This window comes from Flavitalea antarctica (genome assembly GCF_054461535.1).
Genome location: NZ_JBTLQG010000037.1, coordinates 1 through 56793, shown reverse-complemented (window position 1 = coordinate 56793; position 56793 = coordinate 1). Strand labels below are relative to the sequence as shown.

Here is a 56793-nt window from a genome sequence, read left to right as displayed (position 1 = left end):
TTACCCATCAGGCACATTGCTGGCCTGATGCGCTTGCCGCTGACACTTAGGAAATATTCATTTGGTTCGTACAGGGATGCCGGCGAGGTAGGAAAATGCCTGACATTGAACTTCTTTGAAAAAATCTCCGACAACTCTTGAAATGAATGCATAGGCAAAAATACAGGTCAACACCGACAGGTCAAAAGATCAATCGGTAATCGAGGTAGCAATTTTTTGTTTGAATAGATTATGATTTCGGTCCTTTAGACTTTGGCGTTGTTCCTTTTGTTTTATGTTTAGCCCCTTTCGGTTTTCCGGCATCTTTGTCTGCTTTGTGCTTGCCTGATTTATTTTTCTTTGGTTTTCCGTTTGATGATTTGCCCGCGTTTTGACCATATTGACTTTTGCCGGAATTAAACTTTTCTTTGGGCGGCCTGGGTCCGCGCTGACTACTTTCTCCGTGCGCGCTTTCCTTCCGGGAACCTTCTTTGCTACCACCAGCTTCGGTTGCCGGGTGACCAGTAGTTGCCGGCACCTGCCCTCCGGTTTTATATGGCATATTTTCTTCAGCAACCGCATTGCGGTTTTCGGGTATCCATACCTCAATTTCGGACTTAACTTCTTCAGTTTTTTCCACTGCACCCGGCCTGGGCGCCGATTGTGCTTCTTTCGGAATATTGTCTTTTTGCCGGGGTTTCATAGCGCCTCTTTTCTTCCCATCACCCCGTTTTCCGCCATATCTTTCGGTGTCGGACAACCGCTCTTCCCTATGACCGCGCTCAACATGATCACCATCGGTAGCACCAGCTTCGGGTTGTCCGGCAGCTTTCTTCACAGCGCCTGATCCGCTCTGCGCGAGTACCCATTCATAATCAAGCTGTCTCTTAGCGAGATTTGCGGCCACGATTTTGATTGTCACCTTATCTCCCATCCTGAATTTACGGCCTGATCTAAGGCCGACCAGGCTGTATTCGCCTTCTATGACGCGAAAATCATCATAGTCCTGTAAGCTTGTAATACTCACAAGCCCTTCACATTTATGCTGCACCGTTTCAACCCAGAATCCAAAAGTAGAAACTCCGCTGATCACGCCTTCGAACTCCTCTCCGAGGTAATCCTGCATGTACTCAACCTGTTTATATTTATTGGCTGCGCGTTCCGCTTCCATAGCAGATCTTTCTTTATCGCTGCAATGTTTACATTTCTGTTCCAGTTTCTTGTCGACCTGTGCGTCTTTATCCAGTATATCCTGAAGGATACGATGGACAAGGATATCCGGGTATCGCCTGATCGGAGAAGTAAAGTGGCAGTAGTGTTCAAAGCCAAGGCCGTAGTGACCTATATTTTCGGTTGTATAAATTGCTTTGGCCATAGTCCGTATGCCAAGCTGTTCCAGGACATGTTGTTCCGGTCTCCCCTTCACATCGTCCAGCATCTGGTTAAACGATTTAGAGATCCCTTCCGGTGAAGAGGTATCAAAGGTGTGACCATATTTTTTTGCGAAAGTGATAAATGGTGTCAGCTTCACTTCATCCGGTGTGTCATGCACCCGGTAGGGAAAAGGAAGTTCCTGTTTGTCGATCTTCACCTTACCTGCTACCTCTGCCACTGCCCTGTTTGCAAGGAGCATAAATTCCTCGATGAGCTGATGTGCCTCTTTGCTTTCCTTTACAACTATTCCTATGGGTTTCCCTTTTTCATCGAGCTTGAACCGTACTTCCTGTGATGAAAAATTGATGGCTCCTTTTTTAAAACGTCTTTTACGGTATTGTTGTGCGAGGCCATTCAGCAAAAGGATCTGGTCCTTATAAGGACCATCTTCCTGTTCAATTATTTCCTGTGCCTCTTCGTAAGTAAAACGGTGATCAGAATGTATAACAGTGCGGCCAAACCATTGCGATTTTATTTCCCCATCCTGCGTTATTTCGAAGACGGCAGAAAAAGTAAACTTGTCTTCCTTAGGGCGAAGTGAACATAACTCATTTGATATACGTTCGGGTAGCATTGGTGATACACGGTCGGGAAGGTAAACCGAAGTTGCACGATCATAAGCTTCCCTGTCAAGTTCGGTATCCGGTTCAACATAAAAACTGACATCGGCTATATGAACGCCGATCTCATAATTATCATTCTTCAGTACCTGGAAAGAAATTGCGTCATCGAAATCCTTGGCATCGACCGGGTCGATGGTAAACGTAAGAATATCCCTGAAGTCCCTTCTTTTTTTAATTTCGCTTGCCGGCAGTACATCCGGGATACGCTCACTTTCTTCAATCACACTGTCAGGAAACATCAGCGGAAATCCATTTTCCATAAGGATCTCCTTCATCGCCTGGTCATTCACATCTGAAGCGTCCATTACCTGGATGACTTCTCCTACTGGTTTTTTGTTTTTTTCCCACTCAACGATTCTCACTATTGCCTGGTCGCCGTTTGCTGCGTTATTAAGTTTGTTTAAAGGGATATAAATGTCGGGTACGGGTTTATCAGAGTTAACGATAAAAAAAGCAAAATTTTTGCTGACGTCCACGCGACCCATGAACTCCATTTGTTTTCGTTTGACCACCTCCGTTATCTCACCCTGCTTGCGTCCCGACCTGGATTGATCCCCTCTTACTTTTACTCTTACAATGTCGCCATGCATCGCGGTATTGAAATCAGTTGGCCTGACCAGGATATCTTCCGGGTTATTCTCGACAATAACGAATCCCATTCCTGACCTGGTAATATCAAGAACACCTTTTAAAGTGTCGGAATGTGAAGATTTTTTATTCTTGTTTTTTGATTGTTTTCTGTTCATTAATTTTTGTTGTTTTTGGTATCAAAACCTTCAATGAATGTAGTGATAATATTATTAAAGCGTGGGCCATCTTCAAAAAGGAAATGGCTTTGGATCGGGATCACATAAAACGGCAATTCGCCTAGGTGCTCCCTGTATTTTATCAACCTGACTGCATCTTTTTCAGTAGTGATAATAATTTTGTGCCGCGCAGTCATCCCATGGTAACGTTGCACAATTTCCTTCCAGTCATCCGTGCTGAAAATGTGATGATCGTTGTAGAGTAACTCATAATAGGTGGCGGCCTTTTCACCCAGGTATTTTTTTAAAGGTGCCGGGTTTGCAATTCCGGATATGAGAAGAACCTCTGCTGTCCCATCGATATTGACCGGTTCCCGGGTGAGGATATGATAAGGCAACCCATAGATAATATCAGTGAAAAAAACCTCCTGACCCGGGCGCGGCGAGATCTCACTGATAATGGATGCCTGTTCCTGCCGGCTCAGATCGGGCCTGCATTTGGTGACAACGATAAGATCTGCCCGCCTATAACTCCGGCGTTCGTCACGGAGGTTGCCGGTGGGCAAAAACCAGTCCCTGGTGAAAAGATGACTAAAATCCGTCAGCAGTATGTTCAGTCCGGCCTTAACAGCTCTATGCTGGAATGCATCATCGAGTATTATTACACCTGTGTCAGGCCGGTCGTGGAGTATCTGCGGCACAGCGGCCAATCTTTCTTCTCCTACCGCGACTGCTATCTCAGGGAACTTCTGATAAAATTGCATCGGTTCATCACCAATCTCAAGGGCAGTGGAGTTTTTGTTGGCCATTGCATAACCTTTGGTTCTTCTTTTATAACCCCTGCTCAGGATCGCAGGGGGAACCTTTGTAATCACCAATCTTACCAGGTATTCAACCATCGGGGACTTTCCGGTTCCCCCGGCAGAAAGATTCCCGACACAGATCAATGGCTTGTTGAAGGTTGTTGAACGCAAAATATTGTTGTCGTACATCCTGTTCCTTAGCCAGACAATAAAACCGTAGATGAGAGAGAAAGGAAATAATAAGGTCCGAAGCGGTTTAAACAGTGGCGCATTAAAATTCATACAGGCGACTCGGAGTTATACAATAGTCTAAAGGTACATCAAATTCATTGATGTCACTGACCGGCTCCACCGCGCCAAAAAAGCTGAAGCCTATCTTAACTACATCTTTACGGCACCTGATGAGATACCTGTCATAATAACCTTTACCGTAACCTACCCGGAATCCATTCTTATCAAAGGCAAGTAATGGAACAAAAACCAGGTCAATCAAAACAGGGGCAACAATGGCGTTGCCTATAGGTTCAAGAATATCATATTTATTTTTTGCAAAAAGACCCTGCTCTTCCAGCAGATGCGCCTCCATTCCAACTATATCCGGATCCGTTTTTGGCCACGCTATTTTTGCAAGAGGAAACCTGCTGAGGATCACCTGTTCACACACGGCTACATTAAATTCCTTCCGACTGACTAAGGGATAATACGATAACAAAAATTTCACGTCAGGCAATGAAAGGGTTTCGAGATGCGATTTGATCTGTCTCGTAAATACTTCGATCTGTTCATCTTCAAGATCAAGTCTCTTGTTCAGATACTCCCGCCGTAATTCTGATTTTAACATAACGATGTTTCAAGTTTCTCCCTTAGAACTTTTGCCTGGGCGGATATAAACTCAGGATTGACATTTGCGGTAAACGGTACAGATCCCAGCCGTGGTAAGTTGGTCCACCCCGCAATCTCGTTTTCATAGTCGAGATACTGATCATTAAAAACCCATCCGAGGACCGGTAGTTTTTTTTCTTTCGCCAGATGTGCAGTGAGCAGTGAATGGTTGATACTTCCTAAATAGTTTCGGCTGACCAGGATTACTTTGGCCCCCAGTAGCTGAACGAGATCAGCTATAAATTCTTTATCGTTTAAGGGTACCATCAAACCTCCGGCACCTTCGACAATTAAGTTACATTTTATTTCCGGTACAGCATTACAAATCTTTTGAATTGATATGTTGATTCCTTCCTCTCTTGCAGCGATATGTGGTGACGCCGGCTTGCGCAGCCGGTAAAGCTCGGGATGCACCCGCGTGTTGCCGTTACGAATATGTTTTTTTATCCATTCACTATCAGTTTCGCTTTCAAGGCCTGCCTGTACAGGCTTCCAGTAATCAGCTTCAAGTGCTTCGGCAAGGATAGCTGAAATAATTGTTTTCCCTATTCCGGTTCCTATGCCGGTTACAAAAAAGATTGCCATACGATTTGATTAGTTAACCAGCGAACCAGGTGGATTACTTTATTACGGCCTTTGCAGATCTGAACTTGCCAATGAGTTTTCAGGCCTCCCTGTTTACAAAAATACTGAAGATAGTGGTGCCGTATTTCCTGGCTGTTGAAAACTGGGGTGACTTTTCATAATCATTCCGCGGTGTGTGTTCGAGCACAAACCAACCGCCGGCATTCAATAATTTTTTTTCAAAAACAATAACCGGGAGATTGTCAATAGTTGCGAGTGCATATGGAGGGCCGGCGAATATAAAGTCGTATTTGTCTGTACATTGCTCCAGGAACCTAAACACATCCATCCTGACAACGTTAATCTGCGGTAGGGATAATTGAATAGCTGTCTTCCGGATGAACTCAAACATAGCCTGGTCTTTTTCAACGGTTGTTATATCCTTACAGCCTCTTGAGGCCATCTCATAACTGATGCTCCCTGTACCTCCGAAAATGTCAAGAACCTTCAGTGAAGAAATGTCCAGGTTGTTTTCAATAACATTGAATAATCCCTCCTTAGCCACGTCAGTCGTCGGCCTGGTATGCGGCATATTGCCTGGTGGATTAATTTTCCTTCCACCTATATCTCCTCCAATTATACGCATAGTGCCATCCGGACAAGAGGTGAAAAATAATGAGATGGAAATTGTTTCAATATTCCTGCCGGATCGATTGCTGCCGGTAATGGATCCCACACCAGGTACTGAAAGTATTTATTCAGTTCAGTGTAAAGTATAGAGTCTTCATCTATAAGGCCTGAAATTTTTAACACCACATCCTCCTGTCTCACGTCATGGGCCTTTAGTACACTGAGCAGGTAATAACTTACGTCTTCCGGGGTCTGGTAATTAAAGCTCTGCATGATGAGCAATTCCCCATCCCTGAATGCACCCACAATAAACTTATCTGCATAAAACATCACGCGTATCCGGGCAAGGTCAGCGGGTGAATCTTTTTCCACCTGGAAAAATGAAAGCTGCAGCGTATAATAATGCCAGTAGCTGGACGAAGTAAATTTTTGCTGAAACAGCCTGTGAATATCAGGTGGTATACGATACACATTATAGACAGGAAGAACATCAACTTTTTCGCTCATCACCAATCCTTTTTCTGCATCTCCGAACATAAGGTCGAGGACGGACCGGTTGAGATCTGCCTGGAAATAATTTTCCGGTACCAGTGTGCTATCGGGATAATGGTAAACCATTACAACCCTGGCGACACGATTATTAAGCATAAGATCGTCCCTGAGCAATTCTTCCATTATGGATATGGAATCTTTGTCAACAGTATCCTCAATATTGTAATGTCTTACTCCAAGCAATTTCTGTTTGGCCTGGTTGTACCAGACGCAACCCAGAAAATTTGCAGATACCTCGAGCAGCATGATGCTCTGTTCCCACTCAGCCGGATTAATATTAAGCGCGGTAATATCAAATGATGGTCTAATCATATCAGGATGCAATTTTACCAAGATTATCCGGATTTAATACACCCGGTTCAGACTTATCCCAACGCGACCCTGAAATTGAGGAATTGGAGGCTGTAGCTTTAATATAGATATAACCGAACTTTTGATGTACGGAAATTTATGATAGATATCGTCCAGTATAAGCTTACCGACTTTTTCAAGCAATGGGGTTGGCTCTTTCATTCTTTCCTTAACGATATTCAGTAGTTCAACATAACTGATGGTATCATCCAACGTATCGAAGTTCTTCCCGGAAGCCTCATATTGAACTTTAAGGTTAACTTCGAAATCTCCACCTACCAGCGGCTCTCCACTATATAAGCCATGAAACGCGTGTAGCCTTACCTGGTCGAGTATGATTGTTACCATGGAAGATATCGGTTTATAATATCAATAGGAATCTGCACTTACATCGTGCCCCTTGGCAGAGAGATACCTCTCGGCATCTAACGCAGCCATACAACCGCTTCCTGCAGCGGTAACCGCCTGGCGATAAATTTTGTCCTGTACATCACCAGATGCAAACACTCCGTCGATATTTGTTTTCGTGGTACCCGGGATGGTTTTTATATAACCCGCTTCATCCATTTCAAGCCAGTCTTTAAAAATTGCTGAATTGGGCTGATGTCCAATGGCAACAAAAAAACCGCTGACTGGAATTACCTGGCTCTCACCTGTTTTAGTGTTCTTCAACTTAACTTTTTCAACTTTCGTTTCGCCGATTACTTCTTCAGTTTCTGAGTTCCAGTAAATCTTGATGTTTGGTGTTTTGAGTACACGGTCCTGCATAATTTTAGAGGCGCGCATTTCGCCACGACGAACAACCATATGAACGGTACTGCAAAGTTTTGACAGGTACAATGCTTCTTCAGCTGCAGTATCACCTGCTCCAACTATCGCTACTTCTTTTCCGCGAAAGAAAAATCCATCACAAACGGCACAGGCACTTACACCAAAGCCATTCAGTCTTTCTTCACTTTCGAGTCCCAGCCATTTCGCAGAGGCACCGGTTGCGATAATCACCGATTCAGCTTCCAGTTCCTTCTCCTCATCTATCCAGACCTTAAAAGGAGATTTTGAGAAATCAACTTTGGTGGCTAAGCCGAAACGTATGTCAGCTCCCATGCGCTGCGCCTGTTTTTCGAAATCTATCATCATCTCAGGTCCCTGAACGCCATCCTTATAACCTGGGTAATTTTCTACTTCGGTAGTTATTGTTAACTGCCCACCGGGCTGAATGCCCTGGTAGAGTACAGGTTTCATATTCGCTCTGGCGGCATAGATTGCCGCAGTATAACCGGCCGGACCGGAACCGATAATCAGACACTCTATTTTCTCTATATCTGAAGTTTTCATATCCTGACTAAAATTTATAAATGCTAATAAAAGTTGGCAAAGTTACGCTATTTCATCCTTGCCACGAAAGGATACGCAAGTTACCGATTGCGGCTTAGTTCTGCGCAGGACGAGAGCGTGTGGTAATAACTTGTTTACTTCGGTATTTTGATCGAAATATACTGAACCGAATATCCACCAAAATACCCCAGGGCACCGCCATCAACGTTTGTTACTACCCTGGTAGGTGACGAAAAGGGGTTACCGATACTCGAATAGCTGTATTCGATGGTCCGCCAGAAATCGAAGGTTGCGCGATCGATGTTGGTCATCTTTACAACTATAGAATCGCCGCGGTCGAAGAAGGAATACTGTTCGAAATCTATTTCTTCATTCCGGTTGACCCCCTGTTCGATCTGAACCTTATAGCTTTTGCCGTCAACGATATTATCATCAAAAACAGAATTCAGCCCCGGAAAAAATGGTCCACCGTTAGTGGAGGTGAAGAACCTGATATAGTTGCCTAAACCGGGAGGATCGGTAGTTTGTCCGTAAAGGATCACCTTGGAAGTATCATCTTGTTGTTTTACGGTTTCCCAGCTAAGAGAGTCAATCTTTTTTGTCAGGAATGGAATAGTGGTGGTGGCCTTGTACTCTTTTCCCGCTACTTTGATGTTCATCGAATATGCCTTTCCCTGTTCTCCCCGGAATAATGTGGCTACCTGGGCCGAATCAACCGTATAATAGGAAAGTTTATATGTGCCGGATAGCGGGACCTCGTATTCTTTCAGACGGTGAGTTTTAGCGCCATTCGAGATGGTGATTTCAGCATCATGAACAAAAGAATTAACAAGCATATCGAGTGAGATCTCGCTGAAAAAGCTGAAACTGTTTGAAAGCAAAACCGTCGGATATTCGCCATCTTCAATGGTCGCTTCCACCACGAGTTCCGGCGTAGATTCGTTCGGGACAAAATCAATTGGTTTCTCGCAGGAATGGAATAACAGCATGACCGCGGCGGCGACAACGGGATAAAGCAAAAACCTTTTCTGATCAGCGTTTGTCAATCTTCCAGTATTTTGGGACGAGGTCGTTAAACCAAAAGTAGTGCAGATAGTTCACAAAAAAACCCCGCAGCTGCGGGGTTCACTTTGAAATTTTATACTTTACTACCCTAAATAAGCTTTTAATGCGTTGCTGTAACGAGCCTTCTGAAGACGCTTGATAGCTCTCTCCTTGATCTGGCGGATACGCTCTTTCGTTAAGTCGTATTTCTGACCAATTTGCTCAATGGTTACACCATTTTCACCATCAAGACCGAAATAGGCGTTCACAATTTCTGCTTCCCTTGGACTAAGTGACTTAAGCACCCGGCGGATCTCATTACGGAGCGAATCCTTCATAACATCGTCATCAGTATCATCACCACCTTCGAGCAAATCTCCCATTGCAACATCTTCGGCTTCGTGCACGGGTGCATCGAGTGAAGTATGCCTGGTATTGCTTTGGAATATGTTGTTGATCTCTGTTTCACTCATTTCGAGTAATTCAGCCAGTTCCTCGGTGCTTGGCTCCCTTTCATGCTCCTGCTCGAAAGCCATATAAGCCTTGTTGGCCTTATTATATGTACCAATCTTATTCTGGGGAAGACGAACCAGTCTGCCTTGTTCAGCTAAAGCCTGAAGGATAGACTGACGGATCCACCACACAGCATAAGAAATAAATTTAAAACCTTTGGTTTCATCGAAACGCTGGGCAGCCTTGATCAGACCAAGGTTACCTTCGTTGATAAGGTCACTCAGGGAAAGACCCTGGTGTTGATATTGTTTAGCAACAGAAACCACGAAACGTAAATTCGCCTGTACTAATTTATCCAAAGCCTTTTGGTCCCCCATCTTGATACGCTGGGCAAGAACAGTTTCCTCTTCGGGAGTGATCATCGGAATCTTTGATATTTCCTGGAGGTACTTTTCTACTGCCTGCGAATCGCGATTTGTTATCTGCGTAGCTATTTTAAGCTGTCTCATATCTTAAATAAATAAATTGACTAATCCGGATTTAGGGGGTACGGGATCAACAATTATTAGACACAATAAGTTCTGTGGACGTTGTAAAAAGGGTAAGTTAAAACTTTTTTTCCGCTCTGAACCTGAACAAATGTAGTGTCTGACTTTTAGAATTCATAGTGTTTTAAAAAAAAAGAAATCATTTTAGGGTAAATACTTACAGTTAACTGTATGAGTTCCACAGGGTAGCAAAAACAATACTCTTGCAAAACCCAAGCCAGCATTATCTCTTAGCCTGCCACAGGCAAATTCACATCCAGGTAAGTTTATTGCAAACAATCATGTGTGCTGTTAGAAGCGCATAATAACTGTCGATAAAAGCGGTATTTATGTAAACAATATTTCTTCTCCTTTATGTCTGATCACAAGCTCTTTGGCTGCCGCAGCTTCGACCCGTCCAACAACCTGGGCGGCAATTCCCAGTTTTTCAGCCGTTTTGATCATCCTGCCAGCCTCATTTTCGCTGGTAAAGATCTCCAGCCGGTGACCCATGTTGAAAACCTGGAACATTTCGCGATTGTCGGATCCCGAAGCCTGCTTAATGAGGTCAAAAATAACCGGGGGATCGAACAGATTATCCTTTATCAGCCGGAGCGGTGAGGGAAGATATTTCAGGCATTTGGTCTGCCCTCCCCCACTGCAATGTATAATTCCATGAATATCATCGAATTGCTCCGCCAGCAAACTTTTCAGCAATGGTGCGTAGGTCCTGGTCGGCGAAAGGAGGAGCTGGCCGATATTGAGTGTTCCTGTTGCGTCAATGGAAGACGGAGCCGGGTCGGTCATCCTGTATGGTCCGATATAGGTAACGGCGGGAGACAGGCTTCCCTCATAGGTTTCCGGGTATTTTTCTGCATAATATCGTGAAAGAACATCGTGTCTCGCACTTGTCAGACCATTACTGCCCAGCCCACTATTGTACTGCGTTTCATAAACGGTTTTGCCTGCACTTGAGAAACCTACGATCACATCTCCCGGAACTATATTATCATTGGTTATCAGCCTGTTCTTGGGCCATCTTGCCATCATGGTGCCATTCACCGCAATGGTACGGACCAGGTCACCGACATCAGCTGTTTCGCCACCAAGAAAACGAATGTTTATTCCAAACTGTTTAAGGTCATCAAAAAACTCCTGTGTGCCGTTTATGACGGCTTCCAGTACTTCCCCCGGGATAGTCTTTTTGTTCCTGTCGATCGTTGAAGAAAACAGGAAATTGTCGTGAATACCTACACAAAGCAGATCATCCAGGTTCATCACGATAGCATCCTGCGCAATACCCTTCCAAACAGACAGATCGCCGGTTTCTTTCCAGTACAGGTAAGCCAGAATGCTTTTAGTTCCTGCTCCGTCGGCATGCATAAGGTTTACCCAGTTATCATCTCCATTAAGATAGTCAGGATAGATTTTACAGAATGCATTTGGAAACAAGCCTTTGTCAAGTTTTTCAGTCGCCTTATGGACCTCTTCCTTCTGCGCAGAGACACCACGCTGATTATAAAGACTCATTATTGATTTTTGATTGGCGCAAAAGTAACCATGATTTTGATTATTCTGTCGTGTAAAGACGGTAATAATGCCGTCTTATAGTTTTAATAAGCCAAATCATGTTTACTTTGCGGATTAAATAAAGGAACGAGTCGAAAATATGCAGGTTTACAGAGATACCGGCAAAATACCGGATTTCAGGAATGGAGTTGTGACGATTGGCACATTTGACGGCGTGCACACTGGCCATCGCCAGATAATTGCCCAGTTAAAGGAAGAAGCAAATCAAATAGACGGAGAAACCGTGATTATTACCTTCCATCCACATCCCCGCCGGGTAGTAGGAGACGCTTCCAGGTCTGTTCAGCTACTCAATACCATCGAAGAAAAAACCGCCCTCCTTGCTGAAGCCGGCATTGATCATCTCGTCATCTGCCCTTTTACCGAGCATTTTTCACAACTCACCGCCGAAGAATATATCACGGAGTTCCTCCTCAAAAAGTTTAATCCCCGTACCATCGTAATTGGCTATGATCACCGTTTTGGCCAGGGAAGAAAAGGAGATTATAAGTTACTTGAAGATTTTAGTGAGAAATACGCTTTCAGGTTAAAAGAGATCCCGGCACATATTATTAATGAAAGCACTGTCAGTTCAACCGGCATACGAAAGGCCCTTCTTGCCGGCGATACCGACACGGCTTCAAAGTTGCTTGGATACGACTATTTTTTCCAGGGAAAGGTGATCGAAGGGAACAAACTGGGCCGAACACTCGGTTATCCAACGGCAAACTTAGATGTGGAGAACCCGGAGAAACTCATTCCCGGCAATGGGGTTTATGCAGTTTCTGTTGAGCTGGATGAACCAGGCGACCATGTTGCAGGGAAATTCTTAAAGTATTCTACGGGGTACATAGATAAGATGCATCTTGATAAATTGCATGCAGGCATGATGAACATTGGCGTAAGACCAACAGTTGATCATTCGGCAAGGCGAACCATAGAGATCAATCTTCTGAATTTCGACGGTGATCTGTATGGGCGCACACTGACGGTTTACCTCCGGAAATTTCTAAGACCCGAACTCAAATTTTCCGGCCTTGATGCGCTTAAACAACAACTCGCAACGGACAGGCAGCAAGCACTGCAAATTCTAAGAACATGATGAACTAACTCATCATTTTAACGACCATCTCTTTAAGAAGAGATGCATCGCTCGTTCCGGTGTCGTTCACACCAACACTTCTAAGATTATAATAATGCAATAAGATGAGTGCATTTTCGGTTCCGTTGAACCCATAGTTCTTTGCTGTGGTCATATAATCTTTTACAAAAAACGCATTGACGCCGATATTAGCTGCTACCTGTTTTTCATCATTTGATTGCTGGCCGAATATCATGTAGGTCTTGCTAAACAAGTTATACAGGGTTGGCAAGATCAACTGTATTGGGGCAGCCTTGGGGTTGGCTTCAAAATAGCTAATGATCTGTATGGCTTTCGAAAGATTCTTTTTAGCCAGTGCAGCCTGTAATTCAAACGGATTATATTCTTTGCTGATGCCAACATAGTTTTCAATATCATCCTCAGATATTGCGCGACGACTTCCGAGGTTTACCAGCATTTTATTGATCTCATTTTCTATACGACTCAAATCATTGCCGATATGATCAATCAAGAGTGCGAGGGCTTTGGGTGCGATAGAATACCCTTTAGATTGCACCAGGTCATTGGTCCAGTCTGGCAGCTGGTTTTCATACATTTTTTTTGTTGTCACAATCTCGCCCTTCTCCTTGATCATCCGGGCAAGGGCGGTTCTGCCATCAAGCTTTTTTTCTTTGTGAGATATAATGAATACTGTGGAAGCCAGGGGTTTTTCAACATATTGCGATAACTTATCGAGATCACGCATTTGTTGTGCTTCCTTAAGAATCACGACCTGGCGATCGGCAAACATAGGATACCGCCTTGAGGCATTGATGATATCAACCCAGTTTGCATCCTTACCATAAAACACGGTCAGATTGAATGAAGCTTCGGATTCGCTCAGGATTTTTGTTTCTGCAAAATCGGTAAGCAAATCGATAAAATAGCTCTCCTCCCCTTCAAAAAGATAGACCGGTTTAAAGTTTTTCTTCTTCCACTCATTGATTATTTTGTCCGTGTTCATTATATAATTACGTTAAAAAAATGGTTATTAAAATCACCATTTTGAAAAAAAATAATTTTATAGTTTTTTGAAAGTTCAAGTCCTTCAAGGGTTTCAGGCGAAATTAGCATTTCGACAAAGATCTAAAATAAAACTGGCATGGTTTTGGACCAATCGATATCCGTAACCCGGTTCAGGGAACCAATAACCGGATTCTAAACATTAGAAATATAAACATACACAATTATGAGCACAACAAATTATCCATCAGCCACCCCATCAAATGAGACACCGAAACGGGATTCGAAAAACTTAATTATAGGTTTACTCGCAGTAGGTATCCTTGGTACCTGGGGTTATTTCCTTTGGGACAAAAATCAGTCTGACCAGCAGATAACTCAACTTCAGACACAGTATGTTGCTGTTGATTCTAGCAAAACTGAAATCGAAAAAAGTTATGGTGCTGCTGTTAGCCGTCTTGATTCATTGACTGGATATAACAATGAGCTCGAAGGTAAACTGACTGAGAAAAATTCAGAAATAAAGACACTCAGAGGCCGTATCGATGGTATCCTGAGAAAACAAAGGCTCACAGAAAAAGAAAAGAAAGAAGCCCAGGCTTTGATCAACGAGCTGAACGAGAAGATCAGCAATATGGAGCAGGAAGTTGCCCGTCTTACAGCTGAAAATGGTGTGTTAACTGAAAAGAACACAACACTTACAACTGAAAAAGAGAAAGTAACCCAGGAACTTGCTACTACAACTGCAGTAAAAACTGAACTGGAAGGTAAAGTTGATGTTGCGTCTACGCTTAACGCTTATGGAATTTCAATTACTCCGGTAGATGAAAGAAAAAGCGGTAAAGAGAAAGTAACTGCAAAAGCAAAAAGAGTTGACAAACTGGTTATTGCTTTTGATGTTGACAACCGTATCGTTGCCACTGGTCCAACCGAAGTATATGTTAGCATCACTGGTCCTGATGGTCAGCCGATTGCTGTAGAAGCTTTAGGTTCTGGTAAATTCACAACCCGTGAAGAAGGTGAAAAACTTTTCACTACTAAAGTACCAGTAGATTTCGAAGCTGGTAAGAAAAAACATGTTGAGTTTGCATGGAAGCAAAACAGCGATTTCAAAACCGGTGATTACAAAATTGAAATCTACCACAATGGTTTTAAAATCGGTGAAGGTGTAAGAACTCTTAAGAAAGGTGGAATCTTCGGTTAATCAAAACCGCACTATAAAAAAAAGCCGTCTCATCGAGACGGCTTTTTTATTTGTATGACTTCAAACAGCAATGATTTCTTCCCGGCATAACCGGCGCAGTCAGGCGCGTTCTGATCTTTATGATGATGACTTATTAGATGATAACAATTCATTACAGAAGCGCTCGTACTGAAGCTCTGCCAACATGAATGGTTTTCGATTCTCCCGGTTTACGACCCTCGTACTGTATGCTGATCTCAAGATTGTTGGAAAGCCTTTTGGTCAGTTCCATGTTCCACAGAAAGTTCTTGCCGGGCATTAGTCCATCAAGCATGATATATGCAGCCGGACTATTAGTGGCATTGGCAGGATCCTTTGAATTGAAATCAATCTTATTGTAGGTGAATCTTGTTAAAACAGAAGTGCTTTGTAAAATATTATACTTCACTTCGCTGTTTAGTGCATTTGAAACGGCTTTTTCCTCGCCCGCTTCCAGGTTCCTTTTGTCGCTGAATTTATACCCGGTTATCACCCGCAGGTTAGCACCCCTGGTGAATGTCAGCTTTGGCTCCAATGAATACTGATCAATCTTATAGTTCCTGCTCCCAAATTTTGCATTAGTTGTGATGAGTTGATTGAGACCCTGCTGCCCTGAAATATCGAAGAGTAAACTACGGGTAAGATTTACGCGTCCTTTCATCGTCCAGGTATTTAGCTGTCGGCTTTCATAGCCATAGGTCAACAACGCCTTGTTGGAGGTAACCGAATTATTAATGTCAAATCCCCATTTCGAACTAAAGCGGTTAAACGAAAATGAATTGATATAGGAAGAGTTAAGGGTGATCAGGGAGCTATCATCCAACGGAGCCTTGAATGGATTGAACTCTACAAGACCACTGGCAACCTCTTTTTTATTGATCTGGAGGGATGACTGGAGATTGACCCTGGCAATAAATTTTGCAAATGATCCTGACTTTGGCTGGTTAATGACTGCCCGGGGATTCAGTGAGATACTATAATTGAAAGTATTGTAACTCGCTTTTATGAAATCGTTTGATGGTGTAAATATGCGGATAAACTTTGCCTGGTCCTGGAATAGAGCGATTTCAAATTCATTGAGCTGTTGCACACCATCCTGGTTATAATCGATCCAGGTAAACTCGCCTTGCCCCGCGGGAACTTCGAGATATGCAAAATCTCTTTTCTGCTCCTGCCCTGCCCCGAGCTCATACAGTACGTTACCGGTGACCAATCCCTTCCATTCATTTACCTGGTATTCTACCCGGCCAAGCAGGCTGTTATCCGGCTTTTGGGTCGTTATTTTTGAGTTTAGAATAGTGAGCTTCCGGTAAGTTCCGGTGAATCTGAACTGGTGCCTTTCGTTTTTTAATAGTTCCCCGGTCACGTTAAGATTATGGCTCCTGTCTGAATAAGAAAGATTACCCTGGTATGGATAGGCATCAATTCTTGTAAAATAAGTGATGCCCCAGCGATTCGGATTAGCCTGCGAGGATTTGATAGCAGTTTTAAAAGTCTGGAATGAGAAACTCTGTGCTATCACGGTATCCGTATTTTTATTCCGGATCTCATTGTGCTCGATAGCATAATTCATCTCAACAAGATAATTCCTCAGCTTTGGAAACTGCCTCGAAACAGCTATCACTGGTCTTAGAAAGTATCCTTTGTTCAATCTTGAGTCGATGTTGGAAAGATTGAAGACATTATTCAGTTTCCATCCCTTGATATTGTGGATATGAAAGATGCTGTTCCGGATACCGGTAAACTCGGTACCCCGGTTGTAGGTTGTAAACTGGTATTTCACTGAATTGCCGGCGGCATCGATAAGCGCTGTAGCAGCATTGACAATGGTTTCGTGCGAAGGACCAACCACCAGTGGAAGTCCCCAATCCCTTGTAAATTCTACGTTTCTTAATCGCTCGAGTGGTTTGAATCTTGCGTCAACATATTCGTATCCAAGATCCGTTTGCAACCTTAAACCTGCAGCTCCCGTAAAAGGTTTCGTATTGCGGATCCCCACCTTTGTCGCATAGCCCTGATCGTTAGCTTTGTCTTTAGATGAAAATCCATTCACATCATAAACACTCATTGCAAACTCTGAAGTTACCACTGTGTTTTGTGAAACATTGTAATCCACACCCATCGTAAATACCTGCTGCTTTTTTGGTGTGACCAGGAATACGGCCGGAAGAAAATTACCTTGCCTCACACCGTTCAACGGTTCGATCCACCGGTATACCTTTCCATTCGCTCCGTTAAAATCAGGTATATAATCTCCGTTCCCCGCACCAACATCAATAAACGAAAGTTGGTAACGGGCACTGTCCGGGTTTCCCGAGAACACATAGATCGAATCCCGGAATGATCCGTTGCCAAACACTGTGTCAACTTTTTTGTACATGATTGTACCTGCAACAAAAGTGTCTAATACTGCACTTGGGTAAAACGCCTTGTGAACGCTATCGCCAATGAAATTGAGGAAGGTTTTTTGGGGACCATCAATGGTCTGATTTATAGGCGAATTTTTTGAATCGGAATTACTGAAGGCGCTTACTTTCAGTTTTATCTTGTTGCTGAAGTTAGTTTCGTTATATGCATAAAGATTCGCATTCAGATAATTGCGGTCAGAATATTCGAACTCCACCTGTATCCGCTTATCTTTCGTAATCATGTTCCTCGGGGTAAATGTGATTTCAGCGGTATTATAGTTAATCACATAATCCTGGTCCTCTCCACGCTGCATCAACACACCATCAATGAACACTCTTTCTGTATTGGCGAGTATCACAAAAAAGAATTCATTATTTGCTCCCTGCAGGCGATAAGGACCCTGGTTTCCTTCAAGCGCCGGCAATATGTTCCTGGTGAATTTACCTTTAGCTATAGAGCCGCTGACCAGCGTTTTGTTGCTTACTGTTTTGCTGATCGCTGTTGTTGTTTCAAAAGCAATACCCTGCAACCGCTTATAAAAATTCAGGAAATAAGATTCATTTTGTCGTATATCTATATCTCCCAGGCTTAATGACCAGGTTCTTTTTTTGAACTGCAGGAAGATGCGGTCAAATTCATTCAACTGCTGTGTTGTGCCATCCGGTTGAATGGGAATATTGTTATCGGTTATGGCAGCAACAATTTCAATGCTGTCTGCCAGATAACCGCTGAGCTGAAGATTGAGATTGGAAGTAACAACAGCGTCCTGGCTGTTCCCGAAAGAAATGCCACGTCCAAAACTTCCGTGATAACTGATATTGCCGAAATCAAAAAAGTTTTCAGTCTGACCGATACCCGCATAGTTTGGCACATAAGTCTGACCGATAAAGTTATTCATCACACTATCATAGGCCATTGTCCTGGTGATCGCATTCATTTTGCCTGGAAACACGCGGTAGGTAACCAGTACCGAATCAAAGGCAGGCCGGCTTTTGAAAATGATATAAGCATTAACATGATCGATTTTATATAAAGAATCTGCTACCGCGAGAATTGAAACCGTTTTTGGTACCAGGCTGTGGGAGTCAAGGCGAAGAGTATCTGATTTGACGGGGAACCAGGTTTTCCTGAGATTTGATGTTGACGCCCGCGCTGCCGGAGCCTGGGCAAGGCTAACTGCATGAGCGGTGCAAACAAGCAGGCACAATATCAGGATCTTCCCGATCAACAGGTTAGTTTTTGTTCTATTTAAGATTACGATCAATGTTAATTCAGCTGGAAACTAACTAACGGTGAATCTTTTTGATTGTTGTTGATTTTCATCCGGTTAGTAATTATTTTACTTACCGCCAAGGATTTAAAGTTAGAATTATTTTCATTCCCGGCTTAAGATTCATATTCAACACTTTGCAGCGGTTTCCCAGGAAAATGTGTCAACGGTTTTATGAAGACCCTAACCCTTATTTTCATCTCCTCCGTCCTGCTGTCAGGTTGTGTGACGCAGGGATACTATTTAAGTCCTTTCCAGGCGAACAATCAGCCATATAAAACGATACCGATGGTCTCGGATTCGTCTCACCGGGCGGTTTATGCTGCCACCGGAATATCCATTGGCGGTGCAAACCAGAATCTGAATGATATCGTTTTTACTTTTAATGGTTCAGTTCACCAGGCACATACATTTCAGAACCTGCAATTCTTTTATGGAGCAATCGCAGTAGTCGGAAACTATTTTTTACAGGAACAATACAGCTATTACAGTTCGGGGGGAATAGATCCGAATGCACCGATCACCAACCGTGGGAACCGGTATTTTGCCGGCCTGGGCGCCTTTGGGGGAATGGATATCGTGATTCCTTTTGCAACCGGAAGTGAATGGAGGGTCCTGGGGATTGAGACAAATTTCCAGCAGGAATTTGGTGATTACCAAAAGATAAGGCTGAAAATACCAGATTCAGCTGCCCAGGCAATCACCAGGGATAAATTTTTCCATACCATCGGATTCACCACCAATGTGATAAGGAAGTTTCAGAAATCAGGACATACTTTTGGCTACAAGTTCGGGTTCCATCTTAGCACGAGCCGTACGCAAAGACTTGACAATTACTACGGAACAAACCTTCTTCCGATGTATATCTCAAACACCCTGCACCTGACGCGCCAACGGGTAACGGGTTTTGTGCAGATAAATGCCGGCTCGTATGCACTGAACTTTCAGACCGGTGTGAATGTCAGGTTGAATTAAGCCATCTGCAGCTTTCCGGCCTTTTTGTTTTCCAGGAACTCATCAAAGGTCATCAGCTTATCAACCACACCTTTAGGTGTAAGTTCGATGATCCTGTTAGCGACGGTTTGCAGGAAAGTATGGTCATGGGAACTGATTAGCACGATTCCCTTGAAGTTTGTCATGCTCTCATTGAAAGCCTGGATGGATTCCAGATCAAGGTGGTTAGTCGGCTCGTCAAGAATAACGAGGTTTGGATCCTGCAGCATCATCCGGCTGATCATACATCTCACTTTTTCACCACCGCTTAATACGGAAGTTTTCTTCAAGACTTCGTCTCCGCTAAACAACATTTTTCCCAGGAACCCACGGAGAAATGGTTCATCCACATCGGTCACATGAGGTGGCACATATTGACGCAACCAATCCATCAGGTTAAGATCCGACTGAAAATACTGTGTATTGTCATTTGGCAGGTAAGCCTTTGATACCGTAGTTCCCCACTCAAATTTGCCTTTGTCGGGGGTGACGTTACCATTGATTATTTCAAAAAATGCCGTAATAGCCATCTGGTCCTCTGCAACTATCGCGATCTTATCTCCTTTATTGACCGAAAAACTGATGTTGTCGAAAAGAACTCTTCCGTCAAAGGATTTGGAAAGTTTTTCAACATTGAGAATCTGGTTGCCCACATCTCTCAGTTGCTTGAAAATGATGCCCGGGTATTTCCTGTTAGATGGGGTAATATCCTCGAAAACGAGTTTATCAAGTGCTTTCTTACGTGAAGTAGCTTGTTTGGACTTGGAAGCATTCGCGCTGAACCGGGCGATGAACTCCATAAGGTCCTTTTTCTTTTCCTCAGTCTTTTTGTTCTTATCGGTTGCCTGCCTGGCCGCCAGCTGGCTACTCTCATACCAGAATGTATAGTTGCCGGTGTAGATCTTGATTTTTTGGCGATCCACATCCGCCACATGGGTACAAACCGAATCAAGAAAGTGACGATCGTGCGATACAACAATCACAATGTTCTCATAATCAGCCAGGAAATTTTCCAGCCATGATATGGTTACAACGTCCAGGTTGTTGGTTGGCTCATCAAGTATAAGTATGTCAGGGTTACCAAACAATGCCTGGGCAAGGAGCACCCTTACTTTCATGGCTCCGTTCAAATCTTTCATCAGCTGGGAATGCATTTCTTCCTTCACGCCAAGCTCGCTCAGCAGGCTCGCAGCATCACTTTCAGCCGTGTAGCCATTCATTTCTCCAAACTCCCCTTCCAGTTCGCCGGCACGCATTCCATCTTCTTCAGTAAAATCAGCTTTTGCATAGATGGCATCGCGCTCATGCATCACCGTCCACAGTTTCTTGTGACCCATAAGGACCGTGTTAAGCACCGTGTACTCATCAAAAGCAAACTGGTTCTGGTTAAGAACCGCCATCCTTTCACCCGGAGTAATGTCCACTGTTCCCTTATTGGGTTCAATTTCACCAGATAATATCTTAAGGAATGTTGATTTACCGGCTCCATTTGCACCAATTACACCATAACAATTACCCTTGTGAAAAGAGAGGTTTACTTCGTCAAACAACACTCTTTTTCCGAAAGAAAGTGTGATATTATTTGCTGCGATCATCTATTACTGAATTTTGACCGGCAAAGGTACGAATTTCGCCGATTTGCTCCCAGAGTTTATTCCTTAAGCGGCTGTTGATTTCCCGGCAGCGCTGGCTATGGCAGCAACCCTCAGGGCCGGAACCGGGATAACAAAATTTGAAACTCTGATACTGATCATATACTTTAGCGGCGGATATCCCCTATTAGCAACTGAGGTAAATTGAATTATGCTTTCTGAAACCGAACTACAAAATGTCTTTAACTGGAAACCTTATCGTGAAGACTGGCCCCTGAATACACTGAACGACCAGACCATCCTTTCCCACTTCGGACCATTAATAAAGGACATGATTTATGAACCTGCCTTTGAATGCACCCAAACCCAGGCAGGGGATCTCACCAATTATCTCGAGTTTTTGTGTTATCCATCAACCATAAAAGACAACGGGACCGATCAGTCGGGCATCCTGGTTTTTGTAAGTCTGTGTGCGCCTGTCGCAGCCTATAGCGAAGTCTTATTTAAAAAAGACAAAAAGTCTTTCGCTTACGCGTTTCCCGACCCGGCACAGGTAAGCGTAGTCAGGCACCCGGCGCTGAAGTCTATCGAAAAGGCGATCAAGTCGATCCTGACCAAATTTGAACTAGGTATAGTTTCCAACCAGTATGCCACCCAGGATCTGCCACCACAATTGGCCGACAAACTGGAGTCCCTGAACTTTGGAAAAAAGATCCTTCACGGACTCTTCCAATGGAGATAAGTTAGTTATTCACCTATCCCTTCCAGTGCGAAAATAAAGGCCAGTTCAAGTGCTCTTTCCTTCAGGTAATCGAAACGGCCCGAAGCACCTCCGTGTCCGTAAGCCATATTTATTTTAAACAGTAATTTCTGATCACCCGTCTTCATCGCGCGTAATCTTGCCACCCATTTTGCCGGTTCAAAATACTGCACCTGCGAGTCATAAAGCCCCGTCGTCACCAACATGTTCGGGTATTCTTTTCTTTCCACATTATCATAGGGAGAATAAGATTTCATGTATTTATACTCTGCGCTATCAGCGGGATTGCCCCATTCTTCATATTCCAGTGTTGTTAAAGGAATTGTTGTGTCTGACATCGTGGTAATGACATCTACAAACGGCACCTGTGCAATCACGCCTTTCCAAAGATCAGGGCGATAATTTACGATCGCCCCCATGAGTAGTCCCCCGGCACTGCCTCCCTGCGCATAAAGATGGTCCTTAGAAGTGTACTTTTCTTTAATGAGGTATTCTGCCACGTCGATAAAGTCAAAGAACGTATTTTTCTTGTTTAGCATCCTGCCATTGTCGTACCAGGCCCGCCCAAGTTCCAGCCCTCCACGCACATGAGCAATCGCGTATACAAAACCACGATCGAGCAGGCTAAGGTTGGTACTTGAAAAATAAGGAGACATACTGATTCCATAAGATCCGTACGCATATAACAAAAGCGGCGCCTTGCCGTTTCGCTCCATCCCTTTTTTATAAACGATCGATACAGGAATCTTTGTGCCGTCGCGGGCTGTGGCCCATAAACGATCCGACTGATAGTTTTCTTTATTGAAACCGCCCAGTACCGCTATCTGTTTTTTCAGCACCCTTTCCTTTGTCATCATATTGAAGTCATACAATGAAACCGGGGTGGTGAGGGAAGAGTAAGAAAACCGGATAGTGTCTGTATCAAACTCCGGATTGATATTAATACTGGCTGTATAGGCCGATTCATCAAATGGGATATAATATTGCGATTTATCCCTGAGATTGATAATACGCAACTGGCTAAGGGCATTTTTTGTTTCCGATAAAACCATAAAGTTCCGGAACACTTCCATTCCCGTAAGATATACGGTGTCACTGTTTGGAATCAGTTCTTTCCAGTGCTCCCTGGTTGTTTGACTTTCCGGCGTTTCCATCAGCCTGTAATTCGGAGCTTTCCAGTCAGTCAGCACATAGAATTTATCGCCAAAATGCTGAATCTGGTATTGCATTCCTTCCTCCCTTGGATGGAAAACTTTGAAGCGCCCGGTCGGGTTGTTTGCCTCCAGCAGCAGGTACTCCGTTGTGAGCTCATTGATTGCCGAGATAATGGCTACATATTTTTTCGATTTGGATCTGGTAAGGGAAAGTGAGAACCGGTTGTCAGCTTCTTCAAACATGAGTACATCCTGTGAAGGATCGGTTCCCAGTGCATGTCTCCATACCTGGTAACCAAGCAAAGTGGTTGTATCCTGCAGAATATAAAAGATGTGTTTGTTATCGGCTGCCCATGCAATATCAGAACCTTCAACATTTGGAATAACCTCGGGATACAATTTACCGGTCTGCAAATCTTTAAACTGAAGATTGAATAATCGTCTGCTTACCGGATCCGTAGTGAAAGCCAACAGTGCATTATTATCGCTGACCGAATAGCCGCCGACCTTAAAATATTTGAGCCCTTCAGCCATCCTGTTCTGATCGAGTAATATTTCTTCTGGTGCGGTGAGACTTGCTTTTTTCCTGGCCGTGACGGGATACTGAAATCCTTCTTCGTACCTGTTGTAATACCAGTAGCCGTTTTGGAAAAAGGGCAACGATTCGTCTTTTTCCTGGATCCTTGCCTTCATCTCGCTGAACAGTTTCTCCTGCAATGTTTTTGTACCGGCCATCATCGAATCGGTGTACCTGTTTTCCGCTTCCAGGTATTTGATAACATCCGGGTTCTTACGGTCATTTAACCAATAGTATTCGTCCGCGCGTTTATCGTTATGGGCAACAAGTTCCTTTACGATTTTTGAAGCCACCGGCGGATCTATGTCATTTGGCCATTGATAAGTTTCATTCATGGAGCGATGTTGATTATTACAGCTGACCAATAGCCAGGTGATAAAAAGAAGATAACATTTTTGCATAGCCGTTTGTTTCGTTTTATTCGGGCAGAGCGGTGCCGGCGTATAGTGATATCCACATCCGGGTCTTATCAATTTGTTCCTGTCAATCAGCCAGCGTTATCAGTTCCTTCAGATCAAGTCTTTCCGTAACCATATGCAATTTTCCTTCAGCATCAAACGGCCATTGATCGCGCGGACGATCCCAATACAATTCAACACCGTTGCCATCCGGATCGTCAAGATAAATGGCTTCGGATACACCGTGGTCCGATGCACCGGTTATCGGGTACTCGGCTTCTACCAGTCTCTTAAGAATAACAGCAAGATCCTTACGGGATGGATAAACGATAGCAGTGTGAAAAAGACCCGGACTTCTTTCATCAGCACGCGGACCGTTTTTGCTGTACCATGTGTTCAGACCGATATGATGGTGATATCCACCTGCGGATACAAAAGCTGCTTCAGTACCATAACGCTGCGTTATTTCAAAACCAAGAAGTGAATGATAAAAATTTATGGCCACTTCAAGATCGGATACTTTGAGATGTATGTGTCCGATCCTTGTGTTGGCAGGCACAGTGTAGTTGTTCATACTATTGGCTGGTTTACTAAAAAAATCAGGAGAAACTTATAGTGCAAAAGATAACGAAATTCGGAAGACGGTGAGTGGAGGTTGAAAAGAAAATCCCGTCCCGAAGACGGGACGGGATCTATTTAGCATTCCGGTTCGACCCTTAACTAAGTATCATCATATTATTTTTTTGATGTCAAACCCGCGCTCATATATTCGAGGTTCAGCCTTGCAATGTTGGTTACCGAGATCTCTTTTGGACAAACTGCTTCGCATGCATTTGTGAAACTACATCCTCCAAACATTTCTTTGTCCATCTGGGCGACCATGTTCAGCACACGGGTCTTTCTTTCCGGTCCACCCTGGGGTAACAACGCAAGGTGTGAGACCTTGGCAGACAGGAATAACATTGCAGAACTGTTTTTGCAGGCCGCAACACAGGCACCGCAACCGATACAGGCGGCAGCGGCAAAGGAGTCATCAGCATTTTGTTTATCTACCGGTATCGCGTTTGCATCAACCGCGTTGCCAGTATTGACAGAGATATAACCTCCTGCCTGTACGATACGATCCAATGCACTTCTGTCGACCATCAGGTCCTTGATAACCGGGAATGCATTGGCGCGGAATGGTTCAATCACAATGGTATCACCATCGTTATATGCCCTCATATGGAGCTGACAAACGGTATTCGCTTTCCATGGACCGTGGGGTCTTCCGTTAACATACATGGAGCATGCACCACAGATCCCTTCACGGCAATCATGATCAAAAGCAATCGCGTCCTTACCTTCAACTATTAATTTTTCGTTTAAGACATCAATCATTTCAAGGAAAGACATTTCCGAAGAAACATCACTCACCTGGTAAGTTTCAAAACGCCCCTTTTCGTGCTGGTTTTTCTGTCTCCAGACTTTCAGGGTGAGATTCATTGTGTAATGCTCCATGCGTATTTTGTGTTAAGTTTTATTTGAATGTTGTGAACCGCCTGTTTATACAACAGTTTATTTGTAAGAACGCTGGCTTGGTTTGGCAATTTCGAAAATCAGTTCTTCCTTGTGTAGCTGCCAGTTACTCTCACCTTTGAACTCCCAGGCAGCAACATACGAATAATTTGCATCGTCTCTTTTTGCTTCACCTTCTTCGGTCTGCATCTCTTCCCGGAAATGGCCTCCGCAGCTTTCCTTACGGTCAAGTGCATCCCGGCACATCAGTTCTCCCAGTTCGATAAAGTCAGCAACCCTGTTCGCCTTATCAAGCTCAGGATTCATTTCTTTTATTTCTCCGGGAACCTTGAGATCTGACCAGAATTCTTTTTTTAATTGTTGAATTTCAGCGATCGCTTCAGTAAGTCCTTTTTCGTTTCTTGCCATACCGCATTTATCCCACATGATCTTGCCAAGACGTTTATGAAAACTTTCGACGGTTTGTTTGCCGTTTATGTTTTTAAGCCTGTGAATTCTTTCACTGACTTCTTTTTCGGCCTCAACAAAAGCGGGATGGTCAGTCGGGATAGATTTGACTCTGATCTCGTCTGCCAGGTAGTTTCCTATTGTATATGGAATTACAAAATATCCATCTGCAAGACCCTGCATAAGTGCGGAAGCACCAAGACGGTTAGCACCATGATCAGAGAAATTTGCTTCTCCCAGTGAATAAAGCCCGGGAATTGTGGTCATCAGTTCATAGTCCACCCAAAGCCCACCCATGGTGTAATGCACTGCCGGGTAGATACGCATCGGAACACTATAAGGATCTTCGCCGGTTATCTTTTCATACATGTCGAAAAGGTTACCGTATTTCTCTTTCACCACCTGTTTACCGAGGTCAATAATGCCGGCCTCGTCAACGTTAGTCAGCCCTTTTTTTGTTACTTCTGTTCTGCCATATCTTTTTATAGAGTCGGCAAAGTCGAGGTATACAGCCTGTTTGGATGTACCGACACCGTAGCCTGCATCACAACGTTCTTTTGCTGCTCGGCTGGCCACGTCTCTTGGAACAAGGTTGCCGAATGCAGGATATCTCCTTTCGAGGAAGTTATCTCTTTCCTCCTCAGGTATTTCATTTGGCTTACGCTGATCATCTTTCTTTTTTGGAACCCAGATACGTCCGTCATTCCTCAATGATTCAGACATCAGCGTGAGCTTCGACTGATGATCACCACTTACCGGTATACAGGTTGGATGGATTTGTGTGAAACATGGGTTACCGAAGTACGCCCCTTTTTTATGGGCCTTCCAGGCTGCCGTTACATTACAGCCCATGGCGTTCGTACTGAGGTAGAACACATTTCCGTAGCCACCGCTGCAGATCAATACGGCATGACCGAAATGTCTTTCGAGTTCTCCATTGATAAGGTTACGTGCAATAATACCTCTTGCTTTACCATCAATCATCACTACTTCCAGCATTTCATGCCTGGTATACATGGTCACATTGCCGAGTGCTACCTGGCGTTCGAGCGCCTGGTAAGCTCCGATCAGCAATTGTTGTCCTGTTTGTCCCGCGGCGTAGAAAGTACGTTGAACCTGTGTTCCACCGAAGGAACGGTTGCTTAGCAAACCACCGTATTCCCGGGCGAATGGAACCCCCTGGGCTACACACTGATCAATGATGTTGGCACTTACTTCAGCCAGGCGATACACATTCCCTTCCCGCGCCCGATAGTCGCCACCTTTTATTGTATCATAAAAAAGACGGAACACTGAGTCTCCGTCATTCTGGTAATTTTTTGCAGCGTTTATGCCACCCTGTGCTGCGATGGAGTGTGCACGTCGTGGAGAATCCTGGAAACAAAATACCTTAACCTTATAACCCAGTTCACCAAGTGAAGCTGCTGCGGAAGCACCCGCAAGCCCGGTTCCGATGATTACAATTTCAAGGTTGCGTTTATTGGATGGATTTACAAGCTTGACATGGTCTTTGTAATCCTTCCATTTATTTTCGAGAACACCTGCAGGAATCTTTGAATCTAACATATAACAAATATTGAATGCTAATTAGGGATGTGCTATGAAACAATACCATGACCAATCAACGGATCCACTCAAGATACATGCTCACCGGCATCATTGCGAACGCTGCCGCAACAATAACAGAAAAACCCAAACCAAAGTTGTTAAGCATCACAAGATATTTTTTGTTGTGGACGCCTATCGTTTTAAAGGCACTTTGGAAACCGTGCATGAGATGGTAGGCGAGCGAAATACATCCGGCAACGTATAAAAGAACAACAAGTATGTTCCCCTGGAACACTCTTAGCATTTCGGCATACAAATTATGATACTCAAGACCATTGTAAACAACCGGTTGAAGTTCCTGCACAGAACCTATACCTCCAAAGCGGCTGGGAACCCAGAAATGATAGACATGCATGATAAGGAATAATAATATCAGGGTGCCAAGCAAACCCATCGAGCGGCGATACCATTTGCTGCCTTTGTTTCCCAAGGGAACTGCATATCCGATATTTCTTTTCGAGCGGTTCTGAAACTCAAAAACCAATCCCTGGACGGTATGAAGGATGATGCCTGCAAACAAGCCGATCTCAAGGATACGTATCACCACCATCGATCCCATAAAATGCGCAGCCTTATTAAACATCTCGCCACCGTCGTTGGCCCAGATACAGGCATTCAGACCGACATGTATCACTAAAAAGCTGATCAGAAAGAGACCAGTTGCAGCCATTACGTATTTCTTACCAATGGAAGATGTAAAGAATTCGGACCATTTCATGCTTAATGTTTTGTCTTTGCGTTAGCTCAGTAAATAGATAGACGGGCGTGTGATTTGGTGCAACCAGCAATATTAACCGGGACTTTAAGATTGAGGTGCTATACAAATTGGTGCAAAAATACTGCAGCAGGGCCAACTTATCAACGTTGAATAGATATTTTTGAAAACTCTTTTGTTACATAGCGACTGCAGTATGAGGCTGCTACACTTAATCAATACTGTAAAATTCATATCTTAGCCGACTAAATTCAACCGAATGAGGAAAGATGAGGATTTTGAAGCAAACCTGGCAGGTGAAGAAGGTAACAGTGAAGAAACAAAAGCCAGTTGGTTCAAAAGAATTAAAAAAGGCATTTTAACGAGCACGGCCGAAAAAAAAGAAACCCCTGAAGGTTTATGGGCAAAATGTCCCGAATGCAATTATATATGTACCGTTACTGAACTTCGTGAGAACCTGTTTGTTTGTCCTAAATGCTCACATCATCACCGGATAGGCAGTTCAGAATATTTTGAGATCATATTTGACGACAATCAGTATGAAGTATTGTTTGAGAATATCCGGTCAAAGGATTTTCTGCAGTTTACTGATCTTAAATCGTATGCCAAGAGGCTTGAAGAAACCTGGGCGAAAACGGATATTACAGATTCGATAAGAGTCGGGTATGGGATGGTGAAAGGCCTGCCACTGGTGATCTGCTGTATGGATTTTGAATTTATCGGTGGCTCGCTTGGCAGTGTAATGGGTGAAAGGATCGCCAGGGCAGCCGACCTTTGCATAGAACGCAAAGCGCCCCTGATGATAATCTGTAAATCCGGAGGTGCAAGAATGATGGAGAGTGCATTTTCACTGATGCAGCTGGCAAAGGTCTCAGGCAAGTTATCACAACTCACAGATGCAGGTATACCCTATATTTCGTTCCTGACTGACCCTTCGTTCGGCGGGATTTCCGCATCTTTTGGAATGTTGGGGGATATGAATATAGCGGAACCGGGAGCCTTGATTGGTTTTGCGGGACCGAGGGTTATCCGGGAAACAATTAAACGTGACCTTCCCGAAGGATTTCAGCGCAGCGAGTTCCTCCTTGAACATGGCTTCCTTGACTTCATCGTACCCAGGCTAACGCTGAAGGATAGGCTAGCAACACTACTGAAGCTTTTCAAGAATTAATTATCATGGCAGAAATAAAGAACAGATCCGCATACCACGATTATTTTATCGAGGATAAATATGTAGCCGGTCTGGTGTTGGCCGGTACCGAGGTGAAGTCACTCCGCGACGGAAAAGCAAGTTTCAATGACGCGTTTTGTTTTTTTCACAAACATGAGCTCTGGATCAAAAGCCTGCATATAGCAGAGTACTCGTTTGGCAACCTCAATAATCATATCGCTGTCCGGGAAAGAAAATTGCTGTTGAACAAAAAAGAGCTCAACAAGCTGGAAACCCGGATGAAGGACAAAGGCTACACCATTGTACCCCTCAGGATATTTTTCAACGAAAAAGGACTCGCCAAACTGGAGATAGGCCTCGGCAAAGGAAAAAAACTGTTTGACAAACGTGAAACAATCAAGCAAAGGGAAAATGACCGGGAACTAAAAAGGCTGATCAAGTAAAGGATCATTCATTTCCATCTTCTTTTATCATCAAGAGCAATAAAAGGTCCCCGCACTTTAACGTTTAGTTTGCTATCCGGCAGGTGTAGCAAGGCTTAAGCGAAACGCTCACTTAAAATTTTCTCCTATCTTCACAGCTATGCTTAGAATAATTCTGTCCGCTATCATTTTACTGTCGGTCCACCAGGGTTTTTCGCAATCAATTTCGGGCTCCTGGTACGGGCGCGCCGATGTTAATAAGGAAGGGGTAAACAACAACTACCTGACTGAGCTGATAGTGACCCAGAAGGGTGATGAGGTTACCGGTATTTTCGGATACTACTTTAAGGATAGTTACCAGAGCTTTTATATCAGGGGCACCTATGATAAAAAAACAAGGCAGGTTGTGATTAAGAATCTGCCGGTCATTTTTTATGGTTCATCTTCAACCCGGGAGGGAGTTGAATGTCCTATGAGTTTCGAAGGGACACTGATTGTTTCCCAGGTTAAAAACACATTGAAAGGGAATTTTCAGAGCATCGATAAATACAAATATACCTGTCCCGAGATCCGGGTGAATATGGCCCTGGACGTCGCCACACCTGAAGACAGCGTCCTTAAGACCACAACAGCGGGCAAAAAATTCTGGAAACCACAGGTTGAGGATTTCGTAGTCACCAACCCCGTCAACAATAAACCGATCACTGTTCCTGCAGATGTGGTTGCCGGTAATTCGGCTGTTGCTACGGCGGCGGCCCCGGCCGTACTTGATGAGGTTACAGAGAAAAAACTGATTGAAAAATTCGAAAGCCGGAAAAACATCTACAGCAAGGATATTGAAATAGACGGTGACTCAGTGAGGATAAGCTTTTATGACAACGGCGATATTGATGGAGACAGCATCAGCGTGTTTCTGAATAAGAATCCGGTGCTTGTCAAACATTTTATCAATGACCGGGCACTCAATATTTTTCTTGCGCTTGACAGTACAAAAGAAATCAATGAACTGGGCATGCTGGCTGAAAACCTCGGCAAGATTCCACCCAATACGGCACTGATGATAATCACCGATGGCATCAATCGCCACGAAGTTTATTTGTCGAGCAGTCTTACCCAAAACGCAACGATCCGCCTGAAGAAGAAAAAAAGGAAGTAAAGAAAGCGATGAGCAAATTCTCATCGCTTGATATCATGACTTTCTCAGAACAGCTCTGCCTGGTTATTTTTTTCTTCTTTGTGGCCCCACTCTATCTCGGTGCTCTTAGTATAATCTGCCAGTTTGTTACCAACCGCTTTCCAGCCCATAGTTTCCACGAAGTCGACAATCTTGATCTTCTGAACCCTCGCCTGCGCTCCACGTCCTGATTTGATCAATGCTATCGGGGCAGGATGGGTTGTAACAGCCGCCACATAGTTTCCTTCTCCTTCCTTGATAAAGAGAAATTTGTTATGCATCGTGGTCGTTTCGATACGGAACCTTTTTACGTTGAACTGTAATTTCTCATTGTCCAGGTAGATCGCTGTTACCAGCTTTTCCGGATTGAACTTTTCTATGACAATAATATTTTCGGCATCGAAGCGCTGGGTAATTTCCGTATCAGTAATTTCATAATTACCATCATGATAGATTACAAGAATCTTTTCATCACCGTCAAAACTTCCCAGGAAGGTCCCTTTTTCTTCGGTATTGAGCCGGCCAAACTGGTCATCAAACCAAACCTTTTTTCCGCTTAGTGTTGATTTTCCTGCCTCTTTTAGTTTTACAGATTTGATCGGGTACTTGGTAACCTGGTTACCTATACTACTCCGGGATTTTATTTCGAGTGTCTCAAAATAGAAATCGAGTTCTTTTATCCGTGCTGATGAGTTCGGGCTCAAAATTATTCTCACAAGCTCCGCTTCCCCGTTTGGATTAGCACTGAAATAATGAACACGGGATTTCTCTTCCCCTTTCGTAAGGTCATATTCCTTATCGCGGGTGATACCGGTCACATTAAATCGTTTTGCAAAACTGACACCGCTTTTGCCATCAACATAAATCATGTTATAGGTAAGGCGTTCATCATTTTTACGGAACACGGCCACATGTATGATGTCCTTTCCAATGAAAGCCTTGTCCGCAACTTTAACCACCTTCATTTTACCGGCCTTTGTGAAAGCTATGATATCGTCAAGATCGGAGCAGTCTGCAACAAACTCATCTTTCTTAAGACTTGAGCCTATAAATCCATCCGCGCGGTTAACATAGATTTTTACATTAGCAATTGCTACCTGCTTAGCCTGTATGGTATCAAATAATTTTATTTCAGTTTTACGCTCACGTCCCTTGCCGTATTTTTTGAGAAGGGTTTCATAATAGTTAATTGCAAAGTCAACCAGGTTTGCGAGGTCATGTTTAACTTGTTTGATATCTGCATCAAGGCCCCTGATCTGTTGATTGAGTTCATCAATATCGAGCCGGTAAATTCTCCTTACAGGCTTTTCAGTGAGCTTCATAATATCTTCCCGCTCAATATCTTTCCTGAGCTGCTTACGGAAAGGTTTGAATGCCTCAGCGATAGCCTCGATCACTTTCTCCCAGGTTGCATGTTTCTTTTCAAGTTCCTTGTATATTTTTTCTTCGAAGAATATTTTCTCAAGCGAAGTATAATGCCATTTGTCCTGCAATTCAGAGAGCCTGATCTCAAGTTCCCTTTTCAGCAGTTCCTTTGTCTTGTCAACCGAATGTTTGAGTAATTCGGTGGCTCCGAGAAAAATGGGTTTGTGGTCCAGGATCACACATGCATTCGGAGAAATACTCACTTCACAATCCGTGAATGCATACAACGCATCTATCGTTATATCGGGCGATATACCGGGAGCCAGGTCTATCTGGATCTCCACTTCGGCTGCTGTGTTGTCAGTTACTTTTTTGATCTTGATCTTTCCCTGATCATTTGCCTTGATGATAGAATCGATCAATTGTGTGGTGGTAACTCCGTAAGGCACATCTTTGATCAGCAGGGTTTTTTTGTCATACTCCTCAATATGCACACGCACCCTTGCCTTACCTCCACGTTTGCCGTCATTGTAGTTGGTCGCATCAATCATGCCCCTCGTTAAAAAGTCGGGTATCAATTCAAACTTCCTTCCTTTCAGGTACTTGATTGCAGCCTCAATGATCTCGCAGAAATTATGGGGTAGAATTTTTGTTGCAAGTCCGACTGCAATTCCCTCGGCACCCTGAGCCAGTAACAATGGGAACTTCATAGGAAGTGTGACCGGCTCATTTTTTCTACCGTCATAACTTATTGCCCAGTCTGTTGTTTTTGCGTTGAAAGCTACATCAAGCGCGAATTTTGATAACCTTGCTTCGATATAACGCGCAGCTGCGGCATCATCACCCGTACGCATGTCACCCCAGTTACCCTGTGTATCTATCAGCAATTCCTTTTGGCCCATATTGACCAATGCATCACCGATACTCATGTCGCCATGCGGATGATATTGCATGCTTTGACCGATGATGTTCGCGACCTTATTAAAGCGGCCATCATCCATTTCTTTCATGGCATGCAGAATACGTCTTTGTACCGGCTTAAGACCGTCTTCAAGGGCGGGTACGGCTCTTTCGAGAATTACATAGGAAGCATAGTCAAGGAACCAGGTCTTATATTGCGCTGACACCCCTGAATCCCCTAACTCAAATTCTGTTTTTTTTGATTTTGACATAGTCTGGAATTGTTATAACCCTCGTCGTATTGTTATTTTATTTTCTTTCCTGTTTGTACCACACCACCCTGTTTCCAGAGTATCTTTTCTACCTTTCCGTCCGCTCCTCTCACAAAGGTGGCGCTGGCTTCAACAATCTTCATGAAAAACTCAGTTTCAGATTCGGCAAAAAGATCATATGCCGGCTGCCCGGTTGGCTGGACTTTTAGTTTATTATCGTGGACCGAAATTTTCAGAGTAAAGCCGGGTATCAGCTCATAATCTCCCGCATAATCCCGCAATATTTTTTCATCAACAGCAACCTCTTTTTTCTCTTTTGGAATTTCATAAGGCTGTTGAAAAATGATAGCCATTAAACTGTGAGCGATCTTATCAAGCCCGCCAGTGTTCACATTGTTTAGGATGATGACTACGACGTTTTCTGAAGGAACGCGGGAGATGAAAGTATTAAATCCGAATATACCTCCACCGTGCTCGACTATTCTTTTGCCGAATAAAGTATCAATGGACCATCCAAAACCATATTTGGATTTGTAAGGAGTGTAAGCCGCATCGATAGACTGATTTGTAATCACCTTATTTTGCTGAAGTGCGTTATGCCAGGTATTCAGATCGTTCACCGTTGAATACATTGCACCGGCTGCATAGGATACTGATGAATCCACAATGCCGGCCGGTAGTCTTACAGACTGGTTCAGTATGGTATATCCGGTTGCTTTTTCGGGGTCCCGGAGGTTCGTAAAATCGAAGCCGGTGTGCGCCATTTTCAATGGTGAAATAATCATTTCACGAACTACCGTTTCGTATGGTTTGCCGGTTACTTTTTCAATGATATATCCCAACAATAGATAACCCGAATTACTGTAAGCGTATTTTTCGCCAGGTGAGAAGTTCTGTGGACGATCACGAAACAAGGCAAGCATTTTATCGCGGGTAGATGGTTTCACCGCCTCCGTTTTCATGAACTGCTGGTCTTCTGTATAATTATATATTCCCGAACTATGGGTCAGCAGGTTTGTGAGCGTGATGCTGTCGCCATTTGGATAATCCGGAAAAAATTTTGTTAACCTGTCATTCAATGACAGTTTCTTTTGTTCGGCCAGTTTAAGGATCACAGTTGCTGTAAACTGTTTGGTAATGGATCCCAGCTGGTATATAGTGTTTGTGTTATTCAGGCTGGAATCTTTTACATTCCTGAATCCATAACCTTTAGTAAAAATAACTTTGCCACCCCTCGCCACCAGTACGGTGCCGTTGAGTTTGTAGGATTTTGCATAGGCTGATAACAGTTCGTCTATTTTAGCTGCTGCCGGATCCTGGCTAAAAGCCGGACGAATAGAAATTAGCAAACAGATAACGATGTATTTCACGACAACTTTATGCCTCATTTATGGGTTTTAAAAGGTTTGATCCCAGTATTATTTCTTTGGTCAGCATTAAGCGTTTACTGATTCTGTCGCTACTTCAGCTTTCGACTTGATTTCGAAATCCTTCATGTTTTTGATTTCACCCTGGGCATCAACCAGTCCGTCAGCGATCATTTTCTTAAGTCGCCAAAGCAGGTACACATCACCGGTAGTATTTTTTGCCTTGTTCAAAAAATGAGTAATGATGCGGCTTGCCTTCTGCCAGTCTTTCGTGATGAAGGTTGACAGTTCCTGGTCATAAAATGAATAGTCCGCCTGAACCAGTTTCTTCCCTCCTTCCAGCAACCTGACACCTTTGTCTTCGTTGCAGAGTTTTGTCCACTCATCAGGGTCCACTTCGAATTCGCTTAATGTAACGGGCCGGGCAAGTTTTTTTGCTTTAAGAAATTCTTTCGGCGGAATAACATGAAGCCATTGAGGATAAAAGATAAGTCCCTTATCGTTTATAAATGGAAGATTGTTCAGATACAATATAAAAACCCGACCCTGGTAAGGCTTCAGAAAGTTGAGGAGCCAGTAATACCCACTTACATCATGTTTATTCTGAGCGGCCCAGATCCACAACTTCTGATCCGGTTCTGCCTGCAGCCGGGCAACAAGGCTTTCCGCCGTACGATTGTCATTTACAAGATCCTTATCCACATGACCATCCAGGTCACCACCAGCCAACACCTGTCTCCACCAATCTTTCCTGGCTTCGATGCCTTCAGGTGTGTAAATATCTTTTATGGGACCAACTGCATAATCATCTTTGATGCCGATGATTTCGCCCTGCAAAGTTTCATCGAGGTCAATGGCTTTCTGCAAAACCTCGACATCCGCAGTGTTAAAAACAATATGAATCATAAATCAAAGCTTAAAAATTGGTCAAGACTGATCTTAAACAGCAACTGCTTTTTCATCTGCAAGATCAAGCTCGAACTTAAGGTTGTTGATAATAAACTCCTGTCTTTCCATGGTATTTTTACCCATGTAGTATTCCAGGATCTGTTGAACATGTGTTTCAGGCATGATCATTACCGGCTGCAACCGGATATCCGGCCCGATGAACCGAGCAAATTCGTCGGGTGAAATTTCACCCAGCCCTTTAAACCGTGTTATTTCCGGCTTGCTGCCGAGTTTTTTTACTGCGGCCTGCTTTTCAGTCTCATCATAACAGTAGATCGTTTCCTGTTTATTCCTCACCCTGAACAATGGCGTTTCCAGGATATAAACATGGCCGTTTTTTACGAGGTCAGGGAAAAACTGGAGATAAAATGTCATCAGCAAAAGCCTGATGTGCATGCCATCAACATCTGCATCGGTTGCAATGACAATATTGTTATACCGAAGCCCTTCATATCCTTCTTCAATATTTAATGCATGCTGAAGAAGATTGAATTCTTCATTTTCGTATACTACTTTTTTGGTAAGACCGAAACAATTCAGCGGCTTACCCCGGAGACTGAAAACAGCCTGGGTTTCGACATCTCTTGCCTTCGTAATTGAGCCACTGGCCGAGTCACCTTCCGTAATAAATATGGTGCTTTCTTTTTGTTTTTCGAGGATGTTGTCCTTGTCCTTACCCGTTGCTTCATCATTATAATGAAAACGGCAATCTCTTAGTTTGCGGTTATGGAGGTTTGCTTTTTTGGCCCGTTCGTTTGCCAACTTTTTTATCCCGGCAAGGTCCTTTCTCTCCCGCTCACTTTGTTCTATTCTTTTTTTGATCTGTTCTGCGACTGAAGGATTGCGGTGCAGATAGTTGTCAAGTTCTTTGGAGAGGAAATCGTTGACAAAATTTTTCATCGATGGTCCGTTCTCATAGACTATCTGGGAACCGAGCTTTGTTTTTGTCTGGCTTTCAAATACCGGTTCCTGCACCCTTACGGAGATAGCGGCACAGATACTCGCCCTGATATCCGAAGCATCATAGTCTTTTTTGTAAAAGTCCCTGATGGTTTTCACGAAGGCCTCGCGGAAAGCTGCCAGGTGTGTTCCGCCCTGGGTAGTATACTGACCGTTGACAAATGAATAATACTCCTCCCCATATTGATTCTCATGCGTGAGTGCCACCTCGATGTCTTCACCTTTCAGATGGATCACTGGGTACCTGATCTCATCGGCATTTGTTTTTCGCTGCAGTAGATCCAGCAGTCCGTTTTTACTTATATATTTTTTTCCGTTGAAGTTAATCACCAGGCCGGCATTCAGGAAGCAATAGTTCCAGAGCTGCTGGTCGATATATTCGTTCAGGTAATGAAAGTTCTTAAAGACGGTTTCATCGGGGATGAAAACCACCTCGGTACCATTCGGCTCGGTGGTTTTTGCTTCTTTATGTTCTTTTATAAGTACGCCCCGCTCGAACTCAGCCACCTTTTCTTTTCCATCCCTGAATGCGGTGACTTTAAAATATTTGCTCAAAGCATTGACCGCTTTTGTACCTACTCCATTCAAACCGACGCTTTTCTGGAATGCCTTACTGTCATATTTGGCTCCGGTATTAATCTTACTCACCACGTCCACCACCTTACCTAACGGGATACCTCTACCATAATCCCGGATAGTGACCGTTTTATTTTCGATCGAAATGTCAACGTGTTTACCATAACCCATGGTATGCTCATCGATACAGTTATCAAGGACCTCCTTAAGGAGTACATAAATGCCATCGTCTGAACTTGTACCATCTCCAAGCTTACCAATGTACATACCTGGACGTAGCCGGATATGTTCCCTCCAATCGAGGCTTTTTATGGATTCTTCGGTATAGTCAAAAAGGTTTTTGCTGTCTGCCATAAATCAAGACGTTGAGGACTTTGGATGTTTATTTATACAAATTACTAAGAATCAGTTCAGTATAATTAACAGGATCATAAATCCCGAAATCCGGCAAATATAATCAAACATGGGAATTAGGAGGCATTGTGGGTAAATGAATGGCAAAGCAGGGAGAAACCGGGCTGGGAAGTCTATTCCCCATACCCGTTTAATTATCTCACAACCCACTGCAAATTAATAAGTTACGTACTTTTGACATAACGGTGTTCCAGGAAACGTGCAAAATTAAGGACGTTAACATCCCTATTTGGGCGGATTTGATGGTCAAAAATTGCAGGATTGAAATGGCATGTCTATTGATCTTTTAGTGGTGGGCGCAATTAAAAACCTTTAAATTCTTTTTATGACAGATTCGAAATTTTTAATAGGATCGCTGGCTGGACTTCTGGCTACTGGTCTGTTTGCTTTTAACGTGCTCACCGCTGGGTCAATCAAGGGAACCGTAATGCCAGCTGACGGCGCTACGAGAGCCTGGGCCTTGTCGCCAACTGATACATTGCGAGGCACGATCATTAATGGAGCTTACGAAATTAAGGATGCTAAGCCTGGCACCTACCGGATCATTATCGAGGCAAAGCCACCATACAAAAACGCAGCTAAGGATTCTGTCGTCGTAATTGACGGTCAAACAGCAGAAGTGGGTGAAATTAAACTTGAGCAGTAGTTTTTTGACGATATTTTAAAACCGGTAAGACAGTAGCTTTATTCCTGCTACTGTCTTTTTTACTTTTTAAATATATAACATGCTTAAAATCAACTATATGATAACGATAATTGAAACTTAACAATAAAATTCCGTGGTGCGGGAGTTCCTGGAGACAATTTGTGTAAATTTGCAATTCTAACCTTAGTTCGCTTTACTACCTCATATCATTCTACTTCTTACTCAACCCATTTTAGTTCTGAAATTTTTGTTACCTGTTAATTAATTTAATTATTTGACATTTAAACCAGTGTTGTATGTATTCGTATGCGTTGCTAGAAACAGGATGTTATTACCTTATCCAGGAGAAAGAAGATTCCGGCCTTAGTTTGATAAAAGTTACTATGGACACTGATTATTGCATGTTTGTCACCACTTTTGGCGATAACGCCGTTATGCAGTGGAAAAAAAAGACTGACACAATTCATGATATTCTCGAACTAATGGGCGACGATAAGGTTAAAGAGTGGGAATCCATATACAATGATAGCCAGGATGCGTATTATGAGGAGGATGATGAATAGCCCGTTAAGATACTGGCAACCTCACACGAAAAGCATTGCTGTCGTATGAACATACATCCTTTGTCAAATTTTTATCAGTTCCTCTATGTAAATCTGGTACAATTTTGCGTTAAGTGTATGAGTAAGACAGATTATGGCGCATTTATCGGAAAAACAACATAATGTAAAAAATTTTTTACTGGTGGCCGTAGGCCTCCTTACCATTGTCCCATTGGCACCGGTCATAAACCGGTATTTGCCCCCTGTGTTAGTTGGGTCTTTTAATCTTGATCTTATTATATCCTTATTACTGGCTGCGCTCTTTACGTGGCTGGTACTAAGGATTTTTCGTTTTTTGCTCATCCCGGCCGTTGTTTTTCTACTGGTCGTTGTGTTTTATAACCAGTTTACCAATGGATATGGTTTCAAAAGCATGATCAACGATTACCGCAGCATGGTAGAAAACAACTGGGGAAACAATGATAAAAAGGAAAAAAACCTGGTTGTCAGTGCTTCTTTTTTTGATGGCCCACTTACAAAGACGGTAAAGTCGCTGCAATCAAAAGTCGATTATAAGGATTCACTGGTAAGAAACTTCGCAGTACAGCATTCCTTATTGTATTTCGATGAATACCATATGAAGTACGGTGCCATGGTGAGGCTGCTTTCTCTTTTCAAACATATTAATTCGAATTTCAAGTATGTCTCGGACTCGGAGCGTGATGAGTACTTCGCAACTCCAAGAGAGACCATACTGAATGGAATGGGTGGGGATTGTGATGACCATACCCTGTTGATGGTGTCATGCCTGAAAGCAATAGGTGGCCATGTGAGGATGGTATTAACCGAGGGCCACCTTTATCCCGAGTTGCTGGCAGGGGATAAAAAATCATTTGAAAGAATGCAACAGGCTATTGTTTATCTGTTCGGAAACGAGGCGATAGACAATATGTATTACCATGAACAGAATGGTCAATACTGGTTGAACCTGGACTACAGTGCTAAATACCCTGGTGGTCCTTATGTAAGTGAAATCGCTTATGCAATAATAGAACTGTAGTTTTTATTGTGATTATCAACACATATTCTCTACATTTCGCCACGAAATCTGATAACTATGGACTCCCTGATTAGGATTGTGGGATTAACATCCACTTTCTCCACGCTTCTTGTGCTGATTGCCTATTTTATTTCAAAAGGCGAAATACTCAAAAAAGTCTTGAAATGGCTGGCCGTCTATTCCGGCATCTCATTCGTTACGGATGTGGTTTTGCGCATTTCACCCGAAGACTTTGAATTACTCTTCAATTTCACGTTACTTGAATACGCCTGCTTTGCGTATATATTTTATATGTTATTGTCTAAGCCGGTTAATCAGAAGATCGTTATTGTTGGATCGTTCGCTTTTATGGTGATGGTTACTATCACGCTGATGGACTTCGGGAGTAAACAATTTGATAATGTGAATTCCGGAACAGAGGCGATCCTGATCATCGTGTATAGCATTCTTTATTTTAGTGAAAAGCTGAGCCTCGAAAATCTTGAACCCATATTTGACAACCCGGGCTCCTATATTGTTATCGGCTGCCTTTTTTACCTGGCAGGTAACCTCTTCCTGTTTATAACCTCTGAAGAACAGAGTAAGAGTGTGTGGATCATCAATTCTTTATTCAACCTGATAAGGAATATCTTTTTCGTTATCGCGATCCGGAAATGTTCGAAAGCGAAGAAACCGGTTTCAGTATATAATTTCTCGTGATTGATGACTTCTCGTGATTGATGACTTCCCGTGATTGATGACTTCCCGTGAATGATGACTTCCCGTGAATGATAGCTTCGTAGTTGATGGCTTATCGTAAGCGATGGCTTCCCGGAATTGACGACTTCCCGGAATCGAATTTTCCGGAATCGAATTTTCTGGAATCTTAAAACTTCCGGAATCATCTCTTCTCATAACTGGTGACTTGTGGTGAACATCCATCCGTAACCCGAACTGAAAAGAGTGTCCCTGTAGTTTAATAGTTATCAACCAGACCTGAGTTCTGCAATCCGGATCTGGTATCAGTTATCGAAAAAGAAGAGCTGGGAAAGGTGAAGAAGTCTGATTAAGATCAGTCTATTATTTTGATCAACACTTCATGTTGTCTTGGCCCTTTTGGCACAGGCCTTTTCTTTTTAATACCTTCGGCAAAAAAGCCAAAACAGGCAATGATTATTCCAATCAGGGTAGACGCGTAGTAGATGATCTGCATGTCAGTTTTGTGATCTCCGGGAACAAAGTATTCGTAAATATAATAATATACATAGACAGCATACTCGAATAAAACAGCCAGAAACAAAAAGCTGATGGCTTTCTCACGTGGTGTATGATCCAACTTTTTGAAATAGTAGAAGATCTCCATCAACACCATCGCAATCACCGTGAATACACCTATACCCACCAGGTATTTAAAAGAGTCATCGTTGAAACCGCGGACCAGGCCATTTACAATCTCAACAAAAAGAAACACCGGGATAATGATTTTTATTAAAGAGCGGAGTTTCTCAACCCTCGTGTTAAGAAAGAATATGTACAAGATCAGAGGAAGGTCAATCATGTTATAAATCAGGCGACACACTTCGAAAGTGCGAAGGGAAACAAGCGAGGTTGATCCAAGAAAGTTAATGAAGCCGCCAATTGCCCAGTAGCATGAAAACATAAGTACCGGTATATCCTTCCAGAGCTTTTTGTACAGAACCACCAGGAGGGGAATATAGTAGGCAATTAATGCTACTGTACTAATAATCTGATTTAACTGTTCTTTCAAGGTTTGGGGATTAACCCTTAAAAATCGTATAAACAGCGTTTAATATTGTCTTGTGCAATTTATTCAGTATTACTACTTTTCTTCATTTTTGCATAAAATACTATACCGGTGAAAGATTAGAGAATCCTTTCACAGCGGTGCCCGAAACCTTTGCTATATTTAAATTGCAAAACCAGTTTATGAAAAAAATATATCTGACCGGCTTACTGTTCCTATCATTTGTGTATGGTGTATTATCCCAGGAGCAGGATGTTGCCACCGACTATCTGACTCCTGCGTTCCATGCTTCAAGGCGTGACTCTGCCCGTGCGAGGATGCCCGCAAATTCGGTTATGGTGGTTTTCGCCTACCCTACCCGCAACTTTTCAAATGATGTGGAGTATGTCTATCATGCGAGCCCGGATTTATATTATTTCACCGGATACAAAGAGCCTCATTCAGTGTTGTTCCTTTTTAAGGAAGATCAAAAGGCGGCGGATGGAAGTGTCTATAATGAATTGCTTTTTATCCAGGAACGAAATGCGCAGGCCGAACAATGGACCGGAAAACGGATGGGTGTTGAAGGCGTAAAAACGCAGTTAAAGATCAATCATGTATTTAACGGGCGGGAATTTAAAAATCATCCTCAGAACTTCTCCGGCTTTACCAACATCCTCATGGATCGTTTGCCTGTGGCTGACCCCGGAGGCAGCAGGGACACGGCTGATCTGTTTAGCCTGGTGAACCAGTTCAAGGCAAAGGCCGGTATCACCGCGGAAAGAACCGATGACTCAAGGATACAGCACAGATTATACATGCAGCTTACCGGCGCACTAAGGGAAATAAAAACGGATGAAGAACTCGCCCTGATCAGGAAAGCGGTAGAGATTTCCTGTATTGGCCAGGCGGAAGTGATGAAGGCGATCCGGCCCGAGATGTCCGAGCGGGAAGTACAGGGTCTGCACGAATATGTCCATAAGAAATACGGAGCGGAAGGTGTTGGCTATCCCTCTATCGTGGGAGCAGGGAACAACGGCTGCGTCCTGCATTATATCGAGAATGGAAAGCTGAGTGTCGGCAAACAAATGCTCCTGATGGATGTGGGGGCAGAGTACCATAATTATACAGCTGACGTAACCAGGACCATTCCCGCTAACGGGAAATTCACACCGGAACAGAAGGCGATTTATGAGATTGTTTACCAGGCACAGGAAGAGTGCTTTAAAATGTGTAAGGAAGGTACAAGCTGGCGCGAAGTAAATCTCAAGTCGAAAGAAATCGTGGCGGCAGGTTTGTTAAGGTTGGGGATCATTTCAAAAAAGGAAGATGCAGCTAAATATTATCCTCATGGCCTGGGTCACCATATAGGACTTGATGTCCACGATCGGAATGTTTCGCCAGTGCTTAAAAAGAATATGGTCCTCACTATCGAACCCGGGATCTACATTCCCGAAAACAGCAATTGTGATAAGAAATGGTGGGGCATAGCCGTCCGGATAGAGGATGATGTTCTCATCAGGGAGAAAGATTATGAGTTATTGTCCGCTTCAGCGCCAAGGAAAATCGAAGACATCGAAAGAAAGATTGCGGAAAAGAGCATAATGGAGAATTATACGTTACCTGCCCTTAAGCCTGCAAAAAAGGCATTTTAGGAAGTAAAATGTCAAATAGCCACTGGAATCTGCTCATTGTAAATAAGTTAGCACTGTCTATACTTAATTTTCATTCAAGCTTCATCATAGATATTAACATAATGTTAGCAACTTTCCCAATGAAATCTTAGTAATAATACGGATGGGACGGTATAAACTGATGTTTTAAGATTAAGCACATCTGCTCTTTACCATGAAGGTTATGAACATTACTTTTGTATTGTCACCTGAATAACCGACAGCCTTTACAACAAACACAAAATCAATAAATAAAAACCTTTAATCCTTAGAAAAACCAAGTCCAGAATCCAAATCCAAAACCAGTCAAAGTCAAAAAAACCAAGTCCAAATCCAACGAAAACCAAATCCTGACATCCAACAATCCAACGAAAAACCAAAAACCAGATCTAACAATCCAACGAAAAACCAAAACCTGATCCGACAATCCAACGAAAAACCAAACCAGATCCAACAATCCAATGAAAACCAAATCCTGAAATCCAACAATCCTAAAAACCAAATCCTAATCCAACAATCCAACGAAAACCAAATCCTGAAATCCAACAGTCCTAAAAACCAAATCCTAATCCAACAATCCAACGAAAACCAAATCCTAAAGTCCAACAGTCCTAAAAACCAAGTCAAAAAATCCAATGTCATCCCTAACCAGGACTCAACTATGAGAAACTCAGTCGATATCCTAAAAAACCTGATAACCGTCAAGAGCTTAAGAAATTTAAATCCGATCCCGTCGAAAGCACATTGAAAGGTTGGTCGACTGATTCCAAAAACATTAAAAGCCACTGTACGTCCAGACAGTGGCTTTTATTATTCAATTATCTCAGCAAACGTGTATAATTTTGAGTCATTAACTTCCCAAGTGATGATGAAAAAGTTTGGTGCCCTCGGCATCTGCGTTTTATTCCTCTTTTCCTGCCAAACCAACGTACAAAGGACGATACTCGAACCCGAGGTCTTCGAGGCAGCACTTGCCAGGGTAAATGTCCAGTTACTTGATCTCAGATCGCCTGTTGAATTTCAGGCGGGACACATTAAAAATGCGTTACAGGCAGACTGGAACAACCAGGTCGAATTCCGGGAATATGCCGTTCATCTTGATAAAAAAGAACCACTTTATATTTATTCCGATTCGGACACGACGACCGGGGCCGCCTCGGCATGGCTTATGAGCGAGGGGTTTAAAGTGAGTGAACTAAAGGGCGGGCTGAGTGAATGGCTGTCTGCCGGCAAAGAGGTAACAAAAGCTGAGACTGAAAAGCCGCTCAGCATGGGTGAGTACAAGATATTGACGAACCTCGGCGCGGTGGTGTTGGTCGACATTGGTGCTGAATGGTGTCCCCCATGTAAAAAAATGGACCCCGTGATAGAAAAGTTGAAACTGGATCTTGGAGAGAATCTTAAGGTTGTGAAAATTGATGCTACCGTGCAGTCAGCCTTGATGAAAGGAGTTGGAGCTGAGAAACTCCCGACTTTTATTATCTATAAGAACGGCGGTGAAACCTGGAGGAAAGAAGGAATTGTGAGCCTGCAGGAACTCAAGCATAATTTGAGGTAAGCCCGATATTATCCTAAACAGGAAAAAGAGGTAAGAGATTTTATGTGCTGCTGTATAGACACTTATAAGAAATTTTGTCCTGTTAAAGTTCCACGCATACGCAGAAGAAGCATGCTGCAATAAGAAGTCTGCACGCGTGAAACATATATTTGGAGGATGCCTCCTGATAAGCTGGAGAAACATACCCCAATACGCCAAATGATATACCTGAGAAACATACCTGCAATACGCCAACTGACATACCTGAGAAACATACCTGCAATACGCCAACTGACATACCTAAAAAACATACTGCAATACGCCAAATGACATACTTGAGAAACATAACTTTTATTCGGCGACTGACAAACCTGAGCAACATAGCTGGAACACACCAACCTGCCAAGATGAGAAAAATATCTACCCTGGTCATAGCTACAGTGCTTTTAGTTAGTTCATCAAACGGTCAGAACTTACAAATTATGACCCAGGGAACATCGACCTCTATCCGGGGACTGAGTGTCGTGAGCAATGAAGTGATCTGGGCTAGTGGCAGTAAAGGAATGATTGGCCGGTCCGTCGACGGCGGCAACACCTGGAGCTGGCTCCAGGTACCAGGCTATGAAAAAAGGGAGTTCCGGGATATAGAAGGGTTTGACGAGGAGACCGCAGTTGTGCTTGCCATCGCCGAGCCCGGTGTCATTCTCAAAACAACCGATGGAGGGAAAAACTGGAAGCCGGTCTACACCGATTCAACGGCGGGGATCTTTTTAGATGCTTTCCATTTCGCGGGAGATGGTTCCGGGATTGTTATAGGGGATCCGCTGAAATCACAGGTTTACCTTGCTTCAACAAAGGATCAGGGAAATTCCTGGCAGAAAAACCTGCAGGCACCAAAAGCGGACAGCGGTGAGGCCTGTTTTGCCTCAAGCGGAACAAATATCGTCGCTGTGAACAATGGCGGTTACTATTTTGTCACCGGGGGCTTAACCAGTCGTTTACACAGCCGGGGAACCGTTGCTACCCTGCCGTTGGTGAAGGGTAAAGAAAGCACCGGCGCTAATTCTATTGCCGTCCATGGAAACAACGCAGTGATAGTTGGCGGTGATTTCACACGGGACACGGTTAAGACTGATAACAGTGTTCTTGTCAGGCTTGGCAAAAAGCCGGTTTTTACAAAACCCACCACTCCACCCTCGGGCTATCGAAGCTGCGTTGAATACCTGGATGCAAAAAATCTCATTACCTGCGGTACTTCAGGAGTTGACATCAGTGCCGATGGCGGCAAGAACTGGAAACTCATCAGTAAAGAAAGCTTTCACGTTTGCCAGAAAGCAAAAAAAGGAAATGCCGTGTTCCTGGCCGGGGGGAACGGGAAAATAGCGAAGTATGTGCCCGATGTTGCCGGGAAATAATTTTCGACTTTGCGAGAAGCTACTTCTTAAACATAAAATAAACGGCTGCGAGTAGAAACCCGAAACTGACCAGGTACTTCCAGTGAAAAGGCTCCTTAAGATATACCACGGCGAAAACGGAGAATACGACCAGGGTGATGACCTCCTGCGCCATCTTCAACTGGAAACCGGTAAACCCATTTGCATATCCCAGCCTGTTGGCCGGCACCATCAGGCAATATTCGAAAAAAGCAATGGCCCAGCTCGCAAGTACGGCTTTATAAAGCGGAACACCTTCCTGCTTAAGATGGCCATACCAGGCAATAGTCATGAAAACATTGGATGCCACCAATAACAGGATGGTACGTAACATAACACTTTGTTGAACTAATTAAAAACAGGCGATCTGCATTTAAAAACAGATCGCCTTTATTATAAATAGAGGGTTGTATAAAATATCAGGTCAGCGCCCGGAAGTCAACAGGTACCAACTTACTCACACCGGGCTCCTGCATGGTAACGCCATAGATCACATCAACAGCGCTCATCGTTTGTTTATTGTGGGTCACGATAATGAACTGGCTTTCTTCGCTAAACTTGCGGATCATAGAAGTAAACTTACCAACGTTCGCATCATCCAATGGTGCATCAACTTCGTCAAGAATACAGAATGGCGCAGGCTTGATGAGGTAGATGGAAAACAACAACGCGGTTGCGGTCAGTGTTTTTTCACCCCCGCTCAACTGGGAAATAGAAGAGGGTCTCTTGCCTTTCGGCTTAGCTATGATATCGATGCTGGTTTCGGCTAGATTTTCGGGATTTTCGAGAACCATATCTGCGGTATCATCATCGGTGAACAATGCCTTAAACACCCGCTGAAAATTCTCACGCACCCGGTTGAAGGTGTCAAGGAATTGTTGATTCGCCGTGGCTTCTACCTCCTGGATAGTTTGCAGCAGGCTGTCTTTCGCGGTAACCAGGTCGTTTTTTTGCTCAAGGATGAATTCGTATCGCTTTTTCATCTCGGTGAAAGCTTCGATAGCGGTTGGATTCACTTCGCCCAGGTTCTCGAGTCTTTTCTTCATCTTATCACTCTTCTCCTGTAACTCGTCTACCGGAACTTCCCCGGTCCTTGGCTGGTCGATAATATCATCCAGGTTGATCCTGAACTCAACACTTAATCTTTCCTTCATACCGGCAAGCTGCAGTTTCAGCTCATTGAGCTTATCCTTTATCTCGCTTAGTAAGTGTTCGGTCTGTTCCTTCTCTTTTACTTTATGACGTAATTCGGATTCCTTTTCATTAAGCCTGTTTCTCTCATTATAATATGATTGATCGGCTTCGTTCAGTATCTTTTCTTCTTCTTCTTTTTTGCGAAGCAGGTCAACCAGTTCACCGCTTGCAATTTCAAGTATGTCGCTGCTTTCAACTATGTTTTCAGCGGTCATCTTCAATTGGGAGGCATTCGATTCCACCTGTTGGGTGAGGTTATTCAGCTGGTTCGATTTGAACTCGCCTTCCTGGCTCAGTGCGTTGATCTTACTTTGCTGGCGGGTAACCTGGAGGTTGAATTCGTTAAATCCGGCCAGGGCCACATTGTACTGGGTTTCAGCACCACGGTAATCATCTTCGGCGATCTTCAGGGTCTCCCTTACTTCGTTAAACAGGCTGACCAGTTCTTTCCATTGTTTGCGGGTACCTTCGATTGACTCAACAGTATTATCGAGGTTCTGCTTCATCTCTTCCAGTCGGTTCTTAGCGGTGGATTGAAGTCCCTGGAGTGATTCAATTTTATTCTGAAGAGAAAACACCTGGTTGGTAAGACGGTTGATATCATCCTGCGCTTGTTTGATTGCATTATCCTTGAGCTGTTCGTTGTAGGCGATCACTTCATTATGGCGCGACTGAATCACCGCTTTCAGATCATTCACGATTGATTCCTGTTCCCGGATATCCTGTTGAAGTTTACCCAGGTTTTTTGCACGGCCTATTTTTTTCCCTTCAAAAAGTCCGACACTGCCGCCGGTGAGTGAGTATTTCCCTTTCACATACTTACCGTGTTTCTCAAGCACCACTGCCCCGTTACTATCATTTAATGCTTCTTCGTTTTCAGCAATAAAAACGTTACCCAGCAAATGGTTTGCGAGGTCGCGGTATTGTTCATCCACCTCGATAACATCGATAGCCGGAATTGTTTGTGCTGGCTGATGAACTTCTCCATACACTTTCTCGAACTTATCGAGCAGGAAGAAATTTGCCTTACCTTTTTTATTATCATCCAACAGGTGTACCGCCTGCAGACCTTCCTGGAGGTTATTTACGACATAGTAATTCAGATATGGTTCGAGCACATTTTCGACGGCCGCACGGTACTCCTCTTTCACATATATGATATCCGATAAGATGGGGGCTTTGTGGTTCCATCCGGAATTGTTATGCAGGAACTTGATACTTTCAGGGTAGCCTTCCATGGAGTCTACCAGGCTTTTCAGCAGATCATGTTCGTTCTTTTTTGAATCCAGTTTGCGGTTCTCTTCAGCCAGTTTCTGACGTAAAGATTCCAGGTCCCTTTGGGTTTCCAGGATTTGTTCTTTTGTCCGCTCCTGTTGTTCCTGCAGTTGTTGCAGATCAACCCGGCGGTTTTCAAGTTCTTCTTCTTTGGTAACCCGCTCTTCTTCCAGTTGTTTTAGCTGGCTGTACCTGACTTCCTTTTCTTCCTCCATCTGCTGGATACTCCGTTGCATATTCTGGATGGAAGTGTCTGCCACGGCGACTTTCTTTTCCGCTTCAAACTGGTTGCGCTGGATCGAAGCATTTTCGCCACGCAGTTGGTCCACCCTGCTACGTTTCTCGTCGAACACTACCCTGTTTGCTTCCACAGCTTCTTTGCGGTCAGCAAGCTGTTGCTGCAGGTCCTCCAGTTTGCTATTCTCCTCACCCAGTTGCTGACGGGTAAAAACAATGCTTTCTTCAAGCCCTTTTAGCTGCCCCTCGCTTTTTGCCAGGAATTCCTGGAGACTTGATTCTTTCTCCTGCAAAAAATTGAGTCGCTGGGAAGCCAGGTTTTTTTCGTTTTCCTTGCTCCTTAATTTTTGAATCAGGTCGTTGAAATCGTGCTGCATTGACTGGAGTGCACGCTCCTTCTCTATGAAGCTTACCTTATCCTGCTCGATCGCCGCCTCTTCACCGGCGACCTCAGCCTCAAGTTTAAATTTCTTGTCGGTTTCTTTTTCCGCCTGTTCGTTCAGGTCGCGGTAAGTCAGATTGAAGCCCTCGAGCGAAGCTTTTGCCAATTCAATGCTCAGTTCACGGTAATCTTTTTTGATCTCAAAATACTTCTCTGCCTTTTTAGCCTGGTTCTCGAGGCTTTTCAGCTGGTTGTTTATTTCGAAAAGCAGATCCTCGATGCGCGCAAGATCCTGTTCGGTAGCTTCGAGTTTCGATTTTGCTTCTTTTTTCCTCGTTTTATAGATGGTGATGCCCGCTGCCTGTTCGAGCATACGGCGACGGCTGTTGTCTTTATCCTTGATGATTTCATCTACCATTCCCAACTCGATTATTGCGTAGCTATCAGTGCTGATACCGGTATCCATAAAAAGATTCTGGATATCCTTGAGGCGGCATTGAACATCATTCAGTCGATACTCACTCTCCCCGCTTTTGTAGAACTTCCGGGTTACTGTTACTGTGCTGAATTCTGTCGGGAGAAGGTTGCGTGTATTTTCGAAAGTGAGGCTCACCTCGGCAAGGCCCGAAGCTGAGCGGCTTTTAGAACCGTTAAAAACAAGACTTTCCAGGTTTTCGGACCGGAGATGACTGATCTTTTGCTCCCCGATAACCCAACGGATGCTATCGATAATGTTACTTTTACCACAGCCGTTCGGCCCGATTACTCCGGTTATTCCCTCGTCGAAATGCAACGTGGTTTTGTCGGCAAAACTTTTGAATCCTTTGATTTCGAGGCTCTTTAATCGCACAGTTCTTATATTTTGTGATTGCAGCAAATATAGAAGAACCGCCCGTACCGATATTCACGAATTATACACAGCAATTCACCGTGAAAAGGCCGGAAACTCACAAGTTTCCAGGGCCAGGCCTCCCAATTTTGGATTACGGTGATCATCTTTCATTTCGTAAGCTCCGATTCGACGATATTTGCCATTCCTGGGATCATTGCAAAATTATTCAACAACGAACTTATTTTATATGCAGACTTTCAAATGGGGTATTCTTGGAGCCGGCCGCATCGCAAGGAAATTTGCTTCTGATCTTAAATATGTGGAAGGCGCAAGATTGTATGCAGTCGGTGCGCGTACCCGTGAATCCGCCCATGCCTTTGCGACTGAGTTCCCTGGCACAAAAGACTACGAAGGTTATGAGACGCTTGTAAAAGATCCGGAAGTAGATGCCATTTATGTAGCCACTCCCCATGGGCTGCATCGTGATCATGTTCTGTTATGCCTGGAACATAAAAAACCGGTGCTCTGTGAAAAAGCATTTGCAATCAACCTGCGTGAGGCGAATGAAATGGTGGAAACGGCGCGCCGTAAGAATGTTTTTCTGATGGAAGCATTCTGGACAAAGTTTCTTCCACATTATGTTAAAACAAAGTCCCTGATCGATGAAGGCAAAATTGGTAAGATCAAATCGATTCTTGTGAACTTCGGCTTCAAACCTTATGACCCGATACCCCAGCGTTTATATGATCCTGCACTCGGCGGCGGAACCCTGCTTGATATTGGCATTTATAATGTGTTTTTAGCCTTGTCTTTACTTGGCCGGCCAGATGAAATAGAAGCCAGGGCTGAACTTACTGATGGAAATGTCGACGCCCAATGCGCAGTGATATTCAGGTATGCAGGTGGAGAGATGGCAAGTCTCTTCAGCAGTTTTCATTCGGAGCTTTCCAACGAAGGGGACATCTGCGGCGAAACAGGAAGAATCAGGCTGGGCACCCGGTTTTTTGCCACGGATACCAGCATAGCGTTTTACAGTGGAAAGCCAGATACCAAAGAGATGATTCCGTTTGACAAAGAACCCGGTTATGGATATCAATACCAGGCAAGACATGTGCAGGATTGCCTGTCGAAAGGTCTCACCGAAAGCCCGGTGATGAGCCTGGCTGATACCTTATTACAAATGGAAACCCTGGACCGGATCAGGAAGTCGGCAGGAATAATTTATCCGCACGACCTTTAGCGGATGCTATCAATTCCCGACGCTGCTATTCTCCTATTTCACCTCTGCATAAAAGGCTATCGCTCCGATGCTGGCTCAGAAAGACTTTGACCACCATCGTCTTACCGAGTACTTTATCATAGGTGACGGAGCCGTAGTTGCCTGCGTTTTCTACCGCCTGCCGGATGTTTTTGGTTTCGCCGATCACCGGACCTCCCGTGCCCCTGATATCGGAAAGCCGGAATGCAATGTTCATCGTGTTGGTCATGTCGCCATTGTAAACGTTCATAATATGAACTGAATCGCGGACCGAGCTATTTAATTTCACTGTTACATTAAATGAACTATCCAGGTTCTCGGCGATAAAAACAGTACCTGAGATCCCGCTGTTCCCAACGGCAAACAACGGGAACTGTTCGTTTCTCAGCACCAGGTCGTCCTGCTTGCTGCAGGCTGCTGTAACTGTCATTAATACCAGGACAAGCGCGCAGACGGCGGTCCTCTTCACATTCATGTTCATGTCAATAAATTGATTCAGTGTTGGGTTCTGAATCAGGTTGACATCAGCAGGGGAAGTACCGTTGCATGCCGGGATACCCTGCTATTTTTTTACAACTCTTTTTTCAAGTTCAGATACCGGGAAATGAATATCTCTACCTACCCGCTTACCGTTCCTGTACGTGATGATTTTGAGATTTGAAGCGTCTTTGGGAACGATTAACGGATTACTGTACTTCGGATAAAACTTATCAGGAAATGAGTTATCAAAACTATAGTGGATGTCGACCTGGTCCACCTCGGTTGTCATATCGACAACCAATTTGCCGGCCGCATCACGGGTAACTTTAAATATAGGTTCATACATACTTGGCGCATACTTGATATCCGCCTGGTCAAACCTTTCCAGGTGTTTTTCTACCCTTGATATAAAGTCGGGCCAGTTTTTTTGTTTTGCCTGCGACCAGAGTGATTCTCCGACAGCAAAACCTCTTGGCCAGAGCATGTATTGAAGGTGACGCATATTATAAACCTGTTCGGTCCACAAATTCGCCTGTCCTCCTTTGATGAATTTTGCATCCACACCGTCCGGTACCGGTTCGAACTCGTAGGATTTCTTCAACCTTACGGTAGAATAAACTGGTGGCTCAATGATCGGATCACCTTGCATCAGGTCCACATAAACATGGGTCGATGGACTCATCACCACTTCATGACCGAGACCGGCCGCCGCAATACCTCCCTTTGTACCACGCCAGCTCATGACTGCTGCTCCACTGGCAATTCCTCCTTCAAGAATCTCATCCCATCCAATCACCTTTTTTCCCTTGGACTCTATAATCTTTGCCACTCTTTTTGAGAAATAACCCTGCACTTCATGAATATTCTTCATTCCTTCCTTTTGCATGAGCGCCTTTATCTGCGGACTTTTTGCCCAGAAGTTGGTGGCACATTCATCGCCTCCCATGTGAATGTATCCGAATGGGAACAACCCGGCAATCTCAGTAAATACTTTGTCGAGGTAGGTATAAGTCTGCTCATTGGCCGGACAAAGATTGTTATCGATCAGCCCGTAAAATCCACCTTTCTCCCACACCATAAATTGCTCACCTGAATTCACGCGGTAAGTACCCGGGGTACATGCCAACTCAGGATATGCGGCCAAAAAGGCCATGCTATGGCCGGGTACATCAATTTCCGGTAGTATGTCAACAAAGCGGTCTTTCGCATACTTCAATAATTCACGGATATCATCATGCGTAAAAAAGCCACCGTAGGTTTTTGGTTCATTCGGTTCGGGTTTCGACAGCTTCATGAATGTGCCGGTCTTGTCTACGCGCCAGGCTCCGACCTCGGTCAGTTTAGGCAAAGACTTGATCTCAATTCTCCAGCCCTGGTCATCAGTAAGATGGAGGTGAAGCAGGTTGAACTTATATTTTACCATGTCATCGATAAACAACTTGACCTGGTCCTTTGTAAAAAAGTGCCTGGAAACATCGAACATCATTCCCCTCCACGCAAATCTTGGGTAATCGGTGATTTTCACCGCCGGTATGGACCAGCTTTCCTTTTTCACTGTTTTTTTACTTTCAATCTCCTTTGGCATCAACTGGATGAGCGTTTGAAAACCGTAAAAAACGCCGGCCGGTTTGTTTGCCTGTATGGTAATGCCTTCGGGCGAAACTTCAAGCCTGTATCCTTCGTTACCTATAGCCGGATCATTTATGAGAGATACTGATACTCCGTTTTTCTGGGCGGCGCCTGTGCTGGTGGTGACTTTCAGGCTGCCGGATCTCTCGATGCGATCCCTGAAATAATCGACCGCTCCTGCTATTTCAGGATTGTTGGCCGGGAAAGAAACCGGTACGGTGGATACTAACGAAAATGAACCAGTGCTTTTTTGCAGGGAAACCGGTTGCGGAATAATTGCAATTTCTTCTGTGTTCTGGGCGGAGACAAAAAGTGATACGAGAGCAGTAATGGCAAGCGAGAAATACTTCTTCATAATTAGTTTGATTATTCAGTGGCTGACAATCGGGAGTAAACAGAAGGTTTGATTAAATGGGAATAGCTTCCGTTTAAATAGTTGTGAACATGTTTACATGTAACGATCAACTTTTCTGCAATTGCGATAACTTTCCAAAATAGTGAATTTATTCATTTGCAACTGTTTTTTGCCGGGGCATTTTAGATTGCGACATATTTTTAACGTGTTTATTTGTATCTTTCTAAAAACTACCGCGCAATGAAAAGATTCCTGGTCCCAACCGATTTTTCAGACACTTCAAAAAACGCCGCCCGTTTTGCCGTACAGGCAACTTCACAGATACCGGGCGCCGTGGTTATTTTGTATCACGTATATGACAAAATATCTGCAGGTTCAGATGGTACACCGCTACGTGATTCTGACAATGATAAACAGATTGTACTCCGTACGGCATTACAATCATTGAAAGAAGAACTGAGTGCATTGTCACCAGTAACAATTGACTTTGATGCTGAAGAAGGTGGTTCCCTGATTGATACCATGAAAAAATATGTTCGCCACAATGCCATTGACATGATCATTATGGGCATCACCGGTGCTACCAGGCTGGAACAGATTTTTATGGGAAGTAATTCGTTGAATATGGTGAGGGAAGCGGTTTGCCCGGTGATCATTGTGCCGCCCAATGCGAAGTATACCCAGATCAAAAATGTGCTGTTTGCCAGCGACTTCAAAAATGTGGAATCAACTACTCCAAAAGCTCAGCTAAAGGCTATACTTGATTTATTTAAACCCAACCTTCATATTGTAAATGTTGATCACGAACATTATGTGGAGCTGACAGAAGAATATAAAGTGCAAAGGAATAAACTGGAAAAAATGTTCATTGACTATAACCCACAGTTTTCTTTTATACGCTTATACGACTTCCTTGATGCCATCAGCACCTTTACCCATGACAGGAATATAGATCTTATCGTAACTGTTCCGCGCAAACATGGATTTCTTACGAATTTCTTTTCAACCAGCCATACCAAAAAACTTGCTTATCACAGCCATGTTCCTATCGTAGCTGTGCACGAGTAAACCATTAATGTCGGGGCAGTAATATGTGATGGGCCATTACCTGGGGAGAGCAACTTTATCCAGAACATGTAACATCCCGTTACTGCCCTTGATATCAGACATGGTAATAAAACAAGCGTTGTTACCATCATCAGTCAGGCGGATCTTGTTTTCCTCTATAGTAGCGATCAGCCTGTTTCCACTTAACGTAGTATATATTGCACGGCCCTTTCCGGCTTTGATATCTTCACGAAGGGTTGCCGTAGTGTGATTACCTTCTATTATATGGTATGAGATCAGTTTGTTGAGGAGATAAATATTTTCAGGCTTCATCATTTGCTCAATCAGGCCCGGGGGCAGCTTTGCAAAAGCGGTATTACTTGGGGCAAACACGGTGATTGACGGTTTGCTGCGGATATTATTCTCCATACCGCAGGCTTTTATGGCATTGACAAGCGTCGCATTATCATTCATACCGGCTGCTAGCGTAAAGACATCACGGGAACCCGCATTGGCTGAACGATCAATTGCCGGAACTGTGCTGATGGTCGCTGAAGCATTATCTGGTAAAGTTACCGGGTTAAGTTCCTGCGCTGCTAAATTGATGCACAGGAGCCCTGTAATTGCGCTCAGGCAAATCGAGGGAAAAGCTTTTGGTAACATAGTGTTGCTTTTTTTTAACATAATTCCACAATGATGCCAAAATTTCTTACAATTAAAACTGGCAAGTTTTCTCAGTGAGGTTCAGCTTCAAATTATGACATAATTTTTCTAATTCAGCACTTGGGGATATCTTTTTAATAAGGTGCTTAAAACTAATGCATTGTAAGCGTGGTGGGCGTTTCAGGATTTAAACAACGGAAGGCTCCTGTTGACTAAGACAATGGAAACTACCCAAACCCCAGATAATATCCCGGGAATCTATCCCCACCACAGTACGTCCGGGAAAAGATTCCTGTATTAACTGTAGAGCTTTGTCATCATTTGAACACTTGAATACGGGAACTATAACCGACTTATTGGCAATATAAAAATTAGCGTATGAGCAAGGCAGACGTTGATCCTCAAATTCGAGCTTTGCAGGCATCGGCAGTTCCACGATGTTCAACTGCTTACCGTTTAACAAGCGCATTTCCTTTAGCTGCTTAAGGTTATGTTGCAGTAATTGGTAGTTCTCATCGTTTTTATTGCTTTCAACAACCGTGAGCACCGTATCCTCGTTTACAAACCGAACAGTATCATCAATGTGCCCGTCCGTATCATCGCCAACTATACCATCATCTACCCAGAGCACCTGTTCAATTCCATAGTAATCTGAGAGGTATTGTTCGATCTGCTCCTGGTTCAGCCCCGGATTACGATTTTTGTTCAGCAAACAGGACTTTGAAGTAAGTAGTGATCCTTTTCCATTAAAATCAACTGAACCTCCTTCCATTACTATCCCCGGATGAAAGACCGGGATATCATAGTGCCGGGCAATCAGCGTTGGAATAACATCGTCGAGGTCATATGGCGGATATTTGTTGCCCCAGGCATTATAACCCCAGTCAACAATAACTTTCTTGTTTTTTTCTGCATTGGGATTGATCAGGAAAGCGGGGCCATGATCACGGCACCAGGCATCATTGGTAGGGTGAATAAAAAACCTCACCCTTGACATAT

At 43.7% G+C, this 56793-nt stretch carries 46 protein-coding genes; 16 read left to right on the top strand and 30 right to left on the bottom strand.

Annotated features, from left to right (window positions below; all coding sequences use genetic code 11):
* Nucleotides 1–229 precede the first annotated feature (229 nt).
* From rnr to ACX0G7_RS23115, 11 genes are all read right to left on the bottom strand, one after another.
* The gene (rnr, locus tag ACX0G7_RS23165) at nt 230–2782 is read right to left on the bottom strand and encodes a ribonuclease R (protein ID WP_458925911.1); all 2553 of its coding nucleotides are present in this window, start codon (nt 2780–2782) and stop codon (nt 230–232) included.
* Nucleotides 2782–3867 carry a tetraacyldisaccharide 4'-kinase gene (lpxK, locus tag ACX0G7_RS23160; RefSeq protein ID WP_458925910.1) on the bottom strand — a complete coding sequence of 362 codons (1086 nt, stop codon included), beginning with the start codon at nt 3865–3867 and terminating at the stop codon, nt 2782–2784. Before lpxK ends, rnr begins: the two co-directional genes overlap by 1 nt.
* A complete protein-coding gene (locus tag ACX0G7_RS23155) occupies nt 3857–4426 on the bottom strand; it encodes a 5-formyltetrahydrofolate cyclo-ligase (protein ID WP_458925909.1) in 570 nt (189 codons plus the stop codon). The genes lpxK and ACX0G7_RS23155 overlap by 11 nt, the downstream gene beginning before the upstream one ends.
* Entirely contained in the window at nt 4420–5052 is a 633-nt protein-coding gene (gene bioD / locus ACX0G7_RS23150) for a dethiobiotin synthase (RefSeq protein WP_458925908.1), read from the bottom strand. Before bioD ends, ACX0G7_RS23155 begins: the two co-directional genes overlap by 7 nt.
* A gap of 79 nt (nt 5053–5131) precedes the next feature.
* Entirely contained in the window at nt 5132–5677 is a 546-nt protein-coding gene (locus ACX0G7_RS23145) for an RsmD family RNA methyltransferase (RefSeq protein ID WP_458925907.1), read from the bottom strand.
* Nucleotides 5668–6525, bottom strand: coding sequence for a DUF3822 family protein (locus ACX0G7_RS23140; protein ID WP_458925906.1), 858 nt, complete (start codon nt 6523–6525; stop codon nt 5668–5670). The genes ACX0G7_RS23145 and ACX0G7_RS23140 overlap by 10 nt, the downstream gene beginning before the upstream one ends.
* A gap of 33 nt (nt 6526–6558) precedes the next feature.
* The gene (locus tag ACX0G7_RS23135; RefSeq protein ID WP_458925905.1) at nt 6559–6912 is read right to left on the bottom strand and encodes a dihydroneopterin aldolase; all 354 of its coding nucleotides are present in this window, start codon (nt 6910–6912) and stop codon (nt 6559–6561) included.
* 21 nt (nt 6913–6933) lie between these two features.
* Entirely contained in the window at nt 6934–7899 is a 966-nt protein-coding gene (gene trxB / locus ACX0G7_RS23130) for a thioredoxin-disulfide reductase (protein ID WP_458925904.1), read from the bottom strand.
* 134 nt (nt 7900–8033) lie between these two features.
* Nucleotides 8034–8945 carry a DUF4249 domain-containing protein gene (locus ACX0G7_RS23125; RefSeq protein WP_458925903.1) on the bottom strand — a complete coding sequence of 304 codons (912 nt, stop codon included), beginning with the start codon at nt 8943–8945 and terminating at the stop codon, nt 8034–8036.
* Nucleotides 8946–9047: 102 nt separating this feature from the next.
* Nucleotides 9048–9905: a sigma-70 family RNA polymerase sigma factor gene (locus ACX0G7_RS23120; protein ID WP_014217201.1), complete on the bottom strand. Its 858-nt coding sequence runs from the start codon at nt 9903–9905 to the stop codon at nt 9048–9050.
* Nucleotides 9906–10271: 366 nt separating this feature from the next.
* Nucleotides 10272–11453 (bottom strand): AIR synthase related protein, encoded by a 1182-nt coding sequence (locus ACX0G7_RS23115; protein ID WP_458925902.1) that lies wholly within the window; start codon nt 11451–11453, stop codon nt 10272–10274.
* A gap of 139 nt (nt 11454–11592) precedes the next feature.
* Here ACX0G7_RS23115 and ACX0G7_RS23110 point away from each other — a divergent pair, with 139 nt between their 5' ends.
* Nucleotides 11593–12594 carry a bifunctional riboflavin kinase/FAD synthetase gene (locus ACX0G7_RS23110; protein WP_458925901.1) on the top strand — a complete coding sequence of 334 codons (1002 nt, stop codon included), beginning with the start codon at nt 11593–11595 and terminating at the stop codon, nt 12592–12594.
* 4 nt (nt 12595–12598) lie between these two features.
* On the opposite strand, the gene holA is transcribed toward ACX0G7_RS23110, so the two are convergent.
* A complete protein-coding gene (holA, locus tag ACX0G7_RS23105) occupies nt 12599–13597 on the bottom strand; it encodes a DNA polymerase III subunit delta (RefSeq protein WP_458925900.1) in 999 nt (332 codons plus the stop codon).
* Nucleotides 13598–13822: 225 nt separating this feature from the next.
* On the opposite strand from holA, the gene ACX0G7_RS23100 reads away from it, so the two are divergent.
* Nucleotides 13823–14800, top strand: coding sequence for a zinc ribbon domain-containing protein (locus ACX0G7_RS23100; protein ID WP_458925899.1), 978 nt, complete (start codon nt 13823–13825; stop codon nt 14798–14800).
* 151 nt (nt 14801–14951) lie between these two features.
* Here ACX0G7_RS23100 and ACX0G7_RS23095 read toward each other — a convergent pair whose 3' ends face one another.
* Nucleotides 14952–18491 carry a hypothetical protein gene (locus tag ACX0G7_RS23095; RefSeq protein ID WP_458925898.1) on the bottom strand — a complete coding sequence of 1180 codons (3540 nt, stop codon included), beginning with the start codon at nt 18489–18491 and terminating at the stop codon, nt 14952–14954.
* A gap of 180 nt (nt 18492–18671) precedes the next feature.
* Between ACX0G7_RS23095 and ACX0G7_RS23090 the strand changes: the two genes are divergently transcribed.
* A complete protein-coding gene (locus ACX0G7_RS23090; RefSeq protein WP_458925897.1) occupies nt 18672–19472 on the top strand; it encodes a hypothetical protein in 801 nt (266 codons plus the stop codon).
* Here the strand turns inward: ACX0G7_RS23090 and ACX0G7_RS23085 are convergent.
* Nucleotides 19469–21085, bottom strand: coding sequence for an ABC-F family ATP-binding cassette domain-containing protein (locus ACX0G7_RS23085; RefSeq protein WP_458925896.1), 1617 nt, complete (start codon nt 21083–21085; stop codon nt 19469–19471). The genes ACX0G7_RS23090 and ACX0G7_RS23085 overlap by 4 nt on opposite strands.
* A gap of 208 nt (nt 21086–21293) precedes the next feature.
* Here ACX0G7_RS23085 and ACX0G7_RS23080 point away from each other — a divergent pair, with 208 nt between their 5' ends.
* The gene (locus ACX0G7_RS23080; protein ID WP_458925895.1) at nt 21294–21824 is read left to right on the top strand and encodes a hypothetical protein; all 531 of its coding nucleotides are present in this window, start codon (nt 21294–21296) and stop codon (nt 21822–21824) included.
* Between the two features lie 5 nt (nt 21825–21829).
* On the opposite strand, the gene ACX0G7_RS23075 is transcribed toward ACX0G7_RS23080, so the two are convergent.
* From ACX0G7_RS23075 to ACX0G7_RS23055, 5 genes are all read right to left on the bottom strand, one after another.
* Nucleotides 21830–23908, bottom strand: a complete 2079-nt coding sequence (locus ACX0G7_RS23075) for a S9 family peptidase (protein WP_458925894.1) — start codon at nt 23906–23908, stop codon at nt 21830–21832.
* A gap of 148 nt (nt 23909–24056) precedes the next feature.
* Nucleotides 24057–24545: a VOC family protein gene (locus tag ACX0G7_RS23070; RefSeq protein ID WP_458925893.1), complete on the bottom strand. Its 489-nt coding sequence runs from the start codon at nt 24543–24545 to the stop codon at nt 24057–24059.
* A 161-nt stretch (nt 24546–24706) separates the two neighbouring features.
* Nucleotides 24707–25471: a succinate dehydrogenase/fumarate reductase iron-sulfur subunit gene (locus tag ACX0G7_RS23065; RefSeq protein WP_458925892.1), complete on the bottom strand. Its 765-nt coding sequence runs from the start codon at nt 25469–25471 to the stop codon at nt 24707–24709.
* 57 nt (nt 25472–25528) lie between these two features.
* Complete coding sequence (locus ACX0G7_RS23060) at nt 25529–27502, bottom strand: fumarate reductase/succinate dehydrogenase flavoprotein subunit (protein ID WP_458925891.1); 1974 nt, start codon at nt 27500–27502, stop codon at nt 25529–25531.
* 55 nt (nt 27503–27557) lie between these two features.
* A complete protein-coding gene (locus tag ACX0G7_RS23055; protein WP_458925890.1) occupies nt 27558–28262 on the bottom strand; it encodes a succinate dehydrogenase/fumarate reductase transmembrane subunit in 705 nt (234 codons plus the stop codon).
* 256 nt (nt 28263–28518) lie between these two features.
* Here ACX0G7_RS23055 and accD point away from each other — a divergent pair, with 256 nt between their 5' ends.
* The 3 genes from accD (at nt 28519) to ACX0G7_RS23040 (ending at nt 31008) form a co-directional block, all read left to right on the top strand.
* Entirely contained in the window at nt 28519–29430 is a 912-nt protein-coding gene (accD, locus tag ACX0G7_RS23050) for an acetyl-CoA carboxylase, carboxyltransferase subunit beta (RefSeq protein WP_458925889.1), read from the top strand.
* A 5-nt stretch (nt 29431–29435) separates the two neighbouring features.
* Nucleotides 29436–29873: an SsrA-binding protein gene (gene smpB / locus ACX0G7_RS23045; protein WP_458925888.1), complete on the top strand. Its 438-nt coding sequence runs from the start codon at nt 29436–29438 to the stop codon at nt 29871–29873.
* Between the two features lie 139 nt (nt 29874–30012).
* Complete coding sequence (locus ACX0G7_RS23040) at nt 30013–31008, top strand: hypothetical protein (RefSeq protein ID WP_458925887.1); 996 nt, start codon at nt 30013–30015, stop codon at nt 31006–31008.
* 44 nt (nt 31009–31052) lie between these two features.
* On the opposite strand, the gene ACX0G7_RS23035 is transcribed toward ACX0G7_RS23040, so the two are convergent.
* Genes ACX0G7_RS23035 through ACX0G7_RS23020 form a run of 4 tightly spaced genes read right to left on the bottom strand, consistent with a single transcriptional unit; the run spans nt 31053 to nt 37768 of the window.
* A complete protein-coding gene (locus ACX0G7_RS23035; RefSeq protein ID WP_458925886.1) occupies nt 31053–33563 on the bottom strand; it encodes a DNA gyrase/topoisomerase IV subunit A in 2511 nt (836 codons plus the stop codon).
* A gap of 32 nt (nt 33564–33595) precedes the next feature.
* The gene (locus tag ACX0G7_RS23030; protein ID WP_458925885.1) at nt 33596–34951 is read right to left on the bottom strand and encodes a serine hydrolase; all 1356 of its coding nucleotides are present in this window, start codon (nt 34949–34951) and stop codon (nt 33596–33598) included.
* Nucleotides 34952–34999: 48 nt separating this feature from the next.
* A complete protein-coding gene (locus ACX0G7_RS23025) occupies nt 35000–35836 on the bottom strand; it encodes a DUF1835 domain-containing protein (protein WP_458925884.1) in 837 nt (278 codons plus the stop codon).
* 33 nt (nt 35837–35869) lie between these two features.
* A complete protein-coding gene (locus tag ACX0G7_RS23020; RefSeq protein ID WP_458925883.1) occupies nt 35870–37768 on the bottom strand; it encodes a DNA topoisomerase IV subunit B in 1899 nt (632 codons plus the stop codon).
* Between the two features lie 385 nt (nt 37769–38153).
* Here ACX0G7_RS23020 and ACX0G7_RS23015 point away from each other — a divergent pair, with 385 nt between their 5' ends.
* The 4 genes from ACX0G7_RS23015 to ACX0G7_RS23000 all read left to right on the top strand — a co-directional run bounded on the left by ACX0G7_RS23015 (nt 38154) and on the right by ACX0G7_RS23000 (nt 40775).
* Entirely contained in the window at nt 38154–38474 is a 321-nt protein-coding gene (locus ACX0G7_RS23015) for a carboxypeptidase-like regulatory domain-containing protein (protein ID WP_458925882.1), read from the top strand.
* Nucleotides 38475–38770: 296 nt separating this feature from the next.
* Nucleotides 38771–39037 (top strand): hypothetical protein, encoded by a 267-nt coding sequence (locus ACX0G7_RS23010; RefSeq protein ID WP_458925881.1) that lies wholly within the window; start codon nt 38771–38773, stop codon nt 39035–39037.
* A 133-nt stretch (nt 39038–39170) separates the two neighbouring features.
* Nucleotides 39171–40076, top strand: a complete 906-nt coding sequence (locus ACX0G7_RS23005) for a transglutaminase domain-containing protein (protein ID WP_458925880.1) — start codon at nt 39171–39173, stop codon at nt 40074–40076.
* Between the two features lie 57 nt (nt 40077–40133).
* A complete protein-coding gene (locus tag ACX0G7_RS23000) occupies nt 40134–40775 on the top strand; it encodes a hypothetical protein (RefSeq protein WP_458925879.1) in 642 nt (213 codons plus the stop codon).
* 352 nt (nt 40776–41127) lie between these two features.
* Here ACX0G7_RS23000 and ACX0G7_RS22995 read toward each other — a convergent pair whose 3' ends face one another.
* Entirely contained in the window at nt 41128–41823 is a 696-nt protein-coding gene (locus ACX0G7_RS22995) for a hypothetical protein (protein ID WP_458925878.1), read from the bottom strand.
* Between the two features lie 179 nt (nt 41824–42002).
* Between ACX0G7_RS22995 and ACX0G7_RS22990 the strand changes: the two genes are divergently transcribed.
* The 3 genes from ACX0G7_RS22990 (at nt 42003) to ACX0G7_RS22980 (ending at nt 46424) form a co-directional block, all read left to right on the top strand.
* On the top strand, nt 42003–43454 hold the full coding sequence (locus ACX0G7_RS22990; protein ID WP_458925877.1) for an aminopeptidase P family protein: 1452 nt from the start codon (nt 42003–42005) through the stop codon (nt 43452–43454).
* Nucleotides 43455–44337: 883 nt separating this feature from the next.
* The gene (locus ACX0G7_RS22985) at nt 44338–45030 is read left to right on the top strand and encodes a thioredoxin domain-containing protein (protein ID WP_458925876.1); all 693 of its coding nucleotides are present in this window, start codon (nt 44338–44340) and stop codon (nt 45028–45030) included.
* Nucleotides 45031–45416: 386 nt separating this feature from the next.
* Nucleotides 45417–46424 (top strand): WD40/YVTN/BNR-like repeat-containing protein, encoded by a 1008-nt coding sequence (locus tag ACX0G7_RS22980; protein WP_458925875.1) that lies wholly within the window; start codon nt 45417–45419, stop codon nt 46422–46424.
* A 19-nt stretch (nt 46425–46443) separates the two neighbouring features.
* On the opposite strand, the gene ACX0G7_RS22975 is transcribed toward ACX0G7_RS22980, so the two are convergent.
* Both ACX0G7_RS22975 and smc read right to left on the bottom strand, forming a co-directional pair.
* Entirely contained in the window at nt 46444–46776 is a 333-nt protein-coding gene (locus tag ACX0G7_RS22975) for a DMT family protein (RefSeq protein ID WP_458925874.1), read from the bottom strand.
* A gap of 85 nt (nt 46777–46861) precedes the next feature.
* Entirely contained in the window at nt 46862–50380 is a 3519-nt protein-coding gene (smc, locus tag ACX0G7_RS22970) for a chromosome segregation protein SMC (protein ID WP_458925873.1), read from the bottom strand.
* 229 nt (nt 50381–50609) lie between these two features.
* On the opposite strand from smc, the gene ACX0G7_RS22965 reads away from it, so the two are divergent.
* Nucleotides 50610–51602, top strand: a complete 993-nt coding sequence (locus tag ACX0G7_RS22965; RefSeq protein WP_458925872.1) for a Gfo/Idh/MocA family protein — start codon at nt 50610–50612, stop codon at nt 51600–51602.
* Between the two features lie 25 nt (nt 51603–51627).
* Here ACX0G7_RS22965 and ACX0G7_RS22960 read toward each other — a convergent pair whose 3' ends face one another.
* Entirely contained in the window at nt 51628–52101 is a 474-nt protein-coding gene (locus tag ACX0G7_RS22960) for a hypothetical protein (RefSeq protein ID WP_458925871.1), read from the bottom strand.
* An 81-nt stretch (nt 52102–52182) separates the two neighbouring features.
* Nucleotides 52183–54084 (bottom strand): beta-N-acetylhexosaminidase, encoded by a 1902-nt coding sequence (locus ACX0G7_RS22955; RefSeq protein ID WP_458925870.1) that lies wholly within the window; start codon nt 54082–54084, stop codon nt 52183–52185.
* Nucleotides 54085–54324: 240 nt separating this feature from the next.
* Between ACX0G7_RS22955 and ACX0G7_RS22950 the strand changes: the two genes are divergently transcribed.
* Complete coding sequence (locus tag ACX0G7_RS22950; protein ID WP_458925869.1) at nt 54325–55152, top strand: universal stress protein; 828 nt, start codon at nt 54325–54327, stop codon at nt 55150–55152.
* 36 nt (nt 55153–55188) lie between these two features.
* Here the strand turns inward: ACX0G7_RS22950 and ACX0G7_RS22945 are convergent, their stop codons facing one another.
* Both ACX0G7_RS22945 and ACX0G7_RS22940 read right to left on the bottom strand, forming a co-directional pair.
* On the bottom strand, nt 55189–55794 hold the full coding sequence (locus tag ACX0G7_RS22945; protein WP_458925868.1) for a fasciclin domain-containing protein: 606 nt from the start codon (nt 55792–55794) through the stop codon (nt 55189–55191).
* Nucleotides 55795–55981: 187 nt separating this feature from the next.
* Nucleotides 55982–56793: agmatine deiminase family protein (locus tag ACX0G7_RS22940; RefSeq protein ID WP_458925867.1), on the bottom strand; the 812-nt coding region annotated here is incomplete at its 5' end.

Coding starts and splice junctions, on each gene's coding strand:
- ACX0G7_RS23145 (WP_458925907.1), bottom strand. CDS start 5,677: ATGCGTATAATTGGAGGAGATATAGGTGGAAGGAAAATTAATCCACCA.
- ACX0G7_RS22955 (WP_458925870.1), bottom strand. CDS start 54,084: ATGAAGAAGTATTTCTCGCTTGCCATTACTGCTCTCGTATCACTTTTT.
- ACX0G7_RS22965 (WP_458925872.1), top strand. CDS start 50,610: ATGCAGACTTTCAAATGGGGTATTCTTGGAGCCGGCCGCATCGCAAGG.
- ACX0G7_RS23135 (WP_458925905.1), bottom strand. CDS start 6,912: ATGGTAACAATCATACTCGACCAGGTAAGGCTACACGCGTTTCATGGC.
- ACX0G7_RS22945 (WP_458925868.1), bottom strand. CDS start 55,794: ATGTTACCAAAAGCTTTTCCCTCGATTTGCCTGAGCGCAATTACAGGG.
- rnr (WP_458925911.1), bottom strand. CDS start 2,782: ATGAACAGAAAACAATCAAAAAACAAGAATAAAAAATCTTCACATTCC.
- ACX0G7_RS23060 (WP_458925891.1), bottom strand. CDS start 27,502: ATGTTAGATTCAAAGATTCCTGCAGGTGTTCTCGAAAATAAATGGAAG.
- ACX0G7_RS23100 (WP_458925899.1), top strand. CDS start 13,823: ATGAGCACAACAAATTATCCATCAGCCACCCCATCAAATGAGACACCG.
- ACX0G7_RS22975 (WP_458925874.1), bottom strand. CDS start 46,776: ATGTTACGTACCATCCTGTTATTGGTGGCATCCAATGTTTTCATGACT.
- ACX0G7_RS22990 (WP_458925877.1), top strand. CDS start 42,003: ATGAAAAAAATATATCTGACCGGCTTACTGTTCCTATCATTTGTGTAT.
- ACX0G7_RS23090 (WP_458925897.1), top strand. CDS start 18,672: ATGAAGACCCTAACCCTTATTTTCATCTCCTCCGTCCTGCTGTCAGGT.
- accD (WP_458925889.1), top strand. CDS start 28,519: ATGAGGAAAGATGAGGATTTTGAAGCAAACCTGGCAGGTGAAGAAGGT.
- ACX0G7_RS23035 (WP_458925886.1), bottom strand. CDS start 33,563: ATGTCAAAATCAAAAAAAACAGAATTTGAGTTAGGGGATTCAGGGGTG.
- ACX0G7_RS22985 (WP_458925876.1), top strand. CDS start 44,338: ATGATGAAAAAGTTTGGTGCCCTCGGCATCTGCGTTTTATTCCTCTTT.
- ACX0G7_RS23110 (WP_458925901.1), top strand. CDS start 11,593: ATGCAGGTTTACAGAGATACCGGCAAAATACCGGATTTCAGGAATGGA.
- ACX0G7_RS22960 (WP_458925871.1), bottom strand. CDS start 52,101: ATGAACATGAATGTGAAGAGGACCGCCGTCTGCGCGCTTGTCCTGGTA.
- ACX0G7_RS23000 (WP_458925879.1), top strand. CDS start 40,134: ATGGACTCCCTGATTAGGATTGTGGGATTAACATCCACTTTCTCCACG.
- ACX0G7_RS23065 (WP_458925892.1), bottom strand. CDS start 25,471: ATGGAGCATTACACAATGAATCTCACCCTGAAAGTCTGGAGACAGAAA.
- ACX0G7_RS23085 (WP_458925896.1), bottom strand. CDS start 21,085: ATGATCGCAGCAAATAATATCACACTTTCTTTCGGAAAAAGAGTGTTG.
- ACX0G7_RS23155 (WP_458925909.1), bottom strand. CDS start 4,426: ATGTTAAAATCAGAATTACGGCGGGAGTATCTGAACAAGAGACTTGAT.
- smpB (WP_458925888.1), top strand. CDS start 29,436: ATGGCAGAAATAAAGAACAGATCCGCATACCACGATTATTTTATCGAG.
- holA (WP_458925900.1), bottom strand. CDS start 13,597: ATGAACACGGACAAAATAATCAATGAGTGGAAGAAGAAAAACTTTAAA.
- ACX0G7_RS23025 (WP_458925884.1), bottom strand. CDS start 35,836: ATGATTCATATTGTTTTTAACACTGCGGATGTCGAGGTTTTGCAGAAA.
- ACX0G7_RS23015 (WP_458925882.1), top strand. CDS start 38,154: ATGACAGATTCGAAATTTTTAATAGGATCGCTGGCTGGACTTCTGGCT.
- ACX0G7_RS23140 (WP_458925906.1), bottom strand. CDS start 6,525: ATGATTAGACCATCATTTGATATTACCGCGCTTAATATTAATCCGGCT.
- trxB (WP_458925904.1), bottom strand. CDS start 7,899: ATGAAAACTTCAGATATAGAGAAAATAGAGTGTCTGATTATCGGTTCC.
- bioD (WP_458925908.1), bottom strand. CDS start 5,052: ATGGCAATCTTTTTTGTAACCGGCATAGGAACCGGAATAGGGAAAACA.
- ACX0G7_RS23020 (WP_458925883.1), bottom strand. CDS start 37,768: ATGGCAGACAGCAAAAACCTTTTTGACTATACCGAAGAATCCATAAAA.
- ACX0G7_RS23115 (WP_458925902.1), bottom strand. CDS start 11,453: ATGAGTCTTTATAATCAGCGTGGTGTCTCTGCGCAGAAGGAAGAGGTC.
- ACX0G7_RS22950 (WP_458925869.1), top strand. CDS start 54,325: ATGAAAAGATTCCTGGTCCCAACCGATTTTTCAGACACTTCAAAAAAC.
- ACX0G7_RS23040 (WP_458925887.1), top strand. CDS start 30,013: ATGCTTAGAATAATTCTGTCCGCTATCATTTTACTGTCGGTCCACCAG.
- ACX0G7_RS23075 (WP_458925894.1), bottom strand. CDS start 23,908: ATGAATGAAACTTATCAATGGCCAAATGACATAGATCCGCCGGTGGCT.
- ACX0G7_RS23010 (WP_458925881.1), top strand. CDS start 38,771: ATGTATTCGTATGCGTTGCTAGAAACAGGATGTTATTACCTTATCCAG.
- ACX0G7_RS23005 (WP_458925880.1), top strand. CDS start 39,171: ATGGCGCATTTATCGGAAAAACAACATAATGTAAAAAATTTTTTACTG.
- ACX0G7_RS22980 (WP_458925875.1), top strand. CDS start 45,417: ATGAGAAAAATATCTACCCTGGTCATAGCTACAGTGCTTTTAGTTAGT.
- ACX0G7_RS23070 (WP_458925893.1), bottom strand. CDS start 24,545: ATGAACAACTACACTGTGCCTGCCAACACAAGGATCGGACACATACAT.
- ACX0G7_RS23120 (WP_014217201.1), bottom strand. CDS start 9,905: ATGAGACAGCTTAAAATAGCTACGCAGATAACAAATCGCGATTCGCAG.
- ACX0G7_RS23030 (WP_458925885.1), bottom strand. CDS start 34,951: ATGAGGCATAAAGTTGTCGTGAAATACATCGTTATCTGTTTGCTAATT.
- ACX0G7_RS23080 (WP_458925895.1), top strand. CDS start 21,294: ATGCTTTCTGAAACCGAACTACAAAATGTCTTTAACTGGAAACCTTAT.
- ACX0G7_RS23055 (WP_458925890.1), bottom strand. CDS start 28,262: ATGAAATGGTCCGAATTCTTTACATCTTCCATTGGTAAGAAATACGTA.
- lpxK (WP_458925910.1), bottom strand. CDS start 3,867: ATGAATTTTAATGCGCCACTGTTTAAACCGCTTCGGACCTTATTATTT.